The sequence below is a fragment of the Halobacillus hunanensis genome, assembly GCF_900166655.1.
Classification (GTDB): domain Bacteria; phylum Bacillota; class Bacilli; order Bacillales; family Halobacillaceae; genus Halobacillus_A; species Halobacillus_A hunanensis.
Window position 1 is genome coordinate 459,350 of sequence record NZ_FVZB01000007.1, and the last position, 57,187, is coordinate 516,536.

The 57,187-nt window shown below is 42.2% G+C and carries 63 protein-coding genes and 1 pseudogene (2 of these 64 cut by a window edge); 50 read left to right on the forward strand and 14 right to left on the reverse strand.

The window, feature by feature from the left end:
- Positions 1-168, forward strand: partial view of a penicillin acylase family protein gene (locus tag B5354_RS14940; protein ID WP_079530599.1) — the 3' end only. The gene continues 2,172 nt to the left of window position 1, outside the view; only the last 168 of its 2,340 coding nucleotides appear in the window; its start codon lies off the left edge, out of view; the stop codon is at positions 166-168.
- 66 nt (positions 169-234) lie between these two features.
- On the forward strand, positions 235-453 hold the full coding sequence (locus tag B5354_RS14945; RefSeq protein WP_079529606.1) for a hypothetical protein: 219 nt from the start codon (positions 235-237) through the stop codon (positions 451-453).
- Positions 454-672: 219 nt separating this feature from the next.
- Here the strand turns inward: B5354_RS14945 and B5354_RS14950 are convergent, their stop codons facing one another.
- Positions 673-1,470 carry a helix-turn-helix domain-containing protein gene (locus B5354_RS14950; RefSeq protein WP_176142507.1) on the reverse strand — a complete coding sequence of 266 codons (798 nt, stop codon included), beginning with the start codon at positions 1,468-1,470 and terminating at the stop codon, positions 673-675.
- Positions 1,471-1,948: 478 nt separating this feature from the next.
- Between B5354_RS14950 and B5354_RS21105 the strand changes: the two are divergent.
- A pseudogene (locus tag B5354_RS21105) lies at positions 1,949-2,125 on the forward strand (DUF4181 domain-containing protein); the annotation flags it as partial.
- A 99-nt stretch (positions 2,126-2,224) separates the two neighbouring features.
- Here the strand turns inward: B5354_RS21105 and nfsA are convergent.
- Positions 2,225-2,962 carry an oxygen-insensitive NADPH nitroreductase gene (gene nfsA, locus B5354_RS14965; protein WP_079529609.1) on the reverse strand — a complete coding sequence of 246 codons (738 nt, stop codon included), beginning with the start codon at positions 2,960-2,962 and terminating at the stop codon, positions 2,225-2,227.
- A gap of 153 nt (positions 2,963-3,115) precedes the next feature.
- On the opposite strand from nfsA, the gene B5354_RS14970 reads away from it, so the two are divergent.
- On the forward strand, positions 3,116-3,466 hold the full coding sequence (locus B5354_RS14970; protein ID WP_079529610.1) for a hypothetical protein: 351 nt from the start codon (positions 3,116-3,118) through the stop codon (positions 3,464-3,466).
- A 9-nt stretch (positions 3,467-3,475) separates the two neighbouring features.
- Here the strand turns inward: B5354_RS14970 and B5354_RS14975 are convergent, their stop codons facing one another.
- Positions 3,476-3,727, reverse strand: coding sequence for a hypothetical protein (locus B5354_RS14975; RefSeq protein WP_079529611.1), 252 nt, complete (start codon positions 3,725-3,727; stop codon positions 3,476-3,478).
- Positions 3,728-3,988: 261 nt separating this feature from the next.
- On the opposite strand from B5354_RS14975, the gene B5354_RS14980 reads away from it, so the two are divergent.
- From B5354_RS14980 to fabI, 16 genes are all read left to right on the forward strand, one after another.
- Positions 3,989-6,004: a penicillin-binding transpeptidase domain-containing protein gene (locus tag B5354_RS14980; RefSeq protein WP_079529612.1), complete on the forward strand. Its 2,016-nt coding sequence runs from the start codon at positions 3,989-3,991 to the stop codon at positions 6,002-6,004.
- A gap of 196 nt (positions 6,005-6,200) precedes the next feature.
- Positions 6,201-7,217 (forward strand): ribosome small subunit-dependent GTPase A, encoded by a 1,017-nt coding sequence (gene rsgA, locus B5354_RS14985; protein WP_079529613.1) that lies wholly within the window; start codon positions 6,201-6,203, stop codon positions 7,215-7,217.
- A 360-nt stretch (positions 7,218-7,577) separates the two neighbouring features.
- Positions 7,578-9,191 carry a long-chain-fatty-acid--CoA ligase gene (locus tag B5354_RS14990; protein ID WP_079529614.1) on the forward strand — a complete coding sequence of 538 codons (1,614 nt, stop codon included), beginning with the start codon at positions 7,578-7,580 and terminating at the stop codon, positions 9,189-9,191.
- Positions 9,192-9,297: 106 nt separating this feature from the next.
- On the forward strand, positions 9,298-10,368 hold the full coding sequence (locus tag B5354_RS14995; RefSeq protein WP_079529615.1) for a tartrate dehydrogenase: 1,071 nt from the start codon (positions 9,298-9,300) through the stop codon (positions 10,366-10,368).
- Between the two features lie 171 nt (positions 10,369-10,539).
- Positions 10,540-11,763: a bacillibactin exporter BcbE gene (gene bcbE, locus B5354_RS15000; protein ID WP_079529616.1), complete on the forward strand. Its 1,224-nt coding sequence runs from the start codon at positions 10,540-10,542 to the stop codon at positions 11,761-11,763.
- Between the two features lie 282 nt (positions 11,764-12,045).
- Positions 12,046-13,758 carry a M4 family metallopeptidase gene (locus B5354_RS15005; protein WP_079529617.1) on the forward strand — a complete coding sequence of 571 codons (1,713 nt, stop codon included), beginning with the start codon at positions 12,046-12,048 and terminating at the stop codon, positions 13,756-13,758.
- Positions 13,759-13,931: 173 nt separating this feature from the next.
- Positions 13,932-14,924, forward strand: a complete 993-nt coding sequence (locus tag B5354_RS15010) for a nucleoside hydrolase (RefSeq protein ID WP_079529618.1) — start codon at positions 13,932-13,934, stop codon at positions 14,922-14,924.
- A 244-nt stretch (positions 14,925-15,168) separates the two neighbouring features.
- Positions 15,169-15,246 carry a putative holin-like toxin gene (locus B5354_RS21110; RefSeq protein ID WP_420810427.1) on the forward strand — a complete coding sequence of 26 codons (78 nt, stop codon included), beginning with the start codon at positions 15,169-15,171 and terminating at the stop codon, positions 15,244-15,246.
- Positions 15,247-15,617: 371 nt separating this feature from the next.
- Positions 15,618-16,550: a glucose-1-phosphate thymidylyltransferase RfbA gene (gene rfbA / locus B5354_RS15015; protein WP_079529619.1), complete on the forward strand. Its 933-nt coding sequence runs from the start codon at positions 15,618-15,620 to the stop codon at positions 16,548-16,550.
- Positions 16,543-17,571, forward strand: a complete 1,029-nt coding sequence (gene rfbB, locus B5354_RS15020; protein ID WP_079529620.1) for a dTDP-glucose 4,6-dehydratase — start codon at positions 16,543-16,545, stop codon at positions 17,569-17,571. Before rfbA ends, rfbB begins: the two co-directional genes overlap by 8 nt.
- Entirely contained in the window at positions 17,568-18,509 is a 942-nt protein-coding gene (locus B5354_RS15025) for a glycosyltransferase family 2 protein (RefSeq protein WP_245804806.1), read from the forward strand. The genes rfbB and B5354_RS15025 overlap by 4 nt, the downstream gene beginning before the upstream one ends.
- Positions 18,506-19,189 (forward strand): GNAT family N-acetyltransferase, encoded by a 684-nt coding sequence (locus tag B5354_RS15030; protein WP_079529622.1) that lies wholly within the window; start codon positions 18,506-18,508, stop codon positions 19,187-19,189. Before B5354_RS15025 ends, B5354_RS15030 begins: the two co-directional genes overlap by 4 nt.
- A gap of 4 nt (positions 19,190-19,193) precedes the next feature.
- Complete coding sequence (locus B5354_RS15035) at positions 19,194-19,559, forward strand: EamA family transporter (protein ID WP_079529623.1); 366 nt, start codon at positions 19,194-19,196, stop codon at positions 19,557-19,559.
- 11 nt (positions 19,560-19,570) lie between these two features.
- A complete protein-coding gene (gene rffA, locus B5354_RS15040; protein WP_079529624.1) occupies positions 19,571-20,704 on the forward strand; it encodes a dTDP-4-amino-4,6-dideoxygalactose transaminase in 1,134 nt (377 codons plus the stop codon).
- A complete protein-coding gene (locus tag B5354_RS15045; protein WP_079529625.1) occupies positions 20,667-22,361 on the forward strand; it encodes a DUF6044 family protein in 1,695 nt (564 codons plus the stop codon). Before rffA ends, B5354_RS15045 begins: the two co-directional genes overlap by 38 nt.
- Before the next feature lie 277 nt (positions 22,362-22,638).
- Positions 22,639-23,418: an enoyl-ACP reductase FabI gene (gene fabI / locus B5354_RS15050; protein ID WP_079529626.1), complete on the forward strand. Its 780-nt coding sequence runs from the start codon at positions 22,639-22,641 to the stop codon at positions 23,416-23,418.
- A gap of 62 nt (positions 23,419-23,480) precedes the next feature.
- Here the strand turns inward: fabI and B5354_RS15055 are convergent, their stop codons facing one another.
- Positions 23,481-24,953: a flavin monoamine oxidase family protein gene (locus B5354_RS15055; protein ID WP_079529627.1), complete on the reverse strand. Its 1,473-nt coding sequence runs from the start codon at positions 24,951-24,953 to the stop codon at positions 23,481-23,483.
- Positions 24,954-25,077: 124 nt separating this feature from the next.
- On the opposite strand from B5354_RS15055, the gene B5354_RS15060 reads away from it, so the two are divergent.
- From B5354_RS15060 to B5354_RS15085, 6 genes are all read left to right on the forward strand, one after another.
- The gene (locus tag B5354_RS15060; RefSeq protein WP_079529628.1) at positions 25,078-25,686 is read left to right on the forward strand and encodes a DedA family protein; all 609 of its coding nucleotides are present in this window, start codon (positions 25,078-25,080) and stop codon (positions 25,684-25,686) included.
- 115 nt (positions 25,687-25,801) lie between these two features.
- Positions 25,802-26,728, forward strand: a complete 927-nt coding sequence (locus B5354_RS15065; protein ID WP_079529629.1) for a manganese-dependent inorganic pyrophosphatase — start codon at positions 25,802-25,804, stop codon at positions 26,726-26,728.
- Positions 26,729-27,015: 287 nt separating this feature from the next.
- Positions 27,016-27,585 carry a GNAT family N-acetyltransferase gene (locus B5354_RS15070; RefSeq protein WP_079529630.1) on the forward strand — a complete coding sequence of 190 codons (570 nt, stop codon included), beginning with the start codon at positions 27,016-27,018 and terminating at the stop codon, positions 27,583-27,585.
- 230 nt (positions 27,586-27,815) lie between these two features.
- On the forward strand, positions 27,816-28,100 hold the full coding sequence (locus B5354_RS15075) for a hypothetical protein (RefSeq protein ID WP_079529631.1): 285 nt from the start codon (positions 27,816-27,818) through the stop codon (positions 28,098-28,100).
- A 105-nt stretch (positions 28,101-28,205) separates the two neighbouring features.
- Entirely contained in the window at positions 28,206-28,946 is a 741-nt protein-coding gene (locus tag B5354_RS15080; RefSeq protein ID WP_079529632.1) for an alpha/beta hydrolase, read from the forward strand.
- Between the two features lie 380 nt (positions 28,947-29,326).
- On the forward strand, positions 29,327-30,934 hold the full coding sequence (locus tag B5354_RS15085; RefSeq protein ID WP_217700256.1) for a catalase: 1,608 nt from the start codon (positions 29,327-29,329) through the stop codon (positions 30,932-30,934).
- Between the two features lie 123 nt (positions 30,935-31,057).
- On the opposite strand, the gene B5354_RS15090 is transcribed toward B5354_RS15085, so the two are convergent.
- The gene (locus B5354_RS15090; protein WP_079529634.1) at positions 31,058-31,753 is read right to left on the reverse strand and encodes a Dph6-related ATP pyrophosphatase; all 696 of its coding nucleotides are present in this window, start codon (positions 31,751-31,753) and stop codon (positions 31,058-31,060) included.
- A gap of 333 nt (positions 31,754-32,086) precedes the next feature.
- On the opposite strand from B5354_RS15090, the gene B5354_RS15095 reads away from it, so the two are divergent.
- From B5354_RS15095 to B5354_RS15105, 3 genes are all read left to right on the forward strand, one after another.
- Complete coding sequence (locus B5354_RS15095) at positions 32,087-32,524, forward strand: cell wall hydrolase (RefSeq protein ID WP_079529635.1); 438 nt, start codon at positions 32,087-32,089, stop codon at positions 32,522-32,524.
- Between the two features lie 235 nt (positions 32,525-32,759).
- Positions 32,760-33,131, forward strand: a complete 372-nt coding sequence (locus tag B5354_RS15100; protein ID WP_079529636.1) for an ArsR/SmtB family transcription factor — start codon at positions 32,760-32,762, stop codon at positions 33,129-33,131.
- Positions 33,132-33,189: 58 nt separating this feature from the next.
- A complete protein-coding gene (locus tag B5354_RS15105; RefSeq protein ID WP_079529637.1) occupies positions 33,190-35,712 on the forward strand; it encodes a heavy metal translocating P-type ATPase in 2,523 nt (840 codons plus the stop codon).
- Between the two features lie 131 nt (positions 35,713-35,843).
- Here the strand turns inward: B5354_RS15105 and B5354_RS15110 are convergent, their stop codons facing one another.
- A complete protein-coding gene (locus B5354_RS15110) occupies positions 35,844-36,416 on the reverse strand; it encodes a GNAT family N-acetyltransferase (protein WP_079529638.1) in 573 nt (190 codons plus the stop codon).
- A 131-nt stretch (positions 36,417-36,547) separates the two neighbouring features.
- Between B5354_RS15110 and corA the strand changes: the two genes are divergently transcribed.
- Positions 36,548-37,495: a magnesium/cobalt transporter CorA gene (gene corA / locus B5354_RS15115; RefSeq protein ID WP_079529639.1), complete on the forward strand. Its 948-nt coding sequence runs from the start codon at positions 36,548-36,550 to the stop codon at positions 37,493-37,495.
- Between the two features lie 499 nt (positions 37,496-37,994).
- Here corA and B5354_RS15120 read toward each other — a convergent pair whose 3' ends face one another.
- Both B5354_RS15120 and B5354_RS15125 read right to left on the reverse strand, forming a co-directional pair.
- Complete coding sequence (locus B5354_RS15120) at positions 37,995-38,555, reverse strand: FAD-dependent oxidoreductase (protein ID WP_079529640.1); 561 nt, start codon at positions 38,553-38,555, stop codon at positions 37,995-37,997.
- A gap of 75 nt (positions 38,556-38,630) precedes the next feature.
- Positions 38,631-38,963, reverse strand: coding sequence for a hypothetical protein (locus B5354_RS15125; protein ID WP_079529641.1), 333 nt, complete (start codon positions 38,961-38,963; stop codon positions 38,631-38,633).
- A 433-nt stretch (positions 38,964-39,396) separates the two neighbouring features.
- On the opposite strand from B5354_RS15125, the gene B5354_RS15130 reads away from it, so the two are divergent.
- The 3 genes from B5354_RS15130 (at position 39,397) to B5354_RS20555 (ending at position 40,675) form a co-directional block, all read left to right on the forward strand.
- Positions 39,397-39,924 carry an HD domain-containing protein gene (locus tag B5354_RS15130; RefSeq protein ID WP_079529642.1) on the forward strand — a complete coding sequence of 176 codons (528 nt, stop codon included), beginning with the start codon at positions 39,397-39,399 and terminating at the stop codon, positions 39,922-39,924.
- A gap of 364 nt (positions 39,925-40,288) precedes the next feature.
- On the forward strand, positions 40,289-40,429 hold the full coding sequence (locus tag B5354_RS20550; protein ID WP_176142508.1) for a YrzI family small protein: 141 nt from the start codon (positions 40,289-40,291) through the stop codon (positions 40,427-40,429).
- Positions 40,430-40,534: 105 nt separating this feature from the next.
- Positions 40,535-40,675, forward strand: a complete 141-nt coding sequence (locus B5354_RS20555; protein ID WP_176142509.1) for a hypothetical protein — start codon at positions 40,535-40,537, stop codon at positions 40,673-40,675.
- A gap of 60 nt (positions 40,676-40,735) precedes the next feature.
- On the opposite strand, the gene B5354_RS15140 is transcribed toward B5354_RS20555, so the two are convergent.
- Positions 40,736-42,088, reverse strand: a complete 1,353-nt coding sequence (locus tag B5354_RS15140) for a dihydrolipoyl dehydrogenase family protein (protein ID WP_176142510.1) — start codon at positions 42,086-42,088, stop codon at positions 40,736-40,738.
- A 156-nt stretch (positions 42,089-42,244) separates the two neighbouring features.
- On the opposite strand from B5354_RS15140, the gene B5354_RS15145 reads away from it, so the two are divergent.
- From B5354_RS15145 to B5354_RS15160, 4 genes are all read left to right on the forward strand, one after another.
- Complete coding sequence (locus B5354_RS15145) at positions 42,245-43,522, forward strand: molybdopterin molybdotransferase MoeA (RefSeq protein ID WP_079529645.1); 1,278 nt, start codon at positions 42,245-42,247, stop codon at positions 43,520-43,522.
- A gap of 18 nt (positions 43,523-43,540) precedes the next feature.
- Entirely contained in the window at positions 43,541-44,551 is a 1,011-nt protein-coding gene (gene moaA, locus B5354_RS15150; protein WP_079529646.1) for a GTP 3',8-cyclase MoaA, read from the forward strand.
- Between the two features lie 184 nt (positions 44,552-44,735).
- The gene (locus tag B5354_RS15155) at positions 44,736-45,161 is read left to right on the forward strand and encodes a YwpF-like family protein (protein WP_079529647.1); all 426 of its coding nucleotides are present in this window, start codon (positions 44,736-44,738) and stop codon (positions 45,159-45,161) included.
- 55 nt (positions 45,162-45,216) lie between these two features.
- Complete coding sequence (locus tag B5354_RS15160; protein WP_079530600.1) at positions 45,217-46,572, forward strand: TrkH family potassium uptake protein; 1,356 nt, start codon at positions 45,217-45,219, stop codon at positions 46,570-46,572.
- A 39-nt stretch (positions 46,573-46,611) separates the two neighbouring features.
- Here the strand turns inward: B5354_RS15160 and B5354_RS21115 are convergent, their stop codons facing one another.
- A complete protein-coding gene (locus B5354_RS21115; RefSeq protein ID WP_079529648.1) occupies positions 46,612-46,746 on the reverse strand; it encodes a YjcZ family sporulation protein in 135 nt (44 codons plus the stop codon).
- Between the two features lie 63 nt (positions 46,747-46,809).
- Positions 46,810-47,022 carry a hypothetical protein gene (locus B5354_RS15170; protein ID WP_079529649.1) on the reverse strand — a complete coding sequence of 71 codons (213 nt, stop codon included), beginning with the start codon at positions 47,020-47,022 and terminating at the stop codon, positions 46,810-46,812.
- Positions 47,023-47,533: 511 nt separating this feature from the next.
- Here B5354_RS15170 and B5354_RS15175 point away from each other — a divergent pair.
- The 3 genes from B5354_RS15175 (at position 47,534) to B5354_RS15185 (ending at position 48,209) form a co-directional block, all read left to right on the forward strand.
- Positions 47,534-47,758 carry a DUF1659 domain-containing protein gene (locus B5354_RS15175; RefSeq protein ID WP_079529650.1) on the forward strand — a complete coding sequence of 75 codons (225 nt, stop codon included), beginning with the start codon at positions 47,534-47,536 and terminating at the stop codon, positions 47,756-47,758.
- 22 nt (positions 47,759-47,780) lie between these two features.
- Positions 47,781-47,993: a DUF2922 domain-containing protein gene (locus tag B5354_RS15180; RefSeq protein ID WP_079529651.1), complete on the forward strand. Its 213-nt coding sequence runs from the start codon at positions 47,781-47,783 to the stop codon at positions 47,991-47,993.
- Between the two features lie 78 nt (positions 47,994-48,071).
- On the forward strand, positions 48,072-48,209 hold the full coding sequence (locus B5354_RS15185; RefSeq protein WP_079529652.1) for a YvrJ family protein: 138 nt from the start codon (positions 48,072-48,074) through the stop codon (positions 48,207-48,209).
- Positions 48,210-48,249: 40 nt separating this feature from the next.
- On the opposite strand, the gene lepB is transcribed toward B5354_RS15185, so the two are convergent.
- Positions 48,250-48,771, reverse strand: a complete 522-nt coding sequence (lepB, locus tag B5354_RS15190) for a signal peptidase I (RefSeq protein WP_079529653.1) — start codon at positions 48,769-48,771, stop codon at positions 48,250-48,252.
- A gap of 220 nt (positions 48,772-48,991) precedes the next feature.
- Between lepB and B5354_RS15195 the strand changes: the two genes are divergently transcribed.
- Entirely contained in the window at positions 48,992-49,156 is a 165-nt protein-coding gene (locus tag B5354_RS15195) for an aspartyl-phosphate phosphatase Spo0E family protein (RefSeq protein WP_079529654.1), read from the forward strand.
- Positions 49,157-49,317: 161 nt separating this feature from the next.
- On the opposite strand, the gene B5354_RS15200 is transcribed toward B5354_RS15195, so the two are convergent.
- Positions 49,318-50,496 carry an aminotransferase A gene (locus B5354_RS15200; RefSeq protein ID WP_079529655.1) on the reverse strand — a complete coding sequence of 393 codons (1,179 nt, stop codon included), beginning with the start codon at positions 50,494-50,496 and terminating at the stop codon, positions 49,318-49,320.
- Between the two features lie 108 nt (positions 50,497-50,604).
- Between B5354_RS15200 and B5354_RS15205 the strand changes: the two genes are divergently transcribed.
- The 9 genes from B5354_RS15205 (at position 50,605) to B5354_RS15240 (ending at position 55,800) form a co-directional block, all read left to right on the forward strand.
- A complete protein-coding gene (locus tag B5354_RS15205; RefSeq protein ID WP_079529656.1) occupies positions 50,605-50,751 on the forward strand; it encodes an FbpB family small basic protein in 147 nt (48 codons plus the stop codon).
- A gap of 315 nt (positions 50,752-51,066) precedes the next feature.
- Positions 51,067-51,891, forward strand: coding sequence for an MBL fold metallo-hydrolase (locus B5354_RS15210; RefSeq protein ID WP_079529657.1), 825 nt, complete (start codon positions 51,067-51,069; stop codon positions 51,889-51,891).
- 25 nt (positions 51,892-51,916) lie between these two features.
- The gene (locus B5354_RS15215) at positions 51,917-52,474 is read left to right on the forward strand and encodes an isochorismatase family protein (protein WP_079529658.1); all 558 of its coding nucleotides are present in this window, start codon (positions 51,917-51,919) and stop codon (positions 52,472-52,474) included.
- Positions 52,475-52,844: 370 nt separating this feature from the next.
- Positions 52,845-53,645: a pentapeptide repeat-containing protein gene (locus B5354_RS15220; protein WP_079529659.1), complete on the forward strand. Its 801-nt coding sequence runs from the start codon at positions 52,845-52,847 to the stop codon at positions 53,643-53,645.
- A gap of 182 nt (positions 53,646-53,827) precedes the next feature.
- Positions 53,828-54,352 (forward strand): hypothetical protein, encoded by a 525-nt coding sequence (locus B5354_RS15225; protein ID WP_079529660.1) that lies wholly within the window; start codon positions 53,828-53,830, stop codon positions 54,350-54,352.
- A gap of 65 nt (positions 54,353-54,417) precedes the next feature.
- Positions 54,418-54,588, forward strand: a complete 171-nt coding sequence (locus tag B5354_RS20560) for a hypothetical protein (RefSeq protein WP_176142511.1) — start codon at positions 54,418-54,420, stop codon at positions 54,586-54,588.
- 180 nt (positions 54,589-54,768) lie between these two features.
- A complete protein-coding gene (locus tag B5354_RS15230; RefSeq protein WP_079529661.1) occupies positions 54,769-54,963 on the forward strand; it encodes a helix-turn-helix transcriptional regulator in 195 nt (64 codons plus the stop codon).
- A gap of 2 nt (positions 54,964-54,965) precedes the next feature.
- Complete coding sequence (locus B5354_RS15235; protein ID WP_079529662.1) at positions 54,966-55,442, forward strand: hypothetical protein; 477 nt, start codon at positions 54,966-54,968, stop codon at positions 55,440-55,442.
- An 88-nt stretch (positions 55,443-55,530) separates the two neighbouring features.
- Positions 55,531-55,800 (forward strand): hypothetical protein, encoded by a 270-nt coding sequence (locus tag B5354_RS15240; RefSeq protein WP_079529663.1) that lies wholly within the window; start codon positions 55,531-55,533, stop codon positions 55,798-55,800.
- Between the two features lie 146 nt (positions 55,801-55,946).
- Here B5354_RS15240 and B5354_RS15245 read toward each other — a convergent pair whose 3' ends face one another.
- On the reverse strand, positions 55,947-57,187 hold the 3' portion of the coding sequence (locus tag B5354_RS15245; protein WP_079529664.1) for a hemolysin family protein. The gene runs 52 nt beyond the window's last position; the window shows 1,241 of its 1,293 coding nt (coding positions 53-1,293); the start codon falls outside the window, past its right edge; the stop codon is at positions 55,947-55,949.

Consider the following 57,187-nt stretch of genomic DNA (forward strand, 5'->3'; position numbering starts at 1 on the left):
ATTGATTTAGCGAATCCGACAGCAGCAGACCACGTGGTGGGACCAGGGCAATCCGGCCATTTTCGGAGCAAGTGGTATCGCGATCAATTTGATGATTGGGTGAACGGTGGATACCATACGACAGATATGAACGATTATACGGGAGATGTTTTGAAATTAGTCCCGTAGAATGAGGAAGGTGTTCTCAAACCATGTTTGAGGACGCCTTTTTCGATGAAAAAGAGAAGGTAAATTATGTTAAAATGGGAACGGGGTGTTAACGTGTCTAAGTATGACCCGAATCGCTCCACACCGTTTAACGATGCGACAGAACATAAACAAAAAATAGAAGGGTACCCAAGTGGTGGAGGCGGACGGATGCCTCTGTTAATCAGTCTGATCGGCTACTTTATCTTTGGCGGGATCTTTTTGATGTTGATTATGGCTGTGTGTACAGCGATTTTTCTTGAATAATCATGAAATGCTTATTTTAATTTAATTAGAGGGACGTGAATGTATGTCGGATTTTATAGTTATTTTTTTCTTAACCTTGGTTAGTGTAGTTGTCATTCATTTTTTCTATTATCGTCTTGTTATCAATAAGGGCAGGATGATCACCAAAAATAGTGCGGTTGTCTTACTCATTCAAAGCCTCCTCATTACGATACTGCTGTCCTGCATGTAAGCTTATTCTTAGTCCTCTAACCAGTCGTAATAAAGGTTCGAGCTGTCGGCCATCACTTCTTTGCGAACCGTTTGAGTGAACATTTGCTTCAACCCACCGTAAAAATATCCGAGGAAGTGCTTCTTAATAGTGCCTTCTCGTTTCGCAAAAATCGCTTGTTTGAAAGTTTGATTAATCTGTTCGATGTACCATTCAATCGGGTAGGTAAGATTTACATATTTGTAGGCGTGTAAGGCGCTTTTCCATGCTGACAAAATTTCGCTATGTGATAAAAATGATCGGGAAACGCTAATAAAGGTCTGTGGGATGTAGGATGGCAGAAAATCAGAATTGACCGTAGTGGTAATATTCTCCTTATCATTGTTGTTCAACACGGGTTCGGCGTCTGATGAAGATTTTTCCATAGAAGTCGATTCGAGAGGGGTTTCTAGTTCGATGAGACCTTCTGATGGCTGCTCGGGTTTAGGCAGACATTCGGTCTCGTCCGTAAGAAATACAAGGATATTGACACCGCGCTTACCATTTGGCCGGGTTGTCGGGATGCGTGTAAGTAATCCTTTCTTTACCAGGCAATTAATCGCGCGAATTACGGTGCTGCGGCTTTTGTTGGTTTTGGTCTGGATGGTTTCCACTTTAGAAAAGGAAACGCCAGGGTACTTAACGGAATGACGCCATATGTATTTCAGAATTGTCAGAGTCCCCTCTGATAGAGCTGGTTTATGATGGTACAGGAAGGCTCGCACACGAAAGTCTAGTTCTTTTTTTGTCGGAAATGGTTGGAGGTTACGGAGATTTTCTATATTCAAAGTGATCATGTCCTCTTTTCGCTCTATTTACTTCTATAATCGAATGAGAGGATAAGTTAGGTGTCGTGTTTGTAATAAAAATTTTTGAAAAAATATGTTGTAGGAGTAGTCGTAGTCGTTCAGTATTTATTTCAAATCTTTTTATAATCATTATTTCTTCTTTGTTTCCGGCACGATTATTCTCCAGGAAACCGCATCGTAACAAGGGTTTCGGGAGTTCGGTGCAGTGTCATATACCGTGTCATGTGGGGTGTCAGAATTCTTAATTGTTCTTATGAAAAAATTAGAATGAAGGTGGGATTACAAATTGTAGAATGGTATTTGATATCCATATTTTCACTACTCGTTCTTCTGTTAAATACGGTAATTGATAAAAAATTACGAAAGAAACTGGATATTCAGAAGTCGAAATTCTTTGATCGCTATAAGAGGAAGCATCCAATTCAAACATGGGGGGGAGTCTCTTCTCATGATCCTGATGGTGGCAGGGTCTGTTTACTTCGGCTTCGTGAAAGAGGGTTTGCTTAATTCAGAAATCTATTTTCTATTATTCTTCATAGTTTTTGGCTGTTTTCGAGCTGCAATGGAATGGATGTTTGCACGCGAAACGAAAGAACATATTTTTACCGTCACTTCAGTTATTTCATGCTTTGCTGTCCTAATTTTTGTGGTTAAGCATACAGATGTAATGTTTTACATAAAAAGGAGCCTGTGTGGACCGAAAACTGGTCCACACAGGCCTCACTTTTTTCGACTATCGCTTATTAAATCCTTTCTTCTGCACAAGGTCTGTTACGTCCATGCGCATCGGTTTCGTGAAGCGGCGAATCATTTGCTCAGACCACGTGTCTTTCCTGGTGTTCGTAGAACGAGACTGATAATAACCGGAAATTTCTTGGTCGAATGCAGCCACATCTTCTTCATAGGACGGGTATTTATTTTCTGCATAAACCGCCGAAATCGGCAAGCGCGGTTTCAACTCAGGCTGATGGTCCGGTGTTCCAATGGCCATTCCAAACAAAGGAATGACGTGCTTAGGCAGCTCAAGAATTTCATCAGTTCGTTCCAAGTTATTGCGAATACTTCCGAGGTAACACATGCCAAGCCCCATAGATTCAGCAGCAATGGCCGCGTTCTGAGCAGCGAGAGCAGCATCGATTGCTGCGACTAAGAAATGCTCACTGTTTTCCAAGTTCGCAAGAGATGCTTCGTATTGTTCACTCTCAGCCTGGGCAACTGGCCTTTTCAGGTCTGCACAAAAAATTAACAGGTGGCCATTTTGGGTTACGTGCGGGTGGCCGCTTACTTCAGCCAGGGCAGCCTTCTTATCTGAATCAGTAATCCCTATGATCGTATAAGCCATCATGTAGCTTGAGGTCGATGCTTGCTGGGCTGCTTTAATAATCGTATGGATTTGCTCGTCTGTTAATTTTTTATCGGTAAATTTGCGAATGCTGCGGTGATTTAATAACGTTTCAATAGTTTCATTCATTCGATTTCCTCCAATTATGTGTGATCTTGCAAAAAGGATAACATAGGAAGTTATGAATTGCTGTATTTATGCATTTACATTGTACAGATAGAGGGATTCCCCCCATATATGTAGAAAGAATAAAGAACATATCGTATGGGATGGTGAACTCTTTTGACAAATATTTATAATTTTGACTTTTACAAAGTAAGAAAAGAAGTAAAAGGAGTCACCAAAAAGAGGACGACGGTGTACGAGATTTACTTGTCCACAGTGAAATTTGTTCATAAGCATGGGAAAGGCTCATATCCTAACAATGCGGAGTACTTGACCACGCAAACGGATATGCGAAAATTTTTCAATGAAGATGAGTCGGCTCTGTTATGTGTGCTTGAGGATCTTAAGAATTACTGGGAAATCAGTGGAGACACTCAGGAAGAACTGATAATGACCTTAGTGTTTGAGGAGTTTCCCACTCTCGGTCATGTATGCAGCTTTATCGAAAGCAGGGTAAAAGATTCGTAAGACTACAAATTATAGTCTTACAACCTCTTTTGTTTTCTTCTTGTTTATGGCACCCATGTAAAACTCGACGATTCCGATGGCAAACATAAATGGACCAAAGCTGTAAGCGAAGAATGGACTGATTACTAAATGGAGTAGGCCGGCAACGAGCAGCATTCGGTATGATTTTTGTCTGAATGCCAGATAAGATCCGATCAAGCTGACGACAAAGACTACTAACATAATGGGTGAAAGCCAGGCAAGTTCTTGCATCCAAGCCATATATAGCACCTCCTATTCGTTATAATTGAGGATAGTTTCATAATGTTACCATTTGCGCACAGAGGCTTTCAACAGCGAAAAACGTCTAGTTTTGCTAGATCATCGAAGCGGTTTATTATAGAAGATAGTGGTCAGTCCCTCATGCTTTTTATTTAGAACGGATTTGGTATAATGAGTCTAGGGAATTATGGAGAATGATGTCAAAAGACACCCTTTTTAAAAAATGAATAAGAGAATATAAGCAGAAATAAGGGGGAGAACATGAGAAGCGCATTAGGATCATTATTGATTATCTTATGCATAGGACTTGTCGGCTGTTCCGAACAGCCGAATCCAGAAACAACCTTTAAGAAGTATATGAAGGCATGGGAAAATCAAGAATATGAAAACATGTATGCATTGCTTGGCGAAGAGTCTAAGGCTCAAGTTAAAAAAGAGGATTTTGTGGAGCGTTACAAGACAATTTATGAAGGAATTCAGATGAACAACCTCAAAGTTACATATAGTTTGCCCGAGGAAGAGGTTGAGTATAAACCAGAAGAACCTGCGAACTTTGATTACAATGTGAGCATGGAAACGCTGGCCGGGTCGATTGAATTTTCCCATCAGGCCAAGCTTACCTTTGAAGAAGGGGAAGAGGCAGAGAAGTGGGTCATGAGCTGGAATCCGGCGATGATTTTTGCCGGAATGGAGAAAGGAGACGAGATCTCCGCCCAGGTATTGAAGCCGGAACGAGGGGAGATCTTTGGTGTGAATGGTCAGGGGCTGGCTGTAAATGGCACGGTTGTGAATGTAGGACTCGTTCCTGACTGGATGGAAGAAGATGCTGAACAAATGAAGGAAAAGCTGGCTGAACTGTTGGATATTTCCATTGAAACGATTAACGAGAAGTTAGATCAATCATGGGTTCAAACCACATCATTTGTCCCACTTACTTCTATTCAAAGTGATAATGAAGACCTTATTGAAAAAATAAAGCCATTGAAGGGTACGAAATTTCAAGAGAAAACCGCTCGCGTCTATCCTTTAGGAAAAGCGGCCGCTCATTTAACGGGGTATGTCGGTTCGATTTCTGCAGAGCAGCTGGAAGAGCGAAAGGATAAAGGGTATACGTCGACCAGCACGATTGGAAAAGCGGGTCTTGAACTCGTTCTTGAGGAAAAACTGCGCGGTCAGACAGGCGGAGTCGTAGCGATCGTAGGTAGTGAAGGCAATCAACGTGAAGTGTTAGCGAAACAGGAAGCAGTTGATGGAAAGGATGTAACGCTGACGATTGATGCAGAGGTTCAAAAGTCGGTGTACAATCAATTAAAAGGCAGTGCTGGCTCTTCTGCAGCGATTCACCCCCAAACTGGTGAGGTGAAAGCACTTGTGAGCACACCAGCGTACGATCCTAATCAATTTATCTTAGGGATGACTTCTAAACAGTATTCTGAACTGCAAAATGATCCGCAAAAGCCATTGACGAACCGTTTTAATAACACGTATGCACCCGGCTCTACATTCAAGCCGATAACGGCATCGATTGGTTTAGAGACGGGAGCCATTGATCCTTCAGAAGAGATGTCAATCCCGGATCGCTCTTTCTCTAAAGAAGGCTGGGGAGATTATTCTGTAAACCGGGTCGAAAGTGCGAACGTAGATAAGTCTGTTAATTTGCGGGATGCGTTAGTTCGGTCGGATAATATTTATTTTGCCCGCACGATTCTTGAAATTGGCGGTGAAGCCTTCCTGGAAGAAGCGAAGGATTTTGGATTCTCAGAAGAGATTCCATTCACTTATCCGATTACCCCGTCGCAAATTACAGGAAAAGACGGGTTTGGTAATGAAATCGAACTGGCTGACACGGGGTACGGCCAAGGTGAGATTCAAATGAGTACGCTGCATCTGGCTCTTACCTACACTCCTTTTGTGACAAATGGGATTCTGCTAGACCCAGTTCTTATGAAGGACGAGGAAGCAAGCGTGGCCTGGCATGAAAATGTGGTCAGTAAGGAAACCGCTGCGATTCTCCGTAAAGACTTGAAGCAAGTCGTTAATAATCCGGAAGGTTCAGGGTATGAACCTCAGGTTGAAGGGCTTAGCCTGGCAGGAAAGACAGGAACAGCAGAGCTGAAGAAATCTCAAGATGCCGAGGGACAGGAAAACGGCTGGTTTGTCGCCTGGAATACCGACGATCCACGTTTGCTTGTTGCGATGATGATTGAAGATGTACAGAATGGCAGCCATGAGGTTGTTCCAAAAGTAAAAAATGTATTTCAAGAACAGCTGCAATAGCTGATCGGCACCTGATTTTACTCCTCTTGTAGAATCAGGTGTTTTTGTTAAGGAAAAATCTGCTATAATAAAGCTATTAAACAGAAGGAGTTGATGTGTTATGACAAATCTAATTGTAAACGTCCAACAAAACATCCAAACATCAAATGGAGGGCACAGCAACTCTTAATGTCCTCCAAAATACAGGAGGAATTCGGTGAATCTTTTTTTTGTACATGACTTTTTTAAGCAACAAGTAAAAGAAGACGCTCTCATCGGGCGCATTACGAGGGCATCGCAAGAGATTTATACAGTACGGACGGAAACGGATTCTTATACCGGCACCTTGTCGGGGAAATTCCGCTATGAAGCGGAGCAAACGCATCTGTGGCCGGCTATAGGCGATTGGGTCGTCTATGAGCCCTATGATCAAAATATGGCCAGGATTCATCACGTGTTAAACAGACGTACCGTATTATCTCGCAAAGCTGCTGGGACGGGAAATGACGAGCAGATTATCGCAGCGAACGTGGATGTCGTGTTTATTGTCACGTCACTGATCCAAGAATTTAACGTTCAGCGGATTGAGCGTTACGTGATGCAAGTGTATGAGAGCGGGGCAAGGCCGGTGATCGTTTGCACGAAACAGGACTTATGTGACGATGTCATGGGGAAACTTGCTCAAGTTGAACGGCATGCTCCAGGTGTTCCTGTCTATACCATAAACAGTCTTGATGGAAGTGGTATTGATGCGCTGAAACAAGAATTGATTGCAGGAGAATCGATCTCACTGATTGGCTCTTCGGGTGTTGGCAAATCGACGCTTCTGAATCGATTGATGGGGGAAGTCGTCCAACAGACGAATCAAGTCAGGGAAGAAGATGGACGCGGCCGCCATACGACGACACACCGCGAGTTATTCTCACTGCCAAACGGAACGGTGGTCATCGACACACCAGGAATGAGAGAATTACAGCTTTGGGGTGAAACCGCCAATGTCGATGCAACGTTTTCCGACATCGAGAACTTGAGTCAGCAGTGTAAATTCCGTGATTGTTCGCATGAGAAGGAGCCAGGCTGCGCGGTGACGAAAGCGATCGATGATGGAGATCTGGCCTCAGATCGTTTGAAAAATTATAATAAACTGCTTCGGGAAGTGGAGCGGCTGAAATTGAAAGAAAAATACGGTACTCATCGTACGAATCGGATCCTTCATGGTCCTAATCGTAAATAAAATTTGAGGATATTTTTACTTATAGACGCAAGGTTGTTCCTGAACTCGTGCATCATAGAGCAACGATTAAAAGACTCCCTATTGCTGCTGGACGGAAGCGGCTGTAGGGAGTTTTTTAAGGTTTTTCTCGTGGGTTGAGTTAGTTGCTCTCAGCCTCGTCTAACTGTTACAGCTAACTAAAAATTATAATTGAATTTTCAAAATAATTGAGATATAGTAAAATTAGACAGAAATAGTTTCACTTCAAGATAGTCGTTCGTAACTGGTTTAAAAAGGAGGTCACAAACTGATTCAAATCACTTCATTTTTGTAAGCGCTATCAAAATTGCGTTGTAGACGTTTTTACCAGGGGAGGAAACTATGATAAACAAAGTGTGGACAAAACATTATCCTGAGCATATTAAGAGTGAAGTCGAGATCCCGAATGTACCGCTTACTGCCATCATGCAGCAGGCTATCGACCGCTTTCCAGAGCATTCAGCGCTATCTTTTTATGGGAATGAAATCACATATAAAGAGTTAGGATTCCAAACAGGTGCTTTTGCGGCTGCCTTGCAGCATAACGGAGTCGTTAAAGGGGATCGAGTGGCGATCATGCTGCCGAACTGCCCCCATTATGTTATCAGCTATTATGGGACGTTGAAAGCTGGTGCTGTAGTAACGCAGGTGAACCCGATGCTTGTGGGCCGTGAGCTGGAGCATATATTATCAGATTCTGGAGCCGAAACGATTGTGGTCTATGCTCCACTCTTACCGGTTCTTGAAAAGGTAAAACACAACACGTCTATCAAAAATGTAATTGTTGTTGAATTTAATGGAAATCATAAGCCAGGAAACGATGAAACGGAGTTTTCTGCTTTTTTACAGGATTCTAACGGAGCACCGAAAGCTGTGTCGATCAACCCTGAAGAGGATCTCGCTGTCCTGCAATATACAGGAGGCACAACGGGGCGCTCAAAAGGGGCTATGCTCACACATCGAAATGTGGTGGCGAACGTTGTACAGACGAATGAATTTTTCAAAGACGAAGTTGTCATGGGGCAAGAGCGATATTTGACGGTGATTCCACTTTTTCATGTGTTTGGCATGACGTCTTGTATGAACTTGTCGATCCTCACGGGGTCAACGAACATCATGCTGCCGCGCTTTGAGCTTGAGGAAGTGCTGCAAACGATTAAGAAAGAGCAGCCAACCTTCTTTCCTGGGGTACCGACGATGTATGTGGCGATCACAAATCATCCAAAAGCTGAGGAGTATGGCATTGACAGCATTCGTGTGTGCAATAGCGGGAGTGCCCCTATGCCGCAAGAGTTAATGCGCAATTTTGAAGCGAAAACGGGTGCGAAGGTTTTCGAAGGCTACGGTTTATCAGAAACTTCTCCTGTGACGCACTGTAATCCGCTATTTGCCGAACGTAAGCCCGGAAGTGTGGGAATCGGTGTGCCGTCCACGGAATACAAAATAGTTGATGTTGGGGAGGGGATCGAAGAGGTACCAGCTGGTGAAACAGGCGAAGTGATTATCCGCGGTCCTCAAGTCATGAAAGGATATTGGAACATGCCTGAGGAAACGGCTGTGACACTTCGTGACGGCTGGCTTTACACAGGAGACATTGCCCGTGTTGACGATGAAGGGTATTTGTACATCATTGATCGTAAAAAAGACTTGATTATTGCGAGCGGCTATAACATTTATCCGCGTGATGTGGAAGAAATCCTTTATGAGCATGAAGCGGTACAGGAAGCAGTGGTTGTCGGTGTTCCTGATCCTTACCGCGGCGAAACTGTGCGTGCGGTCGTTGTGTTAAAAGAAGGACAATCAGCTGAGGAAGAGGAGTTGATTGCCTATTGCCGGCAAAACATGGCTGCCTTTAAAGTTCCCCGCGAGCTTGAATTTCGAAAAGAACTTCCGAAATCGAATGTCGGTAAAATCTTGAGAAGAACGATTAGAGAGGAAGCAACAAAACAAATATAAACTGGTTCTCCTTCCGAGAAAAGAAGTCCCCGGAAAAGGGACTTCTTTTGACTTTTCAGAATTATTCTTTTACTTTTAACAGATAGAAGCGTTAAGGAGGGAGTCCATGAAACAGTATAAGATTGCTGTTATCCCTGGGGACGGGATTGGTAAAGAAGTTGTCCCGGCGGCACTCGATGTTTTGCAACAGGCAGCTGAAGTATATGGAGATGTAACGTTTGATTTTACCGAGTTTCCATGGGGCTGTGATTTTTATCAAAAATACGGCATGATGATGGAGGAAGACGGCATTGAGCAGCTTGACAAGTTTGATGCGATCCTGTTGGGTGCTGTCGGTGATCCCCGTTTAGTTCCGGACCACATTTCGCTGTGGGGATTGCTGATTAAAATACGCAGGGAAATGGATCAATCCTTGAATATTCGTCCAGCCAAATACTTTAAAGGGTTGGCGTCACCCCTGGCAGCTCCAAAAGATTTCGATATTATGGTCGTTAGAGAAAATAGCGAAGGGGAGTATAGTGAAGTAGGTGGGCGGATACATAAAGGAGCAGATGAAGTCGCCATTCAAAACGCTGTCTTCACTCGCAAAGCAACGGAACGGGCGATGAGATACGGATTTCAACTGGCCGCACAACGAAAAGGCAAGTTAATGAGTGCCACGAAATCAAACGGGATCGTCCACTCGATGCCATTTTGGGACTCTGTTTTTGCCGAGGTGAGTCAAGAGTTTCCAGAGATTAACGCTAATCAAAATCATATTGATGCTCTGGCCGCGTTTCTGGTTTCCAAGCCGCAGGAATTTGATGTGATTGTCGCCAGCAACTTATTTGGCGATATTTTGACGGATATCGGTGGTGCGATTATGGGCAGCATCGGCATAGCTCCAGCGGCGAATCTGAATAGTACCGGAGAGCATCCTTCAATGTTTGAGCCAGTTCATGGTTCAGCACCGGATATTTATGGAAAAGGGATCGCCAACCCAATTGGCCAGATCTGGACAGCTAAGATGATGCTTGATCACCTGGGAGAAGCCAATATGGGCGCCAGCTTGTTACAAGCTATTGAGGAAACGACGGCTGCCGGAATTAAAACGGGCGATATTGGCGGCCAGGCTTCCACGGAGGAGGTCGCGAAAGAAATAGGAAAACGGGTTAAAGTAACACCTGATAAAGCGTAACAGTTTGCTGCTATGAAGCATTTTAACGACAAGAGGACCTTTATTGGTTCTCTTTTTTTATGCATCTAAATTGAAATTTTTGTAAGAATAGATGGTGTTCTGCTTGTTCATAATAAGCGTTACAGTGCCTACAAGTTGTATGCAGGCAGAGTTAAATGTGGAGGGACATCTATGAAGAAGAAAAAGTGGGATCTCATTGCGTTAGCATCCATTCCTCTGGTTATGACGTTGGGTAATTCGATGCTAATCCCAGTTTTGCCTATCATTGAAAAACAAATTGGTATTTCCGCTTTTCAATCTAGTTTAATTATCACAGTGTACTCGGTTGTAGCCATTTTACTTATACCGATTGCCGGTTACTTGTCGGATAAGATCGGCAGAAAAAAAGTCATTATACCTAGTTTAATTATTACTGGAATTGGCGGAGCCGTCTCAGCCTTTGCTGCATGGAAAATGGAAGATCCCTACTTCTTAATTTTAGTCGGGAGATTTTTACAAGGAATCGGCGCGGCTGGGGCGTTTCCAGTTGTGATTCCGACTGTGGGGGATATGTTTGATGATGAGAAGCAAGTGAGCGAAGGGTTGGGATTGATTGAAACATCCAATACGTTCGGAAAGGTGCTCAGTCCTGTAATTGGTGCTCTATTAGCTGTTATCATTTGGTATATTCCATTTGCCTCCATACCGATCCTATCGCTGCTGTCGATTTTATTAGTAATGAAATTTGTCAAAGTGCCGAAGAATGATGACAAAAAGGAGACGCGATTTTCTGAGTTTATAAAATCCGTGAAAAAAGTGTTTCATGATAATGGACGATGGGTCATATCGATTTTCATGATTGGCTGCATTAATATGTTTGTTTTGTTTGGCTTTTTATTTCACTTATCTTCCATACTTGAAGATGAATATAATGTAACGGGGGTTTATAAAGGATTGGTGCTTGGAATCCCGTTGTTATTTTTATGTATTGCCTCTTACATTTCTGGTAAGAAAATTGGAGAAAACAAAGTCGTCATGAAATGGGCGATTGTCCTCGGGAATGGAGGCACTGCCGCGTCACTTTTTTTCATGAAACACGATACAAATTTAGTGATGCTAATCGTATTATTGTCTGTGTCCGGAATTGGGATAGGGTTATCATTGCCAGGTCTTGATGCCTTAATAACAGAAGGTGTGGAAAAAGACGTACGAGGGACTGTTACGTCTTTATACAGCAGTATGCGGTTCCTTGGAGTTGCAGCAGGTCCGCCTGTTATCGCGATTTTCATGGATAGGTTCCCTGACATGCTATATCTCACTTTGGCGTGTTTAAGTGTGATTGCTGCGTTAGTCACACTGATTGCCATTCGACCTTCATCCTCGGAGAAGGAGACACAAGTTTCTGTAGAACAATAGAAGGGAAGAGAGGCCGTTATCGTAGCATAAGTTGATGAGTTGGATAACGTTTATATCGATACTAGGACAGAAGTCATCAATTTTTCCAGTGATGAATAGTCGTTAAAAACACTGTTTTGTACAGTGTTTTTTTAATGTGAAATTTGTAAATAGATGTAAAGTCATGCGGATATTTACCTATAAAGGCTATATTCTGACTATTAAAATAGTTCCTACTATTCTTTCAAATATGATAACCTTCTCCTATACTAAAGACTATATACTTGAATAGGAGGAGTTTATTTGAAAAAAAGAAGAGTTTTACCAGTAGCTGTATTGTCTTCTGCATTGTTTGTGGGAGCGTTTGCTCCAACACAGGCTTTTGCTGTTCAACCAGGGAGCCCCTCTGATGTTTCTATTGAAACGAAGGCGGCACAATTTCAGAAGTCAAAAGGGAATAAGCCCATTTTTGTAGTAGAAAAACAAGCAGAAAAGCAGCAAGTTACTAAAGCGAATGCGAAAGCAGCAGTAAAACATCTGGCGAAAAATAAAGAAACATTTAAGATTAACAATCCACAGGCTAGCTTTAAGCCAGGACAGGTTAAGAAAGATGATTTAGGGATGACTCATGTGACACTTCAGCAGACGAAGAATGGAGTTCCTGTAGAAGGAAGTCAAGTGATCGTTCACTATGATGAAGACAATACGGTTCAGTCTGTAAGTGGTCATTTCAATCATAGTGTTGAGGAGGCGGAGCTATCGTCACAGGCCAAGCTTACTAAAAAGGAAGCCTTGAATAAAGCTAAAGAAGAAGTGGACGCGCCCGAACAATTGCCGTACACTCCATCTAGCGAGCTTGTCATTTATCCATTTAATGATCAAAATCAGCTTGCTTATAAAGTCAATGTTAACTTTCTTGGTAATGAACCAGGAAACTGGTTTGTATTTGTAGACGCGAAGAGCGGCGAAGTAATTGATAAATATAATGCTCTTATGCATGCAAATGGATTTAAAACAGCAACAGGCTCTGGACTAGGAGTACTGGGTGACCACCGGAAACTACATATCACTCATAAAAATGATAAAACAGATGACAAAAAAGGCACTCAATTTTATTTATATGACAATACTCACGAGAACTTAGATGGAATCTATACCTATGATATGAAGAATTCATGGGGCAGCGAGAATTTTACACTTCCTGGTGTCCTCTACTCAAATAATAGCGCGTCCTTCAAAGATGATTATGACCGCGCAGCTGTCGATGCTCATTATAATTCCGAAGAAGTATATGAGTATTATCTTGAAGAGCATGACCGAAACTCCCTTGATGGAGAAGGGATGGCGATTAAATCTTCCGTCCATTTTGGGCAAAATTATAATAATGCCTTTTGGAATGGCCAGCAAATGACCTATGGTGACGGTGATGGCGACTTCTTCATTTCCCTCTCTGCCGGGCTTGACGTGGCCGCACACGAAATGACGCACGGCGTCACCACTCACTCAGCAGGGTTGCAATACCGCTTCCAATCCGGAGCTCTAAATGAGGCGTTCTCCGATATTTTTGGAGCATTAGTGGATGAAGAAGACTGGGAGATCGGGGAAGATATCATGGGTGAAGAAGCGAAAGCATCTGGCAGGACTTCCTTGCGCAGTCTGAGCAACCCGAGTAAATATTCCGTTGATCCAGAACTTGTTCCATATGGAAATGGGGAAGGGAAGTATCCTTCGCACATGGACGAATATTACGACCTTCCTCTTGACCTGGACAACGGCGGGGTTCATATCAACTCTTCCATCATCAACCATGCTGCCTACCTGACTGGGGAAATGATTGGGAAGGACAAGCTCGGCCAAATCTATTACCGCGCTTTAACAGTTTACCTGACTCCAACTTCTGACTTTAGCCATGCAAGACAGGCTCTGATTCAATCGGCTATTGATATTTACGGAGAAGGCAGTCCAGAGGTCAAGGCAACGGAAAGTGGTCTAAACCAAGTGGGCATTACGGAATAATTTCGTCATTGCTCCAGGCGCTTACAGCCGGCCGCGCTCGGCGGTAAGCGCTGATAAATCGCAAGCACACACAAAATCATCTCTTATCGTTTTGATAAGAGATGATTTTTTTGCAAGACAATGGCTGTTGCGGGCATAATGCTTTGTTCATAGGTTATCTTGAGGTGATAATTATGAAGAAAGTGATCTTGTTCGCTGACACAGGGATAGACGATGCGATGGCCTTAATCTATGCGCTGAGGAATCCTGACATTGATTTGTTAGCTGTTGTGAGCGGATATGGAAATGTGGAACGGGAGAAAACGTATCGAAATGTGGAGTATCTATTAGATCTTGCTAACCGCAGTGATATCCCGGTGATTTCGGGGTCTACGCGTCCGCTTAACGGGGAGGATCCTGTCTTTTTTCCGGATATTCATGGCGAGGAGGGGCTCGGTCCGATACAGCCGCCAATTCCTGAAGAACGTTATGCCAACCGTTCAAACTTTAGTAAATTGTTTCGAATCATTAAAGAGGACGACCCAAATGAAATTACGATCGTAAATGTTGGTCGTTGTACGTCTCTGGCCATAGCCTGGTATTTGAATCCTGAGGTGATGGGGGATATAAAGGAAACGTATGTCATGGGGGGAGCGTTTTTAGTGCCGGGCAATGCGACGCCGGTTGCGGAAGCAAACTTTTACGGTGACGCGATCGCGGCAAATTATATATGTCAGAATGTACCTGATTTAACTGTTATCCCGTTGAATGCAACGAGGGAGGCTTTGCTGACGCCAAGGGATGTAGAATTAATCGATGCCCGGACAGATTCACCGCTGCTCGATATCGTCGAGCCTATCCTTGATTTTTATTATGAAGTGTATCAAGAACTGGAACCTGGTATTGAAGGGACGCCACAGCATGATCTAGCTGCCTTGGTGGCCACTTTGGAGATACCGAGAATGTTTACGTATGAAAAGAGAGAAGTCCGGGTGCAGCATGAGGAAAGTTATGCGAATGGATTGAGCATTGCTGATTTTCGCCCTGGAACAACGGATTGTTCGGGAGATGGCTGTGTCCGTATTGCCACAGATTTAAATCGTGACCTGTTTGCTAATCATGTCATTGAAGTGTTGACGAATCAGAGGGGACGACGGAAACTTAGGCACAGAAGGCAAAAAAAATAACACAATGTGTGTTGTGTTTGACAGGACTCGTTTAATTCTTAAGGTGATTGTCTATGCTGAAGCGTAGGTGCACATCAACCGCAGGTAAGATCGCGATAGTAGGGCTAGTAAATATTTACCAATACCTTTTTATCAATTTTCGAAAAATTGGAAATATATCGCATCTTTTTCTAATCTTGTGATATACTCAAATCGCAAGTCCTATTCTCAGAATGAGTTCATCCTCTCGAGGGAGGTGGTAACTGTGAGTCCGTTTGAAGCGATAAGCCTCATGTTGAGCTTTGGAATGCTGATAGCGGTAATAATCCACAGAAAGCAATAGAACTCGTTTCGAACTCATTCTGACCTGATCCAAGGTGCCCCAACACCTTGGGTTTTTTTTATTACCACTCTGATTATATCGTGCTTTTCACTCAGTATCAAGATAATTTTTATGTCGATTTCATGTCGAGGAATTATGCCTTGAGCTAGACACATATCTTTAGACTATTTATTTATTCTTAAATGTATACTTCCTTTTTTAAAAAACAGTAAAACGTTTTCCATCTCTTTTTTGTGAAACGTAATTTCAGCGAAATATTCAGTCATAAATTCGTAATGAAAACTTAAGTTTAATTTTCGGTGGCGGGGAAATAGAATAGTAGTAAAACATTTCCATGTAGTTTCCATCACTTTTAAAGGACGGTGGTTGTAATGAAAGGGATTATTTTAGCTGGAGGAAGTGGAACAAGGCTGTCTCCAAGTACAGACTGTATTAATAAACATTTGCTAACGGTGTACGATAAGCCGATGGTGTACTATCCGTTATCGAATTTAATGTTAGCCGGCATCAAGGAGATTCTGATTATCAGTACCCCCGAGGATGTTCCGCGTTTTGAGAAGCTGTTAGGCGACGGTTCCTCGCTTGGCCTCTCCATCGAGTATAAAGCGCAGGAAGAGCCAAATGGGATTCCGGAAGCCTTTATCGTCGGGGAAGATTTTATCGGAAATGATGACGTTACGCTGATTTTAGGTGACAACATTTTCTATGGGCAAGGCTTGACGAACATTTTGAGAAAAGCTGTCCGCAACCATAAAGGAGCCACCGTTTTTGGCTATCGCGTCAAGGACCCGGGCCGATTTGGAGTGGTGGAGTTCGATGATCATCAGAAAGTTGTATCCCTTGAGGAGAAGCCTGATGATCCGAAGTCCGATTTCGCGGTTACAGGGCTGTATGTGTATGATAATCAGGTGGTCAAGATGGCCAAAAAGCTTAATTTCTCGGCCCGAGGCGAGCTTGAAATCACCGATGTGAATAAAAAGTATTTAGAAAAAGGCCAGCTCGATGTTGAACTGCTGGGAAGAGGATTTGCCTGGCTTGATGCAGGCACGCATGAATCCTTATTTGAGTCTTCGGAGTTTGTTAAAAATATTGAAAAGCGACAAGGATTTAAGGTTGCTTGTATCGAAGAAATTGCTTATTATATGGGCTACATTTCGAAAGAACGCTTGTATCAGATAGGTGAAACGATGAAAAAGAATGATTATGGCCAATACTTGATGGAAATTGCTAATCGCAAACATGTTCAGCAGTATTGGGACCAAATTGACCAGAATCCAGTGTTAGGACTGATTGAGAATGAGTAATAAAGCGCTCTTAGTGACAGGAGGAGCAGGGTTTATCGGCTCCAACTACATCACATCCTTTTTGGAAAAATACCCGGATTGGCAGCTCGTCAATCTTGATAAGCTTACCTACGCGGGAAATGTAGACAACCTGTCAGCCGTGAATGACTTAGACCGATACCATTTTGTTCACGGGGATGTAGCAGATGAAACAGTTGTAAATGAGATATTTAGAGTGTTTGACATTGAAGGCATTATCCACTTTGCCGCTGAATCTCACGTTGATAAATCAATTATGGACTCCAATCCATTCATTTTGACAAATGTGCTGGGTACAGGGGTCCTGCTTGAAGCGGCTCGTAAGGATTGGGAAGCAAAAGGGGTGCTGAAGGAGAGAAGATTCCATCATATCTCGACCGATGAAGTGTATGGATCATTGGAAGCAGAAGGGAAATTCACGGAGGAGACCCCTTACAATCCCCGTAACCCGTACAGTGCCACGAAGGCAGCGGCTAACATGCTCGTGAAAAGTTATTACACGACTTATGGGATGAATGTGGTGCTTTCAAGCAGTTCGAATAATTATGGACCGCGGCAGCATGATGAAAAGCTGATCCCGACGATTATTCGCAAAGCCCTCTCGCTTGAGCGAATTCCTATCTATGGAGATGGTATGAATGTCAGAGATTGGCTGTATGTGGGCGATCATTGTCAGGCGATTGATCGGATTTTTCATGATGGCGAAGCCGGGGAGAGTTACAATGTCGGCGGCGGGAATGAACGAACCAATCTTGAGCTGACTCATTACATTTGTGATCAGCTCGATCGAGTAAAACCACACTTTTTAGCGGAAAAAGATCTGCAGAGCTATCGCGAGTTGATCACCTTTGTAGACGATCGCCCGGGCCATGATAGGAGGTATGCTGTCGATGATTCTAAAATCCGCCGTCAGCTCGGCTGGTCGCCTCAGGTCAGTTATCTCGATGGCTTGAAAGACACAGTCGAGTGGTATGTAACGAAATGGGAGGAAGTCTTGCAATGATCTCAGTTGTCGTTCCTATTTATGGGTGTGATGGATGTATGCACGAACTGTGCAGCCGCATCCAGCAAACGATGGCCCATATGTCTATGAACTATGAAATCCTGCTTATTAATGATGCCAGTCCAGACCAGTCTTGGGGAACGATACAGCAGCTTAGTGAATCAAACCCTCATATAAGAGGGTTTGATTTGTCGAGGAATTTTGGCCAGCATCGAGCTATTACAGCTGGCCTTGACCTTACGCGGGGAGATTATGTTGTCGTGATGGACTGCGATTTGCAGGACCAGCCGGAAGAAATCGAGAAGTTATATAAAAAGGCGTTAGAAGGTTATGAAGTCGTCTTTGCCACACGAGTTGTCAGGCAGGATGGGTTCTTCAAACGCTTATCTTCTAAACTCTTTTATAAAGTCTATGATTACCTGACAGATCGCTCCTCTGACTATACGATTGCTAACTTTAGTATTTGTTCACGAAATGTGATTGATAGTTACCGGCAAATGCGGGAACAGAATCGATTCTTCCCTCTGTTTATAAAATGGATGGGGTTTAAAACGACCAGTGTTCCAGTCGAGCATAGCAAGCGGTCTGAAGGGAAATCTTCGTATAACTTAAAGAAAATGATAACCTTAGCAACTGATGTCATTATCTCGCAATCGAACAAACCGCTGAGATTATCGATTCAATTTGGATTTCTAATTTCGTTAGGATCCTTTTTGTATGGAATGTACTTAATCTTTAAATACTTTTTCCTAGCCCAGCCAGTTCCAGGATGGACCAGTGTGATGGTCTCCCTCTACTTTATCGGGGGGTTAATATTCTTTAATTTTGGCGTACTAGGACTGTACCTTGGCAAAGTATTTAATGAAACGAAAGGAAGGCCGCTCTATATAATCAGAGATGTAACCAACGAACAGGAACGGGATGAGGTGATAGGATGACGCACTATTTGAAGCAAACACCATGGGACGAAAGAACGCTTGAGATTCCTACGTATGAGCTGACTTCTGCGGAGCCGGAAGCGCTTGAGCAAGCGGAGAAGACAGAGGGCCATTTCACGGTAAAAGTAGACCCGTTACTCGATAAAAAAAGGCTGGATCAGTATGGGTTTTATTACACCGACACTTTGATAACACCGGTGTGTAAACGGGATCAGCTTCGTGTTTTTGAAAAAGAGGGCATTACGATTTCGTCGTCCGGTGACAAGCAGACGATTTTGGACATTGCTGAACAGGCCTTTGTGCATGGCCGCTTTCATAGAGACTTTCAAATTCCTAATTCGCTAGCAGATCTAAGGTATGCCCGCTGGCTCGAGGATCTGATTGATCAAAAACAAGTGTATTACCTTTACTATCAGGATGAGATTGCAGGCTTCTTTGGCTTTGACGGAAACAAGGTGCTGCTGTTAGGCATGGACAAAGCATTCACGAACCGCGGGCTGGCCAAACCGTTTACGAGTCAAGCCTGTTTAAGGTTATTGTCGCTCGGCTATGAGGAGTTATTTACATCCGTATCAGCTATTAATATGGTTTCTCTAAATCTATTTACTTCCATTGGGTTTAAGCTAACAGGATCGGTTGATGTTTATCATAAACTGAATGGAAAGCCTTTGACGGACTAAGATCATGGGCTACTTTTATATTTTGGGGACCATTGTATTTACCGTTTATGGCCAGCTTATGCTGAAGTGGAGGATTGAAAAGTACGGAAGTCTTCCGGCAGATGTGAAAGATAAAATCCTCTTTTTACTGCAGCTGCTTCTTGATCCATTGATTTTGTCAGGGTTTCTATCCGCTTTTATCGCTTCGATATTTTGGATGGGGGCTATGACAAAGTTTGATATTAGTTATGCTTACCCATTCATGAGTCTTTCTTTTGTACTTGTATTCGTTCTGTCTGTATTTCTGTTCCAGGAACCCGTTACGTTATATAAAGTAATCGGGCTGGGATTTATCGTAACAGGCATCATTATAACGAGCCAATCTGTGTGAGGTGACGAGCTGTGATTCCGTTTAATAAACCATGTGTGTTAGGCAAAGAGAAAGACTATATAGCGAAAGCGATTGAACACAACCATAAATTATCGGGGAATGGACCGTTCGGAGAATCCTGTAAAAGCTGGCTGGAACAGCAGCTGGACTGCCCGAAAGTCCTGTTAACCCCTTCATGCACAGCTTCTCTAGAAATGGCCGCGATCTTACTTGATATCGAAGAAGGTGACGAGGTGATCATGCCCTCGTATACCTTCGTTTCAACGGCTAATGCCTTCGTATTGCGAGGGGCAAGTATTACGTTTGTAGATGTTGATCCAGCGACAATGAATATTGATCCGGAGCTGATTGTTCAGGCTGTGACCGAGCGAACGAAAGCTGTCGTCGTCGTTCATTATGCCGGGGCACCTTGTGAAATGGAACGGATCATGGAGGTTGCTGATCGGCATCATTTGTATGTGATTGAAGATGCAGCTCAGGCGCTGATGAGTACGTACAAAGGCAAACCGCTCGGTACATTCGGTCATTTTGGCACGTTGAGCTTCCACGAAACGAAAAATTATACGTGCGGGGAAGGTGGAGCCTTACTGATTAATGATCCGGACTACATTGAACGAGCTGAGATTCTCCAGGAAAAAGGGACGAACCGTTCTCAATTCAAGCGAGGGCAGGTGGATAAATACACGTGGCAGGACATCGGTTCTTCTTTTTTGCTGAGTGAATTGAACGCTGCTTATCTGTACGCACAACTGGAAGAAGCGGAGACGATTTTGCAGGATCGTATGAAAACATGGGATTACTATAAACAAAGTCTTGAACCGCTTGTCAGGGGCAACGTGATCGAAACCCAGCCTGTTCCTGCGAATGGGGACCATAATGCTCACATGTTTTACCTAAAGGTGAGGGACGAATCAGAACGTGCTGCTTTGATCGCTTATTTGTCAGACCAGGGCATAATGGCGGTCCCTCATTATGAACCCTTGCACTCTTCTAAAGCTGGTAACGTGTACGGCAAGTTGGCAGGGGAAGATACTTATACGACAAAAGAGGGCGAAAGACTGCTGCGATTACCTTTATATTTTGGCATGGAGAAAGAGGTCGTCGAACATGTTGTCCACCATATCGAGAACTATTTCCACTCATAAATGGGCCGCATTGGCCTGTTTACTTATTATTGCTTATTTACTGCCTTATTTCATCCTCGGTGAGGATACGCATATTCGCGTCCATGATAACTTGGATTCAAATATCGTCTGGTATAAAATGCTGGCGGAAAGCGGACAGATCTTCGCTCCGCCTAGTACCACACTGCCCTATGCAATTAACGGGCTGCCCCGCAGTGCCTTATCTTCAAGCCTTGATTTGATGGTCTGGCTTTACGTCTGGTTTGAACCGTTTACGGCGTATACCATTAACCAGACGATCATGCGATTTGTCGCTTTTTTCGGGATGTATGGATTACTGCGCTACTTCTTTCGATCCAGTCAGAAATCGAACCTGATCGCTGCCGGAGCAGCACTTTGCTTCGCCATCCTGCCCTTCTGGCCGTCAGGAGCCCTGTCGATTGCCGGGCTGCCTCTGGCACTATGGGCCTTTCTTAAGGTTCGCGAACATGGTAAGCATACACCTGTAGGTTATTGGCTGATCATTGGACTGCTGCCTTTTCACTCCAGTCTTATCCTATCGTTCGTATTCTTTCTTTCGTTAATGGCGTTGTTGTGGGTGATCGACTGGGTTCGAATGAAGCAGGTCAATCTGGCATTATTTCTGGCTCTTGCTCTCATGAGCTCGATTTATTTGATCAAAAACTATTTAGTCATCATCTCGATGTTTTTTTCAGAAGGATTTACGTCCCATCGTGCGGAGTTTGATCTTGGTCACAATAGTTTCGGCGATACATTAAACCTTTTCAGTGAAAATTTCCTAACAGCCCACACCCATGATATGAGCGTTCATCTTCAGGTGATTTTGCCGGCGATCGTCTTGGCTGTTTTTGTGGCCTTTTTCAAAAAAATACGGTTTGATTACCTGGCGCTAGCGATGCTGGCAAATTTTCTGCTATCTCTCTGGTACGCGTTTTGGTATTGGGAAGGCATGCGCGTACTGAAAGATGCATCGATGATTTTTAATACGTTCAATTTCAGCCGCATCCATTTCCTTTCACCGGTGATTTGGTATATTGCCTTTGCCCTCGCTCTTGTGATCTTAATGAAGTATGTCAAATGGGGAAAGTGGATCGTCGCCAGTTTGATCATTTTGCAACTCATGGTCCTGTTCCCGTTAAATGAAGAAACAAAATACAGCAGAATCGGAACACCCACGTTTGAAGAGTTTTATTCACAAGAGCTGTTTGCAGAGATTAAACAATATATCGGCAAAGATCCGGAGGACTATCGTGTGGTCAGCATAGCGATGCATCCGACGATCGCGCAATATAATGGGCTGTACACATTGGATACGTACAATGTGACATACCCGTTGTCGTATAAACATCAATTTCGCCAGATCATTGCACCAGAACTTGCGAAGAACCAAACACTGGAAAGCTATTTTGATACATGGGGCGGGAGACTGTACATGTATATAGCTGAGCTTGGGAAAGATTACTTGTTCAGCAAAAACAGTGATGAAGTCATTGACCAGCTTGACATCAATACAAAACAGCTCCATGACATGGGCGGTGATTATGTACTCTCCGCACTTCCAATTAGCAATCATCAGGAACTAGGGCTCGTGTTTGAACAGTCCTTCGAGAACGCATCCTCTCCTTGGAAAATTTACTTGTATCGAGTTGAAGTTTAACACTTGAGGGCATACTATTTGCGAATGAGGCTGGGACATAAGTAAATCTCTAAAGTAAAAGACGAACGCAGTGCTGTGTAAGCGAAGTATATTTTCACAGGGATTATATACACCATTTACAGTTTTACTTAGTTCGGATTTTCATATGATAAAGATACTTTTGTTCCAACCTCAGATCATTCAATAGCAACAATTGGCCACAGCGTAGAAAAATGTACGGTCAAGAACACGGAACTGTTATAATGTAGAAGAAGTTTCGCCGAAGGAGGATTTTTTGATGGAAGATTTATTGCAGTTAAAAGGAAAACATATTGTCATTATGGGCGTGGCCAATCAAAGAAGTATAGCTTGGGGTGTCGCTAAGTCTTTGCATAAAGCGGGTGCCAAACTAATTTTTACATATAGAAAAGAACGTTCGTTTAAAAAGCTGGAAAAGCTGTTGGACGACAGTGGTATAGATGCTGAACTGGTGGTGCCTTGTGATGTGAATGAAGATCAGAGCATTCAGCAGGCTTTCGAGCAAATAGGCGAGAAATTGGGTGTGATCCATGGTCTCGTCCATTCTGTTGCTTCAGCGCCGACGGAGGATTTAAAGGGTGACTTTATTGATACCTCAAGGGATGGATTTGCGGCCGCGCAGGATTCAAGCGCATATTCACTCGTAGCTGTCACAAAAGCAGCCAGACCATTTATGACGGAAGGCGGTTCGATTCTGGCGATGAGTTATTTAGGAGCAGAGCGTGTCGTAGGCGGATACAACGTGATGGGAGTGGCGAAAGCTTCGTTGGAAGCCTCTGTGAAGTATCTCGCATCTGAAATTGGCGGCAGTCAGATTCGTGTTAATGCCATTTCAGCCGGGGCAATCAGGACGATTTCTGCCAAAGGCGTTCCTTCTTTTAATGAAATCCTTCATCAAATTGAAGAAACGTCACCTTTAAAACGCAATGTAACCCAGGAAGACGTTGGGGATATGAGTGTAGCGATGATGAGTGCCTTATCGAGAGGGGTAACTGGGGAAATCGTCTACGTGGATTCGGGCTACAATATCCTTGGTTGATAACTGGACGCCCTATTGAATGAAAGGGCGTCTTTTTATGTGGTTGAGACACTTGCTAATTTTTACTTTCCACGGGCATTGATTTCATAAGCAACTCGGACTCCCGATTCAATGGCCCCTTCCACCCAGCCATGAAACGAAGAAGTATGTTCGCCGGCAAAGTGGAGCCGCCCTTCCGGCGTGCTGATGGCATCACCAAAATAGTTAATTTGATGTGGTGTGAACAGTGTGAAACATCCTGCTGAATAAGGATTCTGAGCCCAGTCGAAAGCGTAAGCCTGCAAGTATTGCTGATAGACGACAGGCCCGTAGATTTTGGCTAAATCTTTCAGCACATAAAACACAAAATCCGATTCTGTTAAACTCGTCCATAGCAAAGCGTTTTGGCCCCAGCTGTAACTTGCAAGCAACACTCCCGGCCCGGGGCATCCCTCGTTATGGCTGGGAACATAGGAAAACATGGCAGATAAATCGGTAATCGCGTTGCCCGCGTTCATTTTTTCCCAGAACCGATGTTTAAATTCTATCCCAATTTTTACCGCGGGGACGCTCGGCAGTGATCGGATCGCCTTCCATTTTTTAAAAGAAATCGATTGATAAGGCTGGACATCAATAAATTGAAAAACGGTAAACGGCATTGCTATAATGCTATAGTCACTCGTAAAACACTGTCTCTCATTTGTCCGCGGGTTGCGTGTTTCGATCGACACTCCTGTACTGGTTTGGGTAATGCGTTCCACCTTATGGTTGTACCGAATGTCCTGGTGCAATTCAGGAAGAAAAGACATTGGAAGCTGATCATTACCTCCGCAAATTTCGAAAAATTGAGTATCTGCATTAAAGATGGGATAAATGATGTCAGTCAGAATATCGACAAAAGAGAATTCCGGAAATCCTTCGATCCCGAGCAGGACCATAATCATCCGGATGGCTACAGGTGAAAGAGAAGGGCCAAGAGGGTTATATCGTAAGTAGTCTCCCATAGAATAGTTAGCGAACTGTTCTTTTAATTCTTCTTGTTCCTGCGGCGAACTGTTGTTATACAAATCAAGAAAAGGCTGTACGGCTGATAAAAATAACTCAGATGCCGTTTGACCTTTTTCCCATTCTTCAAGGGGAAACTTTAGAACATCCGGGTACTGTTCGTAATATTGCCGAGTGGTCAGAATGTTATTTACATAAATCAAGTCTTGTGGTGTACTATTGTTAAATTGATTCACTTGGAGCCCGAATCGCTTAACATACTCAACTACCAGAGAGTGAGTGCTGGGAATGCGCATGGCCCCAAGTTCAATGTAATTGTTGCAGGCAAACGGCTCACGTAGAGTGAAAACTTTGCCGCCAGGCCGGTCATTCGCCTCAAGCACAATCACATGATGACCAGCCCGCTTCAGCAAAGATGCAGACACGAGTCCCGCCATCCCGGCCCCAGCGATTATGACGGTTTTGGGTGGACCAGCAGGTGGTAAACCGTCTCTAATGATGGTGATCATATCATCGGGATAGGTTAAGTCTGCAAAATTTTTCATGGACATAGACATCCCTCCTTTTTCCATTTTACGAAAAGGGCAATGTAGTTATGCCAGTTCCACATGTGCTCAGTGAGGGATGAAACGACGCTGTACATCGTATAAATATATTAGGAGGTTCAACACCACTATGGAGGATTTACTGCTTTCCATTATTAATGATTATGGATATATAGGAATCTTTGTATTAATTGCTTTAGAAAATATTTTCCCCCCGATCCCATCAGAAGTGATCTTAACGTTTGGCGGGTTCGTCACGACGAATACCCCCTTATCAGTGGTAGGGGTCGTTATTAGTTCAACGCTTGGTTCGGTCTTCGGAGCAGTCGTTTTATACGGAGTAGGTTTGCTGCTCGATGTCGAACGCCTTGAGAAAATCATTGACAGATGGGGAAAAGTTCTCCGTTTAACGAAGAAGGATATTTATAAAGCTGATGCCTGGTTTGACAAGTACGGGCCCTGGACAGTATTCTTGTGCCGCTTTGTTCCGCTTATCCGCAGCCTGATTTCCATTCCGGCCGGGATGTCTAATATGAATTTCGCGGCCTTCCTTGCCTTAACAACGCTTGGTACATTGATTTGGAACACGGTGCTTATTCTAATTGGAGCCTCTGTCGGAGATTCCTGGCACAGCATCGTCAACTATATGGACATTTACTCAAATATCGTGTATGTAATTCTAGCGATTCTATTTGTGCTTGTAGTGATCTGGTATGTAAGAAAAGTGAGAAAAAGGTAAGCAGAGAGGGATCGTCCGCGAAGCTGACATTCAGATCGTGGACGTATCCTCCGTTTTATTTTATAATCGGTACGGAAGCTTATCTACATATTATGTTAGAAGGAGTGAAAGCACGTTGAGTAAAACCTTAATATTTGGTCATAAAAACCCAGATACAGATACGATTTGTTCGGCGATCGTCTATGCCGATTTGAAGAAAAAACTCGGATTTGATGTGGAAGCCGTACGCCTGGGTGAAGTAGGAAGCGAAACCCAGTTCGCATTAGAGAAATTTAACGTGGAAGCACCGCGTCAAGTGGACACCGTGTCGAACGAAGTAGATCAGGTGATCTTAGTCGATCATAACGAGCGTCAGCAAAGTGCGGAAGACATTGATGAAGTCCAAGTCCTTGAAGTCATTGACCATCACCGGATCGCCAACTTCGAAACAAATGGACCACTTTACTACCGTGCGGAACCAGTTGGCTGTACCGCCACGATCTTGAATAAACTTTACAAAGAAAACAATCAGCAAATCAGCCAGCCTATGGCAGGATTAATGCTATCTTCTATTATTTCTGATTCCCTGCTGTTTAAATCACCAACGTGTACAGAACAAGATGTGGAAGCGGCAAAAGAGTTAGCTGAAATCGCCGGCGTTGACGCCGAACAGTATGGCCTGGACATGCTTAAAGCAGGTGCTGATATTAGCGATAAGTCAGCTGCCGACTTGATATCCCTTGATGCGAAAGAGTTTTCTATGGGTGAATCAAAAGTAGAAATTGCTCAAGTTAACACTGTTGATACAGCCGATGTGCTGGCTCGTAAAGGCGAGATTGAATCAGCAATTGAAGGGGTTGTACAAGACAAAGGTCTTGACTTATTCGTGTTTGTCATTACAGATATTCTTACTAATGATTCCACTGTTGTGGCAATTGGCGAGAAGCGTGATGTAGTCGCAGATGCCTTTAATGTAACACTTGATGGGAACCAGGCTGTTCTTCAAGGTGTTGTATCTCGTAAAAAACAAATTGTACCACCGCTTAATGAAAAGTTACTATAAGATTGAAAAGGGATCCGCAGCTCGTTGAGGTGCGGATCCCTTTTTAATTGGATATTTTGAAGGGAATATGCATAGTCATGATTATATTGTCGGTATCCGCACTACATGGAACCGAGAATAACGATAAGAAGGCTTTTGAAAACGGAATAAAAGAGTATAGATAACCTCTGAGATGCCAGTTTTGCTGTCATAACAGCTTTAGTGATAAAAAGGGTGAAGGATAGTTGCGTTAATATTATTAGGTGTGGGATTGCAATAATCGTTTTTAGTAAGGGGGAATGGTTTTAATGAAAAGAATTCCACTAACAATGGTGAGAAAAGATTTGTTGGATATTCCTGAATATAGACTTCCGGCTGGATTTCGAATTAGATTGTTTAGAAAAGGCGACGAACACAACTGGGCTAAAATCGAAGCAAGCGTAGATGAATTTTCAAATGAGGACTCTGCACTAAAACACTTCAATAAAGAGTTTGGACCACATATTGATGAGATGACAAAGCGTTGTGTATTCATTGAGAATGAAAAAGGCGAGGAGATAGGAACAGCTACAGCATGGTATGGCGACTTAAGAGGCGATGGTGAAATATCGGGCAGGATACATTGGGTAGGTATTGTTCCCGAATATCAAGGAAAAAAACTTTCGAAACCATTACTGAGTGCAGCTATGAATCTTTTGGACCGCTACCACTCAAAAGCTTACCTTACGTCTCAAACTACAAGTTTTCAAGCCGTCAATATGTACTTGAACTATGGATTTGAACCTTTAATGACATCTGAAAGTTGTTATGAAGCCTGGACCTTATTGGAAGATACTTTAAATCGGAAAATATTGGATGAAAATGGGGGTTCTATTTAAAAATATCATTCATTTCTGTAAGAATAAGCCACTCATCTGAGTGGTTTATTTTATTTGGCAGTTCACATTTTTCAATTCCACCAATAGACCTTCTATTTGCTGATATCTGTCTGAAATACAGCACACCAAAAGCAAATATCTCAAAAGTAATTTGAAAAGTTTTACTTTATTTGAAACCGGTTTCCATTTCATCCCGTACTACTGATAACGAAGGATGGGGAGGAAGTATGATGAAGAATAAAAGTTTCACCAGGTTGTTTGTTGTGATCTGGTCAGTACTTTCATCTGTTTCACTAATAGGGTGTTCGGAAGAAGGTGGGCAAATAAACGATGAACTGATCACTTTACAGGAATATAGTCAACTGGATCGCGGTATGACTTATGAAGGGGTCGTTAAGATAATTGGTGGTGAAGGAAAAAGTATGAGCGAGAAGGGAGAAGGCACAACTGAACAAACATTAAACTATGTATGGGATGGGGCAGCCCCTAACTCTTTTGTATCGGTGAGCTTTTAAGAAGGTAAGTTATTAACAACTATGCAAAAAGGCTTTAACTAAGTAAGTCCCACTAATCAAAGTCTTTCAGGATTAAAGGAAGCAAAAGAAGGACGTGTGAGATCAATGGTGAAAGTGGTTAAACCAAAATCTTTCCTCTTAAAAGGGGGAACAAGAGCTGTTCTATTATTACATTCATTCACGAGTACTACTCGTGATATGAGGCAGCTAGGGAGATATTTGAACGAAAAGGGGTATACATGTTATGCCCCTATTTATGAAGGTCATGGGTTATCCCCTGAACAATTAATTCTCAAGAATCCAAGTGATTGGTGGAGAAGCATAGAAGAAGGTTATCGCTTTTTAAAAAAGGAAGGGCACCAGCATATTGCGGTCGTCGGGCTATCCTTAGGGGGTGTTTTTGCGTTAAATGTTGGACAGATATTTAAAGTCAATGGAATTGTAATCATGTCTGTGCCGTATAAAAGAGAGGTCAGTTCATTAAAAGCTCGTGTTCTAAAATTTGCTGAAACTTACAAACAATTTGAAGGAAAAGAAGGGCAGCAAATCACGAATGAAGTAGATGAATTAGAAAGGCAGCCTTTAGAAAACCTGATTTTGTTGAAGAATTATATTGATCTGACGATGAAAGACTTAGAGAAAGTTAACACACCTATAAGCATTATGTATGGAGAGTTGGATGAACCGTTATATAAAGAAAGTGCAAAATCTATACAACATCATGTCTCTGCGGGGAATAAAAGTGTCAAAAGTTATCCTAATTCTAAGCACTTAATGACATTAGGACAAGACCAAGAAGTAATTCAAACAGACGTTTTGACCTTTCTAGAGAACTTAAAATGGTAATGTTTGGTTTAATAAAAAGAGCAATAATCCAAAATGGGTCATTGCTCTTTTTTAAAAGACGTCTCATCATTCTTGGAAAGCTGTACCAAAGGCTGCTTCATAAAGTAAATCGCTCTCTATAGATATCATGGAGCCATATTTTAAAGGGATTGTATATTTATGTCGAGATTGTAAAAGTTATACTTAAAGGAACGGAACAAGTTGGTAATCCATCACCTTCTCAATTATTCATAATTGACCATGAAAAGTTCGCCATATTGTTTTCGATCCTATCACCCTCAATAATGATTTAGAAAACTGACAGGCTTGGGAAACTATATTTAAAGGAGGTTTTCATTTTGTCGAAGGAAAAAGATAATTCCGCTTCAAATGGAAAGGACATGGAACGCGAGACGTTAACAACACGTCAGGGCCGTCCTGTAACGGATAACCAGAATATCCGCACGATTGGAAATCGTGGTCCAGCCACACTTGAGAATTACCATTTTATCGAAAAAATTTCCCATTTTGACAGGGAAGAGGTACCGGAGCGTGTGGTGCATGCACGAGGATCTGGAGCCTTCGGATACTTTGAAACGTATGGGAAGGTTGGGGATGAACCAGCAGAGAAGTATACTCGAGCGAAAGTGTTTTCGGGTGCCGGGAAAAGAACACCCCTAATGGTTCGTTTCTCAACAGTGGCAGGAGCGAAAGATTCACCGGAAACAGATCGAGATCCACGTGGCTTTGCGATAAAAATGTACACCGAAGATGGAAACTGGGATCTGGTGGGGAACAACTTGAAAATTTTCTTTATTCGTGATGCGATGAAGTTCCCTGATATGATTCACGCATTTAAAGCTGATCCTGCTTCGAACGTGCCAGATCCTCGGCGGATGTTCGACTTTGTTTCTCGTTCACCTGAGGCTACGCATATGATTACATTCGTGTTCTCTCCATGGGGTATTCCAGCTACATACCGCCATATGCAGGGTTCTGGTGTAAACACCTATAAATGGGTAAATGACAAAGGCGAGGCTGTCTTGGTGAAGTATCACTGGGAGCCGAAGCAAGGCATCCGTAACTTAACACAAGAAGAGGCAAGTGCTATTCAAGCGAAGAACGTCGCTCATATGACACAAGATTTATATGAAGCGATCGAGAACGGAGATTATCCGGAATGGGAACTCTTTGTGCAAATCATGGAGGATGACTACCATCAGGAACTCGATTTTGATCCGCTCGATGATACGAAACTTTGGCCGGAGGATAAGTTCCCATGGCTGCCAGTGGGACGTATGGTCCTTGATCGCAATCCAGAAGATTTCCATGCGGAGATTGAGCAGGCTGCCTTCGGTACCGGGGTTCTTGTCGATGGAATGGACTTCTCAGATGATAAAATGCTGCAAGGTCGTACCTTCTCATACTCCGATACGCAGCGCTATCGTGTAGGTGCCAACTATTTAAATTTGCCTGTGAACGCATCGAAAGCGTCTGTTCGGACGAACCTTCATCGCGGCCAGATGGACACCCGCGACCCGAAAGAGTCTGGAGATAATCCACATATTAACTATGAGCCATCGATGGTGGGCGGCCTTCAGGAAGCAAGTGATGAAGATCGACACCCGCACCGCCCAACGTTTAATGAGGCAGCTATGAGTGCACCCATTGATCGTCCCAATAATTATGGCCAAGCGGGCGAAACGTACCGCAGCTTTGAAGATTGGGAGCGCGATGAATTGATCAATAACCTCTCTGATGCGCTTGCGATATGCGACAAGCGAATTCAAGAAGCCATGGTTGAACACTTCACACAAGCCGATGAAGAATATGGCCGCCGTGTGAAGGAAGGAATCGAAAAGAAAGTGAAAGAAATCCAGGAAATGAAGGACGAAGACAAAGTTCCAGGCCGTGAAGCTATTAAATCAAAATATGGAGAAGGTTCATTAGCTGAGAACGAAGCAGCAAAAGATGCAGTGAAGAAAAGCCACGAATCTGATCCTTATTAATAGAGGCTGCAGCGAGTCAGTAATTTGTCTGAAATCCTTGTAACCTTTTCGTGAAAAGTATAGGGATCAAACTACTTACAGAGCCTGTTTTGCAGATAGCAGGCTCTGTATCTTTTCATTGGATTAAGACATCCGATCTAGCTCCAAAGGCAAAAACGCATATTCTCCATGCTTCACAATTTCACATTTACGAATTGGAATTGGATGTTTAAAAATAGGCCCATCTATTACTGTGGTATGGAATTCTCCACCTTCTCCGCAAGGGTCAATCCCACGAGTTTCAAGCTCCTTCACGTATTCATGGGTTAACGTTCGTCCTAGATCAGATTCTCGCATTCCTAATGATACATTAACAGTTACAATGATTGTTATAAATCCTAGGTGAATGAACTCTTCGACAGCTTCACGATGGTTCATGTCCCATAACGGCATCCCAAGCTTTAATCCAGCCTTCTCCGTAACCTTTTCATGCCAACAGCCATGAGCAGGGATATCTAAATCTCCCGTTACTAACACTTCTGCACCATTATGTTTAGCTGTTCTTAAAAGGCGTATAAATACTTTTTCATAATCTGTCCAGCTTGCAGCTGCAGTATAGACTGGCAAACCTATAGAATCAGCTTGAAAACGTATGAGTTCCGGAGGCATTCCATGGGATCTGGAACGTTTTCCTTCTTCCTCCAGCATGACGATCAGTCCAACCGCTTCTCCGACCTTCGCAGCTTTATATAGAGCTAAGACACTATCTTTGCCACCGCTAAAAGAAGCTATAAATTTATGCCCGCGAGCATTATTTTTCCAATCCATTACTTTTAACATTCATATCTTTCCCCTTTATTCTAATAACTTTTTCACGATTTCTTTAATTACATTATTTTATATAAGGGTATCATAACTCTATTGTGTTTGAGTCTATCTCTATTGGATCTTATAGATAAGCTTTTACGTCATAAAAGGTTTATTTATAAAGAGATCGTGATCATGGAGCATCTATTAAGTGGATATTTATGTTAATGTGAGGGTGTGAATGAAAAGAGTAGCTTAGACCGTAAAGTCAGGTGGTTCATTTTTATTAACTTTACTTATTTATAAACTTCTTATTTCATGACATTAATGTAGGCTTTTTTCATACAATGTTTTGGGGTGAAAAAAATGCCGATCGTAAAATACACAAGTAAAGATGTTGCTCTAATGGCAAGGATGATGAGAGCCGAAGCCGTAGGGGAAGGGAAACAAGGGATGTTGTATGTCGGAAATGTGATTGTTAATCGGGATAAAGCAGATTGTTTAGATTTTGGTGATGTAAGAACAATTCGTGAAGTCATTTTTCAAGTACAGGGAGGAAATTATTCTTTCGAAGCAGTGCAAAAGGGAAGTTTATTTTATAAAAGAGCGAGAGATGTTGAGAAAAGATTAGCAAAAAAGAATTTGAATTTTTGGAGACAGCACCCGGCGAAATATGCGCTTTGGTATTTCAATCCATTTGCTGCTGAATGTCCTCCAACATGGTACGGTGAACCTTTAACGGGTCGGTATAAAAATCATTGTTATTATGAACCGGCAGCCGGAACATGCCCTAGTGTTTATTGAGTTATGGTTGTATTTCTCTACTTTTAAAGATGAAGGCATTGACTCATGAAGATAAGGGTGCCAAAAGCTGAAGACGTTGAGCTTAATAATTTTTGAATACAAGTTCTCTTGGAAGAGCGCAATTCGATGTAGTGAATTGCGCTCTTTCTTTGTGTCCAATTATTGACAAAACTCAGAAAGGTACATATGCTAGTTATATAAATAATCAAACAAATATTTGAATGTAGGTGATGAAATGTCAGAGGAGATTTTGAAAAGCAGTACAAAGGATACATGTGATACGTTTTGTTTTGATGAACAGAAGGTGGAGCGGCTTCAACCTCAAATAGATGAGGTTGAAGGAGTAGAGTTAATCTTTAAAGCGTTATCCGATGCTACACGACTCAAGATAGCGTATGCCCTAACGTTAGATGAGGAATTATGTGTGTGTGATGTCGCGAATATTATCGGATCAACTACGGCTACTGCTTCTCACCATTTGCGCCTATTACGGAATATGAGATTAGCCAAGTATCGCAAAGAGGGGAAATTGGTATTCTATTCCTTGGCAGATGAGCATGTCCACCAGCTCGTTTCGATTGCGATGATTCACTCTAAAGAAGGATAAAAGGTTAATAAGACATCTTATAAACTGAACATTTATCGGGATTAGTGGAGGAATTGATATGAGTAACTCACGAGAACAAATTCATAAAAATGGTTGCACAGGTGAGGATTGTTCATCAGAGGAAACACAAACAACTGCAGCCTCGGAAAGAACTCCTTCATGCTGCGAAGAGGAAACTCAAGTAGCAGCTCCACCTTCTGCTTGCTGCGGGAATGATGATTGTGGGGAAGATGACTTAACCACTAGCCATGGACAAAGTGGAAAGTCGCTTGAAACATTGGAGTATCAGGTGAAAGGGATGGATTGTCCTTCTTGTGCGGCTACCATTGAGAAAGGGCTTAAGAAAACAAAAGGAGTAGAGACGGTTCAAGTCAACTACGGTACTGGTAAATTGACTGTCGGGGCTGATTTTTCCTTAGATTCAGAGCAGATCCCGAAACAGGTCCGAAAATTAGGGTTTGAGGCTGAGTCTGTTCCTGCAAAAGCAAGGAAGAATACGCAAACCTACAAGGTTGAGGGGATGGATTGTGGTTCCTGTGCCATGACAATTGAAAAGCACCTTACTAAAAACCCGAAGGTAAAAGAGGTACGTGTGAATTTTTCTACAGGGAAAATGCAAATTAACCACGATACCACTGACGAGGATGTTGTAAAGGAAGTAGAAAAAGCTGGTTTTAGCGCTTCTCTTGAATCAAGCGGGGGGAAACAAACAGAAACGGCTGACAAGAAGCAAGGAGTGTCTCTAACAACCCTTTCAGGTCTCTTCTTAGCCTTTGGATTCATTGGTTCTTTTGCTGCCATTTCACCAAACTTAAGTGTGATTTTGTATGGTGCATCTATTGTCATTGGCGGCTATAAGCCTGCAAGAAGTGCTTTTTATGCTATCAAAAGTGGATCACTGGATATGAATGTCCTCATGGCATCGGCAGCCATCGGAGCGGCATTGATTGGGGAGTGGTTTGAAGGAGCAATGGTTGTTTGGTTGTTTGCATTAGGAAATACATTGCAAAACCGGTCTATTGAACGAACAAGGGAATCGATTCGGAGTTTAATCAACCTTGCCCCTTCTGAAGCATTCGTGAAAATCGGGGATGATTTGGTACGTAAACTTGTAGAAGACGTGTCCGTAAATGATACAATCGTGATCAAACCGGGGGAGAAGATTCCCCTTGACGGAAGGGTTATTTCAGGCTCCTCAAGTGTCAACCAAGCTCCCATAACAGGAGAATCAATGCCTGTTGATAAGGAATACGGCGACACGGTATATGCGGGAACGGTAAATGAGAGTGGATCCTTAGAGGTTCACGTTACGAAACTAGTCGAAGATACAACGATTGCTAAGATTATTCATCTCGTAGAGGAAGCCCAAGAGCAAAAGGCCCCGACCCAGGCGTTTGTGGATCGCTTTGCAAAAATTTATACACCGATTGTTTTTGGCCTGGCCTTACTATTGATGATCTTTCCTCCTTTAATTGGACTCGGGGCTTGGGGAGAATGGATTTATAAAGGAATTGCTTTATTGGTCGTTGCATGTCCTTGTGCTTTAGTCATTTCCACTCCTGTAGCTATTGTATCGGCCATTGGAAATGCGGCTAAAAATGGCGTTTTAATCAAAGGAGGTACTTTCTTAGAAAAAGCAGGAGCTATTAAAGCGATGGCTTTTGACAAGACAGGAACTTTGACAGAAGGGAAGCCTAAAGTATCCGAAGTGCTATCTTTACATGGCGATCAAGAGGAACTAGTAAGGATTACACGAACCATTGAAGAACACTCTACCCATCCGATCGCTCAAGCAATCTCGTCCTATGCTGCTGAACGGAACATTTCTGTGAGAAATGGAAGATCCTTCAAAAACCTTGTCGGCAGAGGGGCCCAAGCCACCATAGACGGAGTGGAGTACTTCGCTGGCAATCCTAAGTTGTTCCATGAAATGAATGTGTCTCTGACGAATTTAGAAGATCGGATTCAGTCCTTACAGCAGGAAGGAAATACGCTCGTACTGGTAGGGACTCGTTCAGAGGTTGTAGGAGTGATCGCTGTTGCTGATCCTACCCGGGGGATTACCGTTCAGGCCATTCAAAAGCTAAAGAGTGTTGGCTTGGAAGAAATGGTGATGTTGACGGGGGATAACGACGGAACAGCTAAGAAAATTGCGGCCCAAACCGGCGTCGATCGTTACTTTGCAGAATTGTTGCCGGAGGATAAGGTGACAGCGGTGAAGAAACTTCAGGAAGAAGGAAAAAGTGTGGCGATGGTCGGTGATGGCATAAATGATGCTCCAGCTCTAGCGACAGCTGATCTTGGGATCGCGATGGGAGGCGCAGGAACCGATACGGCGATGGAAACAGCCGACATCGTCCTCATGGCGGATAACTTAGAGAAGCTTCCTCATACGATCAGTTTGAGCAGAAGAGCTTTAGCTATTATCAAACAAAATGTATGGTTCTCCTTGCTGACAAAATTCGCAGCCTTGCTATTCATTTTCCCAGGGATTTTGACATTGTGGATGGCTGTATTAAGTGATACTGGTGCTGCATTGTTGGTAATCCTCAATAGCATGAGGTTATTAAGACAGAAATAGGGGGTAAAAACCTCCCTATTTCTCTTTTTATGAATGATTCTCTTTTTTGTAAAAAATAGTTATTAACTTTAAATCGCCGTACGTTGTTGAATTGCTATTAGTGGACCTTTGACAGGCTTCATTTGCAACTCTTACTTGCCAGCCTGCCATTCCTCGCGAAGCACGCCCATCCGAATGGAGTCGTAATACCGCCCTTCATGAATACGGCATTTGCGCATCCGGCCTTCAAGTTTCATGCCCAGTTTTTCACCTACCCGCATCATGCGTTGATTTTTTGACCACGTAGTTAAGCCGACTCGCGCTAAAGGAAGCTGGGTAAATAAATAGTCAATCCAGAGGGTTAAAGCTTCTGTCCCATATCCCCCGTTCCAATAGGTCACATTATAAATGCCAATCCCCACTTCTAGCCATAGGGAAGGTTTATGTTCCCAATAGTAAGTGACAGTACCGATAATGGTATCGCCAACTTCGATGATCAGCCGGGAATCCGGTTCTTGCTGTTTCAACCGTTCTTGTCTGGCGTGTTCATGACTGCGATAGGTTTCTAAGGTATGAGGTTCTAATGGATAATAAGGGGCATCCCATTTCTTCCATTCGGGTTCTTCCTCCCCGTATATTAATTCCCACAAAATGGGGATGTCTAGATCAGTTATGCTGCGTAATGTGACAAGTTCTCCTTTAATGTGAATAGGTTGAACACTCATGCAGATCAGTCACCTTTCCGAAGTATGCTGATTCTATCGTACCACAGCTTTTTAAGGTAGCGAAGGTTTTAGCAGAGAAGGGAGGGGGAAGACTACCTACTAGTCGATGTCCAAGCTTAAAGGGTGGTAACATGTTGAAGTTTTATGGATATTCCAGCGTACATGGGTGGAGGGAAGGGAATTCCTTAGATGAACTCGGTGAGCTGGAGATGGAGTGGTACTGGGTCGATTTTGCCGGCCCGTCGGAACAGGAGATAAACCTGCTGCATACGTTTTTTCACTTTCATCCACTGGCCATCGAAGATTGTATGCATGATTTGCAGCGGCCAAAACTCGATTATTATGAAGATCACACGTTCTTTGTGTTCCATTCGTTAGGAACCACTATAGACAAACAAGAGATCGATGTGTTTCTCGGCGATCATTTTATCGTCACCTATCATAAAGAGCCTTCTGAAATCATTCAGGCAGTGGAAAGCATGCTGAAGCGAAGTCAGACTCATCGGGATAAAGATGAGTACTATGTGTTGTATCAGCTGCTTGATAAGGTGGTTGATCATTATTTTCCGATTGTTTATGAAATTGAAGATCATATCAATGAGATTGAAGACAATACGAAGAAGCTGTCTATGGAAGAACTGCTTGAGCAGTTATTTGATCGCCGCGGTGAATTATTGAAGCTGCGGCAAACGGTGCATCCGATGCGTGATTTACTGTATCGCATGTTAAATACGCATCATTTGGAAAAAGTCCATCAGCGAAAAGAGTACTTTACCGACATTTACGACCATTTGCTGAAAGTGGCTGAAATGATTGCTTCGAACCGCGAAATGACACAGGATATTCGTGACAGTTACTTATCGTTAAACTCACACCAAACGAATCGAACGATGCAAATTCTGACTGTGATTTCTGTGATTTTTATGCCGCTTACCTTTATCGTTGGGGTGTATGGCATGAACTTTATGTTCATGCCGGAGCTTAATGAAAAGTACGGGTATTTTTTCGTATGGGGAATCATGATTACGATGGCTGTCGGGATGTTTATCTGGTTTAAGCGAAAAGGATGGTTTGACTAACACGGTCCGGGGATACTTCCTCGGACCTTTTTTCAGACTAAAGCCGTACATTTTTTTCACTCTTCTGACCGTTACTGAAATGCGTGCTGCTTATTATAATCGTGGTATCAACCATGAAAGGGTGGATATCAATGATTAACGTATTCGAAATATCACTACTAATAAAAGAACGCCGCTTTAAGTAACCGCATGGAAGAGGAAAGAAAGCGTATGGAATTATACCGCTCCCTTTCCGCAGTATTATGGTGAAAATTGGGATAATACTACGAGTCGCGGATATATCTTCATTTTAGCGGTTATATTCTAATAATCGCTGATATAATTTCGAAATCGCAGTAATATCGAATTTATCGCGGATGAACAGCTTCCTCCATGACTCACAACAATAAAAAATCCTCTCTTATTTCTAAACTAAGAGAGGATTAGCTTTAAATCATACATAAGGGTTTAGAGACTTTCTCGACAGCCTGAAACACCAGAAACAGGCACCTTTTCTAGTCTACTTCATGATATCGTGGTCAACATAACGCTCACCGTTTAATTCACTGATTACATTAATGGCAACTCGTGCACCGTCACCTGCTGTAACGATTGTATGTACACTTACGCCTGCGACCGTTCCTGCCGCCCAGACTTTAGGTTTGCCCGTACGTCCGCGTTCATTCACCTTGATCGTTTTGGCTACTCGCGGTTCAGTTCCTTCTGTCGTATCAAGCCCGAACTGCTCCGCCGCTTTAACGGACATGCCCGTGGCAAAGATGATATGGCTGGTGTCGAAGCTGCCTTGTTCCGTTTGGATTGTGTAAAGTTCAGCATCTTCTTTAATCTCCTGCACTTCAGCCTCTACAAGTTCAGATCCGAATTTTTTCGCTTGTTCCTGGCCATCCTTTAGGAGCTTGGGTCCCTCGATTTCTTTAACGCCATAATGATTTTCAACCCAGGCTTTGGCTGTGATACTTTTTCCACTATCAAACATGACTACTTTTTTACCCGCTTTAGCCGCAAATATGGCTGCGCTTGCTCCTGCCGGCCCGGCTCCTATAATTGCGATATCATACATGAGATCCACTCCTTTTTTCTTTTTCTATGTTTAGAATAATAAAAAAATTCCAATTCTGCAACGCGGAGATCTGCATTATACAGTGATGGAAGCACACCGACATATTTGGTCCGGATCGTATTGCGTTCGGAAGCTTATGTCATCAATAGCTCCGTGGAATTCGTTTAAAATCACCTCGTAAGTTCCAGCTGTATTTTCCCCATCAATAATCAATAACACCGGCTCATCTACATCCATAAGCAGGAAAAATGACAATAATTTCGGTAAATGGCCTGCATCAGCTATGAGATTATGTTGGTGAAAATATATGTTTGTTTTATCCTTCGTCGAATGTTTATATATATTCGTAATTTGATTTGTCTTGATCGGATTTTTTAAATGAACATGGTATGAAGATAAATGACTCATTTCATCACCTCCAAATAATCGTTTTATTACAAATACATTACCCTGGCTCATATGAAGGTAAACCTTTGTGACTTGAATCGTGAAGGAGCAGTGTACACAGATCATTTTTTGAGACATGCCCATTTATTCGTAAAAAATTAGGGATGCTGTCATTTCACGGAATTACTGAAAGCTGCTATCCACCATTCTCTTCGTCAATATCACACAGAACCACAGTCGCTCCCTGGTCTGCATAGAATAAAAGCTAAGCCTACATTTCCGTGCACTCTCCAGTTATCAGCAGAGTTTCTTTGGAGAAATTCTGGGGAATATCACTTATGTGGAACAGTTTCCAATCGGGAAGTATTCCATTTGCCTCGTGTAAGAGGTCATACTTGAGACCGCTACTTGGGCATGCTATAGTCATTATCAAAAAAATAAGGAGGTGGGGAGGATGAAACGTGTAACCCTAGTCGATATCTTTAATCAACGCATTACACAAAAATATTTACAACGATCTGGTATTAACCATGCTGTTACGGTGGCTGAAAATGCGTTCGACATGGCCCTCAACGCCAATGTGTCGCTCGACTTAGCCACGAAATCCGCCTTGCTTCATGATATGGGTCATTATGAATGGTACAGAGATGGCAAGTGGGATTATGAGGAGTACCGGCGCCATGATATCCACGCCATCAAAGGAGCAGAGAGAGCTCATAAGCTATTGATCAGATTAGGAGAGGATCGCCTGGTTGCTAAAGAGGTTTCCTTAGCCGTACTGCTCCATACCGACAGTTATTTACCTTTTGAATTAACAGATCAGCGAACTCCCTTACAACATGTTGTTGCAGAAGCAGATGCTTTGGATGAACAGCCGGGAGGTCAGCATCATTATAAGGAAATGGAACCGAGTGAAGCGGTCGAACGGCTTCATAAAATAGATAAGAAGATTGAAAATATGCAGCCTTCGGATAACGAATAATAGAATTATTGTAACATTTTTCAGAAAAGTGCTTTACTTTTTCCGGGACATTCTATATAATTTCCAATGTAAGAAAAATTTACTAATGAAAGCGAGGTCGATTGAAATGAAAAACATGATGACAGCACCAGTTCAAGTTAATTGTATAGCATCGACCTGCGCAAACGAATCAATCTAGTTTTTTACGGGATAAATGTATTCATACTTGCTGCAGGCGGTGCATATTGTAACCCTGTGGCTTTTTTAATGGAAAGAATCCCACTACGTGGGCTGATTTCTATACATGATTTTTGCCAAGCCACAGGACCCCTGTGGCTATTTTTTATGTAAAAAACTACCATTACTATGTAAGGAGGTGAGTTGCATGACGATACACTTTTTATTATTTTCCATTCATATTCAAAGAAGGCAAAAAAAACGTAGCGACATCCAGCATTCGATCTACAAATCAACGGCTTATGACAAGTTTCTCGACAGAAAAGCTCGTATGACTAATTTTTACTAAAGTGGGGGTGTATAAGATGGCGATAATGAGAAGAATTGTATTTATGGCTTGGTTGAACGTAGAGAAGGATACGGCATAGTTACGGAAGCGAAAGAGGTGATATCGATGAGAATCAATATGATTATTTTCACGATCAGCATTGAAAAGAGGTCTGCTGATTGGCGTGACGACGCGGAACGGAAGAAGTGTCGACACATTCATACGAAAATAGAAGAAAACAAACGTAAACACTTATATATAGGATAGAGAAAAAGGTGTCCCAGAAGCGTAAGTAACACTTGAGGGACACCTTTTCTTTTAAAAAGTTTAAAAGAAACTTGGAATATCACTTTCTGCTGTTGGGTATCCCCAAAGCATATTTCTCAGATCAGATTTTGTCATTTTCTTTTCAATAGCAGCCGTAAAAAGGTTAATGAGATGGTCACCATGACTTGATAATACGTGTGCTCCGATTAGCTCATCGGTAAACGGGTTCATCAGTAATTTTACATAAGCTCCTTCGTCGTTCATCCGCTTGTAGGTGAAAAAGGAATGTACGGTTCTCGATTGCACTTCATATGGAATCTTTTTTTCCTTAGCTTCCTGCTGCGTGATGCCGACTGAACCAAGGATCGGGTACGTAAATACAACAGAAGGGATGGCTGAAGTGATCAGCGGCTGTTCTTGCCTGTCGACTAGATGATGCATCAGTCGTTCAGCTTCCTCTCCCGCTGGCGGGGTTAATGCTTTTAATCCTGAATCTGCCGCATCCCCTGCAGCGTATATGTGCGGCTGGGAGAGTGATTGAAAGTTATGGTTAACTTTTACTCCATCCTCCGTTGCTTCTACTCCAGCTTCATCCAAGTTCAGCGCTTCAAGGTTCGCCTGGCGTCCTGCTCCATGAATGACGAGGTCTCCTTTTATTTCATGTTCATGGTCAAACTTCTTCACACGTAAACTGTAACCGCCGCTATTGAGGTGTTCAATTTCTTTCACCTCTGTACCTGTGTGGATGTCAATGCCCAGGTCCTTTGTATGTTCAATCAGCTTATTGGAAATTTCGGTATCGACAAAGTCAAGGACATGTTTGCCCCGGTGCAGAATGATCACATCTTTTCCAAGTCGAGCACATAAATGAGCGAACTCAAATGAAATGTAGCCGCCTCCGACAAAAACAACCCGATCGGGTATGTCTTCAAGTTCGAAGAAATCGTCACTTGTAATCATGTGCTCGTACCCGTTAATCGGCAAAGGGGCGGGATGCGCTCCTGTAGCAATGACAAACTTCTCAGCGGTGATATTCTCCTCACCGATTTTTAAGGTGTGAGGGTCGAGAAATGCAGCTGTCCCATGGTAGGTGGTAATACCTTTTTCTTTCAAGGATGTTTCGACTGATTCGGCAACAGGTTCGGTGAACGAATCTTTGTACGCCTTCAAATCCTTCCAATTTAAGCTGAAATCCCCGCTTATTCCTTTTCCCTTTAAACGTTTTGCATCTTCATAAGCTTCCATTACACCTGTTAGAACCCTCTTCGGATCACAGCCTCTTTGCGGGCAAGTGCCGCCGTAAGGCCTTGCATCAACAATGGCTGTCGAAAGTCCCCTTCTTTGTGAAATGGTTGCAGCTGTGCTGCCCGCTACTCCTGTTCCGATTATAATAACGTCGTATGTAGTGTTCATGAATAAGTTACCTCCTTTAAAGCTTCTATATAATCTCATACCCCTATATGGATCGCAAGAAACCCATCATTGAAGTACATAAATTTTGAAATTATTGATTGATTCCGTTATGGTCAAAAAAAGACTATATTTTTAAACGGGTAAAGGGTGAGGAACATGAATTTACATAGAAAACCGATTCCTGTAGAAGAAGCTGTCCAACGTGTTATGAAACACAAACCGCAGCAAAAGACAGAGAAGGTACTATTGGAAGACAGTTATGGACGTATTCTTGCCGAAGAGATTAAGGCAACCCATGCTGTCCCTCCTTTTAACAAATCACCATACGATGGATTTGCCATCAGGGCAGCGGACACAGCCAAGGCCAGCAAGGATTCCCCAGCCCGCTTTGTCGTAACAGAAACAGTGGCGGCCGGTCATCGAGCCAGCCGCCCGCTTGAAAGTGGAGAAGCGGTCAGGATTATGACCGGAGCGGAAATTCCTGAAGGAGCCACTTGTGTGGCCATGTTTGAAATTTGTCAAACAGAAGAGGAGTCAAACGCAACGTACATGTCCATCAAACGCAGGATGGAAGATGGACAGAACATCATCGGCAGAGGGTCTGAGACAGAAGAAGGCGAGGTGCTCGTCTGTAAAGGGGAAACCATCAACCCTGGTATTCAAGCTGTTCTGGCTACGTTTGGCTATGCCAGGGTCCACGTTTACCAGCAGCCGCGCGTTGGTGTGTTTGCCACAGGTACAGAGCTGCTTGATATTGATCAGCCGCTTGAACCTGGAAAAATTCGAAATTCCAATGCTTATATGGTGCTTGCGCAGATCGAACGGAGTGGGGCAGAGCCGGTTTATTTCGGCAAGCTTGCCGATGACTTTGACACATGTTATGAGGCCGTTCACCAAGCCTTATCAGAAGTGGATATTTTAATTACCACAGGAGGCGTGTCTGTTGGTGATTATGATTTAATGCCCGATATTTATGAGAAACTGGGGGCAGACGTGCTATTTAATAAAATCGCGATGAGACCAGGCAGCGTAACAACCGTTGCCGCACTCGGCCAGCAATTACTGTTCGGGTTGTCAGGAAACCCTTCTGCTTGTTATGTAGGGTACGAACTATACACTCACCCGTTTATTCAAGCGTATTTAGGGAATCAGCGAGTATATCATAACGTGATCGATGCCGAGCTCGGAGCTGATTTTCCGAAGCCGAATCCATTCACGAGGTTTGTACGTGGATTCGTGCGTTATGAAGAGGGAAAAGTTTGCGTTTATCCAGCTGGAATCGATAAATCCGCTGTCGTCACCTCCCTTGCTCATTCTACTGTTCTGATCGTATTACGGGGGGGAACAAGAGGCTATCAACAAGGTGATGGGGTGCGTGCTATACTTTTAGAAGACCCTAAAGGGACAGCATCGTTTCAACTATACAACAGCTGATGAAAGGAGCAATCTAGAATGGTTCAATATGTGTTGGATCAATACGACCGCCCGATGAAGGATTTGCGAATATCGGTCATTGACCAATGTAATTTCAGGTGCACCTACTGTATGCCTGCCGAAATATTCGGGGATGATTATCGGTTTATGCCCACGGAGGAATTACTCAGCTTCGATGAAATTGTTCGGCTGGTCGAAATCTTTGCCAAATTCGGGACTGAAAAGGTTAGACTAACCGGCGGCGAGCCGTTAATGAGAAAAAATATGGATCAGTTAGTAGCAAGGTTGAAGCAAATTGATGGCATTAAAGATATCGCGATTACGACCAACGCGATTTTTTTAGTCAAGCAAGCCCAGAAGTTAAAAGAAGCTGGGCTTGACCGTGTTAATGTTAGTTTAGACGCGATTGAAGATGAAGTGTTCCAGCAGACCAATGGACGGGGGATCAAAACAAGTCCTGTATTAAAAGGAATTGAAGCGTCCCGTAAAGCAGGTCTTGAGATTAAAATCAATATGGTCGTGAAAAAGGGCATGAATGAGAGTCAAATTCTGCCTATGGCGAAATACTTTAAGGAAACAGGCGATACGTTACGGTTTATTGAATTTATGGATGTGGGCAACCACAATGGCTGGAATATGGACACAGTCATATCCAAGCAGCAGATCATTGATACCATTCATGCTGAAATGCCGCTGGAACCACTAGAACCGAATTATTATGGAGAAGTCGCGAACCGCTACAAATATAGTGACAGCGAGGCTGAAATCGGAGTGATTTCATCGGTCACCGATGCTTTTTGCAGCAGCTGTACACGAGTGAGATTATCAGCGGATGGCCAATTATACACCTGCTTGTTTGCGAGTGAAGGCTATGATATTAGGGAAATGTTAAGAGATGACAGCAGTGATCAGGACATTATTTCAAAGCTGATTAAAATTTGGACGAAGCGGGATGATCAATATTCTGTGGAAAGGGGTGAAGGCAAGCCCACGAAGAAAAAAATCGAAATGTCCTATATTGGCGGATAGGTTTGAGCAAGCCATCCTAGAAAGAATAAGCTCCTGCAGTGAGCCCTAACTCATTAGGGGCTTATTTTTTTTGAAGAAAGCTCAAGGACGCCTTGTTTGACTAAAAAACAAGTGACTGCTTTACTCCAATCAGCTTCGTACTCTATAATGATAAAGATAGAAAGCCAACCTGGAGGTGCAATTTGTGAAAACATTTAAACTTGTGTCGCTTGATATCGTAGAAGAGAAAAACGATGATCTGACACAAAGACGGATAAAGTTGAGCGATGGGTTGATTATTAACCGTGAAGACGACAAAGGACGCTGGGTTGTCGAAGCTTATGTAGACCGCAGTTATGAGGAATACTTTCAAACAATCCAGGATAATGAAGAAGAATTGATGATTCAAGTTAAAATTACGAAAAAAAGCAATCGACCTGCCACTTTTCTCGTAAAAGTTATTGATAACAATATAATTGGGGATTATATGAATGTGATCTTTATGGGTAACATCGTCGATCGCCGTCGGGAAAATATTGAAAAAGTATTAAAGATGCTCATGGATGAAGGGTTCCAGGGCGATGAATTACTTGAGGAGTTTAAACGCCGCGGGGAAGAACAGAAAGGGTAATTCGCCGGGGGTTACATATTAGGAATGAGTGTTGTTTAAAGGAGTATGCTTTATGATGTGGGTGAAGAGACGTAGCCTATGGTGGCTTAATAAACTGTCACCGTTTCAATTAATTGCGTTATTTTATCTGTTTGCTGTGACGATTTCTTCGATTTTAATTGCTTTGCCGGTTGCTCATCAACCTGGAGTGAATCTTGCATTTATCGATATTTTATTCACGGCAGTAAGTGCTGTAAGTGTAACAGGGCTGACCACGGTATCAACGGTGGAAACATTTAGTACGACAGGGATCTTTATACTGGCCTTTGTTCTTCAATTCGGCGGGATCGGGGTCATGACGTTAGGGACTATGGTCTGGCTGATTCTCGGTAAAAAAATTGGCATGAAAGAACGGCGGCTGATTATGGCTGACCAGAACCAAACCTCTTTCCAGGGCATGGTTCGGATGGTTAAACAAATTGTCATCGTCGTTTTGCTGATTGAGTTAATTGGGTTCTTGGTATTAGGGACGTATTATTTGCAATACTACGATCCCGCACAAGCCTATTTACAAGGCTTTTTCAGTTCGATTAGTGCTACGACCAACGGTGGTTTTGATATAACGGGTCAATCGTTAGTTCCTTTTCAGAATGATTATTTCGTGCAGTTCATTCATATGGTACTTATTATTGCTGGGGCTATTGGATTCCCAGTTCTAATAGAGGTCAAACAGTACCTCTTTAAGCCCACCCATAAAAAAATACAATTTACGTTGTTTGCCAAGCTGACGACATTTACTTTTTTTGCCTTAGTGGTAGTAGGGGCATTAATGATTGCCATTTTTGAGTACAATCACTTCTTTGCAGGTAAGGATTGGCATGAAATTTTATTTTTCTCGTTATTCCAATCTGTCACGACGAGGAGTGGGGGATTGGCGACGCTCGATATTAATCAATTTACAGGCCAAACCCAATTATTCATGTCGGGCTTAATGTTTATCGGGGCCTCTCCCAGTAGTGTAGGGGGAGGAATTCGTACCACAACGTTTGCTCTTGTTATTATTTTCATTTTAACGTTCGCTCGCGGTCACAGTCATATTAAGATCTTTCGAAGAGAAGTTCACAGTGAAGACTTAAATCGTGCAGTTGCCGTGACAATGATGGCGGTGTTAACTTGTTTTACAGCGGTTCTTGCCTTGACCATAAGTGAACCTTACGATTTGAATAAACTCATTTTTGAAGTTTGTTCTGCTTTTGGGACAACGGGATTATCACTTGGCATTACAGCCGGATTGTCTCCTTTTGGCAAAGTCGTCCTCATGCTGCTGATGTTTATCGGACGGATCGGGATTCTTACCTTTTTGTTCACATGGAAAAAAGACCGAAAAGTAAGCAATTACCATTATCCGAAAGAGAGAATTATAATCGGGTAATAAAAGACTGTACACAGCGAAAAAGCTGTGTACAGATCATCACATATATATAATGGCGCCTACAATAATTAAGAGGATAAAGAGGACTACAATAAGGACTAAGTCACTAACACGAAATCGGCCACCCAAACTGCTGTTCCTGCAATGACATCCATATAGGCTGCCTCCGTGCATAAGCTCACCTCCAGTTGAATCTACACAATAGCCTATGCGGAGGCAGCAAAGCTGTATGGGTGCCTACCCATTTACAGATGAAAATTCGTCCATACATTCGGTTTTGGAAACGGTAATGATTTTAGATTGGTGATTGTTAAGGTCTTTCACATTGGAAAATGAATTTTCTTCATCAAGCTCATTACACCAGTGATTCACGTTATCGTTTTTCAATTCGTTAATGAGCAGCGGGGCAGTTATATGATTTGGACTTGATATACGCTGATTCGCATTCATGTGAACGCCTCCTCTTCACTCATTATGCCCTGGACCCTTTTGTTCTATTTACATTTTATGATACACTTATACAAAATTTGAGAAAGCGCTATCTTGGCGAAACGGAGCCCTCTTAAAATTTCCCGGGGAATGAAGCAGACGAGATTGTACAATCTATAGTATAATAGGGGAGAATTAATCCTATAACCCTTAAACGTTCTTTAATAGGAAAACAGAGTGAATTGTAAAAGAGGAAGCACGTATGTGAAACTTTTGCTACAATAGAAGCGGTGAGGAGGTGCTGGTATGGAAGCCATCATTATGTTTATTGTCTGTGTGGTCATTTTAGTTGGATTTATGGGATTCTGTATTTTTGACCGTGGATAAATCCAGCACATAAAGCAACATCCATCATACACAGTAAAATCAAGGAGTAAACACCTGAGGTCAGGGTGTTTGCTTTTTTTTATGAAAAAATAGACACCTGCCTGACGGTCACCTTCGATTATAAGAGTGAAAGGAGGTGATCAACATGGCGGTAACAGCAGACAAAACGAACTCCCAATTGCAGCTCGTATTTGAAAATGGAACAGATGAGAAAGGAAACGTGAAATACCGTACGAAATCGTTCAATAACGTGAAAATGGACGCTACAGCAGACCAGCTTTATAACGTAGCCATTGCGCTTGTACCATTGCAGCAACGCTTGCTATCGATGATTGAACGTAATGATTCAGCTATTCTAACTAACCTATAATTCGTAAAAAGGAGGAGTACAGATGAAGAAGCTCGAGCTTAAATTTCTGAATGAAGAGGGAAGTATTGTAACGATTTCCCTCGATGAACCTGTTGAGCCGGTAGATCAAGTTGCGATTCATGCAGCGATGGATGCCGTTATTGCAGAGAATTGCTTCTATTCCAGTGGAGGAAATTTAGTGGAGAAAAAGCAGGCTAGGATTGTAGAACGCAACGTGTTCGATATTGAGTTATAAAATTTAGTCACACCAAATTGGCCATTATGAAGATAAGCTTCATAATGGCTTTTTTAATGGAAGAAAGGAGTGTCAGAAATGGATACTTGGCTGCCATTCATAACAGATGTGGGCTTCCCCATTGCGGTCACCTTTTATTTATTACACCGTGTGGAAGGAAAACTGGATGATCTGATTGAATCCATCCATCATCTTCCTGACAAAATGAACGGATAGTAAAAAAGCGCGCCAGCTTTTAATAAGCGGCGCGCTTACTTTATTGTGTTAAGCTGATTTCATCAAATGGATAAATAATAAGTTCTGTTCGACCGATGATTTCCTCTTCTTTAATAAATCCCAGTCCATTACGACTGTCTTTACTGATTGCCCGATTATCTCCCATCACGAAGTATGTGTTATCAGGTACTTTAATGGGCCCAAAATCTCTTGTTGCGTTAATGGCTTCTTTACTTAAAAAGTTCTGTTCTCGTTTCTGACCGTCAATATAAAGCTGATGGTTTCGAACTTCTATTGTATCGTTAGGCTTTCCGATTACCCGTTTAACATAGTTCTTAACAGGACGGTCAATAATGACAATATCACCATAAGAGGGCTCATCAATATAGTAAATAATTTTATTAAACATGACGCGTTCTCCGCTCTCAAGCGTAGGGTTCATGCTAGCCCCCTCGACGATTGAAGTAGCGAAGAAGAAAGTACGCAGTATAAAGGCAAGGACGACGGCGATGGCAATCGCTTTAATCCATTCCAGCCATTCTTTCTTAGCTTGTTCAGACAATCTGAATCTTCCTCTCTTAATCATGCTCGAACATCTTTCATTTTATCATACGGGTATAAAAATGAAACATTGTTGAGTACTGTAATCAAATTTTAACATCAAGCCGATCGAGATAATGAAAATTCAGTGAATCTTTTGAAATGTTGCTTTTAATTCTTTGGGGTGGTGAAAGAGTATGGTAAAATATAGTCTATATTCGCATACGCTAGGAGGTACGATGATGGAAAGTGATCAGCAGGATCAACTCATTTTTAAAATTGAAGAGTTACGCAGGCGTATGACAGAGACAGCGTTAGAAGAAGGATTTTCAAGTGTTAAATCGGTGCGAATGAGTCAGGAATTAGACTATTTATTGAATCAAATACAGCAAAAAAATGAAGCATAATAAAGAGGCTGGACAAAATTAGATTAAGTATAAAGTAATCCGAACTTTTGAAACAAGTTCGGATTACTTGTGTGCCAAGAAAGGATTTTATACCATCGCTCCGCTTAGAGTATTGTTGCACTGCGTTGGCTCTGCACAACGCCGATCTTAGTACAACTTTCTCAGTCGTGTCTACTGGGTATTTGCGCTTTTGTATCCATAAATTGTTCTAGCCTGTCCAGCCCTTCTTGTAAGGTGTCCATTCCATAAGCATAAGAAAGCCTCATATAGCCATTTCCATACTGAGAAAAAGCGTCTCCGGGCACAAGAGCGACTCCCGCTTCTTCTACCAGCTGTACAGCTTTATCAAATGAACTCATTCCTTCTAATGGAAACTCCGGAAAAACATAAAAAGCTCCATCAGGTTCCTGATAACGCAGCCCCATCTGGTCGAGTCGTTCTAACACATAAGCTCTTCTTTTTTCGTATTCCTTTTTCATATGCATCGGGTCGGACTGGCCGTTTTCGATCGCTTCAAGTGCGGCATACTGACTAATTGAAGTGGCACAGGACACATTGTATTGATGTACTTTAAGGATATGCTTGGCTAACCAGCTTGGAGCCAGCAAGTACCCGATTCGAAATCCTGTCATCGAATGCGATTTCGACACCCCATTTACGACAATCACGTGATCCCGGACAGAGGGAAGGGAAGCAATCGATGTATGTGGAGCCGAATACGTCAGTTCGCTGTAAATTTCATCAGCTATCATAAACAAGTTATGTTCCTTAAGGACTTCCGCGATCGCTTTTAATTCCTCATTTGATAACGACACTCCCGTCGGGTTGGATGGATAAGGCAGAATGACACACTTCGTCTTTGGTGTCACAGTCTGCTCAATTAAATCAGCTGTGAGTTTAAACCCGTTCTGGCTCGTGTCTACATGCTTAGCCGTCGCTCCTGCCAGTTTGATAAGCGGTTCATACCCTGGATAAACCGGACCCGGAAGCAGTACTTCATCTCCAGGCTGTAAAATAGTTCTCAGCGTAATATCGATCGCCTGGGATGCCCCAACCGTTACAATCACTTCATCTTCGGCTCGATAGGATAACTTGTATTTTTCCTGAACATGACGGCTGATCGCTTCCCGCAGCTCCAGCAGACCGGCATTGTGCGTATAACTCGTATGATTGGCATCAAGTGCCTGAACGGCCGCTTGTTTGACATGATCCGGCGTCGGAAAATCCGGCTGGCCAATCGTTAACGACACAACATCTTCATATTGACTAACCATATTAAAAAATTGTCGAATCCCCGAGATTTGTATCGTTGCTAGTTGTGGATTAATAAAACGCTCCATATTGTCGCCCCCAAATTAAATGTTAACAAAATGTTCAAACAATTAAGATTTATTACTTTCTTTATTTGATATAATGAAAGTGTAGTAATTGAGAAAGGAGTTTGTGTCATGAGACCCAATCGAATCTCTTTTGAAGAGCTGGTCAATCAAAATAAAGAACAGCTCTTGAATGATCAACAAGCCTTAGAACAAATCGACAAGCAGATCGATGAAAAAAGAACGAAAACTACGGATAAATCTAAATTTGTAAATTGATCATATCACAGTGAGAAAGCAGCCGCATAGCGTGGCTGCTTTTTCTATGTGCTATGCATGAACTGTTCTTTGCCAAATATGCAATTACGTAATAGATGGGTGCAGTTATTTATGACATTCAATTCGAGCAACTAACATGGAAAAAGTGCAATTCAGCGGAAATATATGCAATAGACCAAAATTATGTGCAATGGTTTTAATTTTCAGAAAAGATTGAAATTTAATGGAGCTGTGGTACGATTTAAGAATCAGAACAGACTTTGAAATCCCATAAGAACAGAACTTGGCAATGAGAGATAGGAGTGACATAGAACGATGATCGATGTATATGAACGAGAGGGCGTAACCTGTATAGAGGGGAAAGTCATCAAGTCTGGACGCAAAGCGGGTATGATTTATTCCTTTTTAACAGACGGTATGGTGATCGATACCGGACCACAAACTCTGGAATCTGAGTTGATCCCCATTTACGAAAACCAATCGATTGATCTGGTCATCTTAACACACAGCCATGAAGATCATACCGGAACAGCTGCATGGCTGCAGGAAAATCGAAATCTTCCCCTATATATTCATGAAAAGGGAGTGAGTACATGTGCCGAACCCTGCACTTATCCGAAGTATCGTCAGCATACCTGGGGAATCCGAGAACCATTCAAGGCCCAGCCGATTGGAGAGACGGTTCAATCACGACATGAAGACTGGCGTGTAATCTATACACCAGGTCACGCCGATGACCACATCGCACTGCTTCATGAAAACACAGGGCGGTTGTTCACCGGTGATTTATACGTAATGCCGAAAACGAAGGTCATTATGCAAAATGAATCGATCTCCCTTATCATGAACTCGATTCGCACGCTGCTTACTTATGATTTTGAAGCGGTATTCTGCTGTCATGCCGGCTACATTAAGAATGGGAAAAACCTGATGAAACAGAAGCTTGAATACCTTGAACATCTCTGCGAGGAAGTAAAACACCTCCATAACACTGGGCTTACCGTTACCGAAATCGATCAACAACTTTTTCCAAAAAATTATCCTATCATCGAAATATCTGAGGGTGAATGGGACTCCCGGCATATCGTTACTTCAATCCTTTCTGAGGAAAAATTGAGGAATGAAAACTTTAGCATTTAAACTAGAATGAAGAGGGGTTATCCTATTGAAACAAGCTTTATTAGTTATCGATGCTCAACAAGAATTAATAGAAGGTAACGAAGAAGAAAAGTGTGTATTTCAAAAAGAAAAGCTCATTGAACATATCAACTTGGTTATCAATAAAGCGGTAGAATCGGAATCATTAGTTGTTTTTATACGAGATAAAGATGTCGCAGAAGGCAAAGGGGAAGGGTTTCAGATCCACCGGGACATAAAAGTTCCGACTGGGGCCGAAATCTTTGATAAAGAAGCAACAAACTCATTTTATGGAACCCCGCTGTTGAACTATTTAACAGAAGAAAAGGTAGAGCACCTAGTGGTTATGGGGTGCAAAACAGAACATTGCGTGGATACTGCGGTAAGAATGGCCACTGTTAATCGATTTGATGTCACGTTAGTTCAGGATGGGCATTCAACAACTGATTCCTCAACGTTGTCTGCTGAGCAAATTATCGGGCATCATAATGATATTCTTGATGGTCATTACAATGTTGATCATTTTTCTGATGTGAGAAGGGCACAGGATGATTTATTTCAGCCAAGGCACGATGATTACCGGTAGATGAACAAATAGCACTCGATCATGTGAACCTGCAATTTCTGTTTCGTGCCTTCATGAATAGGATTATAGGTAAGCCTAATTTTTCGGTTTGTAACCGGGGAATTAGGCTTTATGTTATGTTTGGGACTTTGCTGCACTAGAGCAGGAAAGCTGAGGTTACTCTGTACTGGTTGGAATTGTTCCATAACCAAATCTACCCCGAGCAGGAAGGAGTTTTGGATGGCATCCTATTTCATGAAAAACTTTGTAATGTGTAATAATTACTGAATTGTTTGTGTTGTGAGAATATTTGGTAAGATTGCCACTATTAGCAGGAAAGTTTTTCATATATACTTCACGTAGACTATGAAAACTAGAGGAAGTGTTATTAATGTTTGATGAATTAAAATCAGACTGCGAGAATTGTTTTGGGTTATGCTGTGTAGCCTTGCCTTATGTGAAATCAGCAGATTTTCCCACTAAAAAAGACGGTGGAGAGCCGTGCCAACATTTATGTGCCAATCATTTATGTTCGATACATGACCAATTAAGAGAGAAAGGATTCCGAGGTTGTGTGTCTTATGAATGTTTTGGCGCCGGACAGCATGTTTCACAAAATATTTATAAGGGGCATGAGTGGCGGGGAGAACCTGAACGTGCGAAAGAGATGTTTGCTGTATTCCCTATAGTACAACAATTACATGAGATGCTCTGGTATCTTAAACAGGCTCTGAGTTTAACGGAAACTCAATCTATTCAAGCTCGATTGCACAAAATTTATGAAGATACAGTTGATCTAACCACACAAACCCCTAAGGAGATATTAGAACTTGATATTGTGGCACATCGAAACAAAGTGAATGTGCTATTGATCGAGACAAGCAGGTTATTTCGTACCAATTATAGGAATAACAGTCAAAAGAAAAATTTAGATTATATTGGGGCCAACCTAAAAGGCGTGGACTTACGAGGGGCAGATTTTAGAGGGAAATTAATGATTGCCGCTAATTTATCTGATAGTGATTTGAGAAAAGCTGATTTTATCGGTGCAGATCTTAGAGACGCAGATTTAAGTGCCGCTAACTTGAAAGAGGTACTTTTTCTAACACAGTCACAACTCAATTCCGCGAAGGGAAATCGATTCACTCAAATTCCCAGCTATTTGGAAAAACCAGACCATTGGTTGAAATAGTGTGTAATAGGTTATTGATTCTCTTCAATTGAAAATTGCTTAGGAACTTCAACAAATAAGAAGAAGTTCTTATTTTTTTGCCATAGTGTCCGTGACAATTTACATAAATTTAGAAAATTCCGAAACCTAATAATATTGTAAACGTAGGATAAGTAACAAAATTTTAAATGGAGGCATCACAAATGAGAGGGCGTGTACTTACGTTTATCATATTGGCAGGAGCATTCTGTTTTATGGCCGGCTGCTCTTTATCTGCGTCCCCTGAAAAAGATGAAAACGTGGTTCATATTGAGACGGTTGTCAAAGAAATATTTACCGGACCTGAGGATGAATTGGCTGCCATTTACGAACGGGGTGGGAAAGCAGCATTTGAGGATTATATGGCGTATTATGAAGAAGCTCTCAATTCATATTTCACTGATGATTATTATACGATATTTTTTAACAAAAACCTCCCAACAGGATTTCATATGACTGCGTTTCGAAATGGGTATCAAATGGAAGTAAAGGACGTTACTGTTAAGCAAAACGAAACTACGGAAACTGCTTACGATTTCACCGTTGATGTTAATTACAAAAAAGAGGGATCAGAAGAAGAATCTATGGAAATGAGGGGGAGAGTAAATGTGAATGAAGACGATAAAATTACTAGAGTGGTTTATCATAATGGCGGGCAATTAATTCTAGCCATGGATCCTGCGCGTTAGTTGGTTGTAGCTTATTTAAAATGTTTAAAAGTCATTTTACCATTGTAATGAGGGAGTGAAGGGCTGTGGGCCAGGTTCTTCTATTTGGCGTGTTGTTAACCTTATTTCCTTTGATAACGATTAAAAAGTTTAAAGAGGAGTCTAGAACGCAAAAGTTCTTTCATCTTGGATCACTCGTTGTCGGCATCACGCTGCTTATTTTATTTTCAATCCAGTTTTCTACCTACCTCGACTAGATAATTAATCAAAATGGTTAGCTAACAAAAGAAAGAGCAATCCTGATGGGAGATTGCTCTTTCTTTTGTCCCTATAAATTTCAAGTCCAACAAATACCATCATTTGCAATTTAATATGGTGATAATGTAATATATATATAACATAATGAAACATATATTTTCCCTAAGATAGGTGAGTTAATGACGAACAAAATAAAAGTGGCAAGAGTGGAAAAAGGACTTACCCAGTCTCAGCTTGCCCAAAGGGTAAAAGCGACAAGGCAAACAATTGGGTTAATTGAAAAAGGCAAGTATAATCCTAGTTTAAATTTATGTATCTCTATTGCCAGGGAACTCGGTAAAACTTTGGATGATCTTTTTTGGGAGGAATTATAATCATGGTGCGTTCTTTTCTGAATTATCTTCTGCCAGATGATGAATACAAACGTATTCGTATTTTATATTTTTTAGCTGAAGCGGCAGTGATTGCGACGGGGCTGTTGTTTGTGTATTCATTTGTGAATCTTTATTGGTTACAATGGGAATTTCCTGGTGGGACGTTTACTGCACTTTTAACAGCAGTGGGGGTAATGATTTATACATATGTGCGTTATAGTATTTCGGGCATCGAACATACTAATGTCTCCAATCAAAAGCAGTACACTAGGCAGGGACGGGTTAATTTGAAAAAAGTTTTACTTTTTGGATTATTACTTTTTGTTTTTACTCTCATATCTAAAGGTGTCCCGGACAGCTGGTTGGAGGCTCTCGATATCATTGGTCCAACAGTATTAGCTATGATTTTTATGTTCACGCTTGATTACGTTTCGCTCAAACGCTCTTATAAGAAGAATAGAGAGATATTGGATGATTAGAAATTTTATAAAAAGTTACGTTGGTTATCACTCAATAATGGATGAAATACATATTCATGAATGATTGGATTCAGAAGGGAGAATTAGAGTGGTATTTGATTATTTAGACTTGGCACTATTAGCAGGAATCGTTTATTTGCTTCGCAAGATTATTGATTTAGATGGTCGCGTGAAGGGGCTGAAATATACGTTGAATCAGGTCACTAACCATATGACCTTGCCGGAAAATCCTATCAATGATGAATTGCGCGAACTTATCGCAGAGGGTGAAGATATAAAAGCTATTAAAAGAACGAGGGAAACTCTAGGGCTTTCTCTAATAGAGGGAAAGAAGTATGTTGATGACTTAAAAAAATGATCGATAATTTAAAAAAGAAATAGTCAGCTGCTCCGGAACGTGAGGTGACTATTTCTTAACCATTTTCAACTGCTGATCAACACGGCAAAGCAGGTTTCTTCGACCGAGTGCCGAGCACTCGGTCTTTTTTTATGTGATGAGAATTGCTATGATTCGTTTTCTAACCACACTTTAACTTTCTTAATTTGACCATCAACCATTGTTGCTACCTTAAAGTAGTGTGGGTGTTTGGAGACAGTTGTTCCTTCCTTCGCATCAATGTTCTGATTTAAAATCCAGCCAGAAATCGTATCAACACTTCCATTTTCAAGTTCAATGTCAAAGTATTCATTAACCGATTGGATAGAAGCTTTCCCGTCTAATATATAAGAACCGTCTTCGAGGGGCGTGATCTCTCGCTCCTCATCCTGGTCGAATTCGTCCCTAATATCCCCAACAATTTCTTCAATGATATCTTCGCTGGTGACCATGCCCGATGTGCCGCCGTATTCATCCGTCAGGACAACGAGATGGGTCCTTTCTTTCTGCATTCTTATTAATAAATCATGAATCGGTATATTTTCAAAAACCTTCGAAACAGGACGAATATATGGCTCAAGTGATTCGACCTGACTCCAGTCTTTATAAAACAGTTCCTTTAAATGAAGAATACCGATAATGTGATCTTTATCATCACGGTAAACTGGATAACGTGTGAAACGCTCCTTGTCCATAAATTGTAAAGATTCTTCAACGGGATCCTCAATATCAACTACAGACATATCTGTACGAGGAACCATGATTTCTTTTGCCGTTCGATTGTCAAATTCGAAAATGCGGTCGACATATTCAAATTCTGATTGATTAATTTCACCTTGCTGATAGCTTTCCGACAGAATATGACGCAATTCCTCTTCAGAATGGACTTCCTCAGATTCTTTAGCGGCATGAAAACCGAATAAGCGTACCAGCGCGTTTGCTGAACCATTTAATAGCCAAATTAGTGGATACATGATTCTACTGTAGAGAATTAATGGTCCCGAAAGCATTAATGTAATCTGTTCGGCCCTTTGAATGGCAATGGTTTTAGGTGCCAGTTCTCCCAGTACAACATGTAAATAGGTAATGACAAAGAATGCAATTATAAAACTAATGGTATGGCTAACTGTAGAAGGTAAATCGAATCCAGCTAGTAAGGGATGAAGGAGTGCCTCCAAAGTCGGTTCACCTAACCACCCTAATCCCAGAGCGGTTATCGTAATCCCCAGCTGGTTAGCAGACAAGTAGTAGTCTAAATTGCCTGTTACCCGAAGAGCATTCAGGGCTTTTTTATTTCCTTCGGCTGCCCTTGACTCTAATCGTGTTCTTCTTACCTTTACAATCGCAAATTCGCTTGCAACGAAAAACG

Coding starts and splice junctions, on each gene's coding strand:
- B5354_RS14945 (WP_079529606.1), top strand. CDS start 235: ATGTTAAAATGGGAACGGGGTGTTAACGTGTCTAAGTATGACCCGAAT.
- nfsA (WP_079529609.1), bottom strand. CDS start 2,962: ATGAATGAAACTATTGAAACGTTATTAAATCACCGCAGCATTCGCAAA.
- B5354_RS14975 (WP_079529611.1), bottom strand. CDS start 3,727: ATGGCTTGGATGCAAGAACTTGCCTGGCTTTCACCCATTATGTTAGTA.
- B5354_RS14980 (WP_079529612.1), top strand. CDS start 3,989: ATGAGAAGCGCATTAGGATCATTATTGATTATCTTATGCATAGGACTT.
- B5354_RS14990 (WP_079529614.1), top strand. CDS start 7,578: ATGATAAACAAAGTGTGGACAAAACATTATCCTGAGCATATTAAGAGT.
- B5354_RS14995 (WP_079529615.1), top strand. CDS start 9,298: ATGAAACAGTATAAGATTGCTGTTATCCCTGGGGACGGGATTGGTAAA.
- bcbE (WP_079529616.1), top strand. CDS start 10,540: ATGAAGAAGAAAAAGTGGGATCTCATTGCGTTAGCATCCATTCCTCTG.
- B5354_RS15010 (WP_079529618.1), top strand. CDS start 13,932: ATGAAGAAAGTGATCTTGTTCGCTGACACAGGGATAGACGATGCGATG.
- rfbA (WP_079529619.1), top strand. CDS start 15,618: ATGAAAGGGATTATTTTAGCTGGAGGAAGTGGAACAAGGCTGTCTCCA.
- rfbB (WP_079529620.1), top strand. CDS start 16,543: ATGAGTAATAAAGCGCTCTTAGTGACAGGAGGAGCAGGGTTTATCGGC.
- B5354_RS15025 (WP_245804806.1), top strand. CDS start 17,568: ATGATCTCAGTTGTCGTTCCTATTTATGGGTGTGATGGATGTATGCAC.
- B5354_RS15030 (WP_079529622.1), top strand. CDS start 18,506: ATGACGCACTATTTGAAGCAAACACCATGGGACGAAAGAACGCTTGAG.
- B5354_RS15035 (WP_079529623.1), top strand. CDS start 19,194: ATGGGCTACTTTTATATTTTGGGGACCATTGTATTTACCGTTTATGGC.
- B5354_RS15045 (WP_079529625.1), top strand. CDS start 20,667: ATGTTGTCCACCATATCGAGAACTATTTCCACTCATAAATGGGCCGCA.
- fabI (WP_079529626.1), top strand. CDS start 22,639: ATGGAAGATTTATTGCAGTTAAAAGGAAAACATATTGTCATTATGGGC.
- B5354_RS15055 (WP_079529627.1), bottom strand. CDS start 24,953: ATGTCCATGAAAAATTTTGCAGACTTAACCTATCCCGATGATATGATC.
- B5354_RS15060 (WP_079529628.1), top strand. CDS start 25,078: ATGGAGGATTTACTGCTTTCCATTATTAATGATTATGGATATATAGGA.
- B5354_RS15070 (WP_079529630.1), top strand. CDS start 27,016: ATGAAAAGAATTCCACTAACAATGGTGAGAAAAGATTTGTTGGATATT.
- B5354_RS15075 (WP_079529631.1), top strand. CDS start 27,816: ATGAAGAATAAAAGTTTCACCAGGTTGTTTGTTGTGATCTGGTCAGTA.
- B5354_RS15080 (WP_079529632.1), top strand. CDS start 28,206: ATGGTGAAAGTGGTTAAACCAAAATCTTTCCTCTTAAAAGGGGGAACA.
- B5354_RS15085 (WP_217700256.1), top strand. CDS start 29,327: ATGGAACGCGAGACGTTAACAACACGTCAGGGCCGTCCTGTAACGGAT.
- B5354_RS15090 (WP_079529634.1), bottom strand. CDS start 31,753: ATGTTAAAAGTAATGGATTGGAAAAATAATGCTCGCGGGCATAAATTT.
- B5354_RS15095 (WP_079529635.1), top strand. CDS start 32,087: ATGCCGATCGTAAAATACACAAGTAAAGATGTTGCTCTAATGGCAAGG.
- B5354_RS15100 (WP_079529636.1), top strand. CDS start 32,760: ATGTCAGAGGAGATTTTGAAAAGCAGTACAAAGGATACATGTGATACG.
- B5354_RS15105 (WP_079529637.1), top strand. CDS start 33,190: ATGAGTAACTCACGAGAACAAATTCATAAAAATGGTTGCACAGGTGAG.
- B5354_RS15110 (WP_079529638.1), bottom strand. CDS start 36,416: ATGAGTGTTCAACCTATTCACATTAAAGGAGAACTTGTCACATTACGC.
- corA (WP_079529639.1), top strand. CDS start 36,548: ATGTTGAAGTTTTATGGATATTCCAGCGTACATGGGTGGAGGGAAGGG.
- B5354_RS15120 (WP_079529640.1), bottom strand. CDS start 38,555: ATGTATGATATCGCAATTATAGGAGCCGGGCCGGCAGGAGCAAGCGCA.
- B5354_RS15125 (WP_079529641.1), bottom strand. CDS start 38,963: ATGAGTCATTTATCTTCATACCATGTTCATTTAAAAAATCCGATCAAG.
- B5354_RS15130 (WP_079529642.1), top strand. CDS start 39,397: ATGAAACGTGTAACCCTAGTCGATATCTTTAATCAACGCATTACACAA.
- B5354_RS20550 (WP_176142508.1), top strand. CDS start 40,289: ATGACGATACACTTTTTATTATTTTCCATTCATATTCAAAGAAGGCAA.
- B5354_RS20555 (WP_176142509.1), top strand. CDS start 40,535: ATGAGAATCAATATGATTATTTTCACGATCAGCATTGAAAAGAGGTCT.
- B5354_RS15140 (WP_176142510.1), bottom strand. CDS start 42,088: ATGAACACTACATACGACGTTATTATAATCGGAACAGGAGTAGCGGGC.
- B5354_RS15145 (WP_079529645.1), top strand. CDS start 42,245: ATGAATTTACATAGAAAACCGATTCCTGTAGAAGAAGCTGTCCAACGT.
- moaA (WP_079529646.1), top strand. CDS start 43,541: ATGGTTCAATATGTGTTGGATCAATACGACCGCCCGATGAAGGATTTG.
- B5354_RS15160 (WP_079530600.1), top strand. CDS start 45,217: ATGTGGGTGAAGAGACGTAGCCTATGGTGGCTTAATAAACTGTCACCG.
- B5354_RS21115 (WP_079529648.1), bottom strand. CDS start 46,746: ATGCACGGAGGCAGCCTATATGGATGTCATTGCAGGAACAGCAGTTTG.
- B5354_RS15170 (WP_079529649.1), bottom strand. CDS start 47,022: ATGAATGCGAATCAGCGTATATCAAGTCCAAATCATATAACTGCCCCG.
- B5354_RS15175 (WP_079529650.1), top strand. CDS start 47,534: ATGGCGGTAACAGCAGACAAAACGAACTCCCAATTGCAGCTCGTATTT.
- B5354_RS15180 (WP_079529651.1), top strand. CDS start 47,781: ATGAAGAAGCTCGAGCTTAAATTTCTGAATGAAGAGGGAAGTATTGTA.
- B5354_RS15185 (WP_079529652.1), top strand. CDS start 48,072: ATGGATACTTGGCTGCCATTCATAACAGATGTGGGCTTCCCCATTGCG.
- B5354_RS15195 (WP_079529654.1), top strand. CDS start 48,992: ATGGAAAGTGATCAGCAGGATCAACTCATTTTTAAAATTGAAGAGTTA.
- B5354_RS15200 (WP_079529655.1), bottom strand. CDS start 50,496: ATGGAGCGTTTTATTAATCCACAACTAGCAACGATACAAATCTCGGGG.
- B5354_RS15205 (WP_079529656.1), top strand. CDS start 50,605: ATGAGACCCAATCGAATCTCTTTTGAAGAGCTGGTCAATCAAAATAAA.
- B5354_RS15210 (WP_079529657.1), top strand. CDS start 51,067: ATGATCGATGTATATGAACGAGAGGGCGTAACCTGTATAGAGGGGAAA.
- B5354_RS15220 (WP_079529659.1), top strand. CDS start 52,845: ATGTTTGATGAATTAAAATCAGACTGCGAGAATTGTTTTGGGTTATGC.
- B5354_RS15225 (WP_079529660.1), top strand. CDS start 53,828: ATGAGAGGGCGTGTACTTACGTTTATCATATTGGCAGGAGCATTCTGT.
- B5354_RS15230 (WP_079529661.1), top strand. CDS start 54,769: ATGACGAACAAAATAAAAGTGGCAAGAGTGGAAAAAGGACTTACCCAG.
- B5354_RS15235 (WP_079529662.1), top strand. CDS start 54,966: ATGGTGCGTTCTTTTCTGAATTATCTTCTGCCAGATGATGAATACAAA.